Genomic DNA, 57,671 nt, shown 5'->3' on the forward strand with positions numbered 1-57,671 from the left:
CGTTTGGCTCTCCGTTTTCGATAATTGTAGATTGACTTTCTAAATCGAACATATCAAAGAAACCATCGTTATCATCATCACAGGCTACTAATGGGATTGGTGAAGCTATTGGTGATGGTAATGGGTTTACTCTTAAATCTAAAGTGATTGTACTTACACAACCTGTAACATTATTAGTGGCTCTTACGTAAACCGTTTGTGCATTACTTGTATTTGAATATGGACTAACAATTTCTACAGCGCCGTCGTTTGTATCTGCTCCTGCTTGTGTGCTAAAATAAGTTAAAGTGATACCTGTTTGTCCGTCTAGTATTTCTGCATTAGCATCTTCTAAGTTGAAGGCTTCTACTTCGTCGCCTGGATTATTAACATCACATAAATTTAGTGCTGTTGGCTGTACTAATACTGGTAATGGATTTACTATTAAATCTAAAGCCACTGTTTTATAACATCCTGTAGCATTATCTTCTACACGTACCCAAATGGTTTGTGCATCTACAGTTGTGTTTACATAAGCGTTTGGCGTTGCGATAGCATTGGTTGGTGCTTCGGCATTAGCCTCTGATGTGTAATATGTAATAGTATATAATGTAGGGTCTAAATCGTTAGTTGCATCTGCATCTAATAAGTTTAGGATCTCTGGTTCTTTTGTTGGTAGATTAAAACTTGCGAAACCGTCTGCATTGTCATCACAAACTTCTAGCGGTGTTAATACTGCCGCTGTTGTTATTTGTGGTGTTGGGTTGACAATTAAATCTAATATAATAATATTTATACAATCATTATTTAAATTTACGACACGGGTATAAATCGGCTGATTATTTACTACAATATTATTATAATTACTATCTAATTCATTAACCGTATTTTCAGCATCAGCAAGAGTTTCATAATATGAAATCAAAAATCCAGGATCACCTGCTGCAATTTGAATATCTGCTTCATTTAAATTAAATTCTCCAAAACCATCACTGTCAGGATCACAATAGGTTAAAAATGGTGAAGGATTTATTATTCCAGAGCTGTTTACCCTTATTTCAAAGGATGTTGTGTCATAGCATCCCGTAAGACTATCTTCTAAACGAATATAAATAATTTCTGGATTTGAAACATTTGCATAAGAAGTAGGATTAAGTATTGCAAAACTAGCCGTTTCTGCGTTCGAAAGCGTGGTATAGTAAGTTACAGCTGTATTGTCTTGCCCATTGCTTATAACCGCATCATTAGAAGTTAAATTAAATAATACAGTCCCATTATTATCAATTTCACATTGTAATTCGTTATCGATTGGAAAAGCTGTTGGTGAAATACCTATAGAAATATCAAAAGTATTTTCATCCACACAATTATTTGGTGCTGTACTTGTTTCTGCGTAGACAAAAAGAGTTGTTGAATTCACTAAAATAGTACCAGCAGGTACAATAGCACCACTACCTGTTGGTCCACCTGTTGCCGTATAATAAGAACTGCCAGGAGATAAAGCAGGTAATGTATAAGTATCACAAGCTTGTACATCTAATGGATCATCTGCAGTTGGTGAAACATCAATGGTAATTGTAAAGCTATTTTCATCGGTACAATTATTTGGTGTTGTACCAGTTTCAGTAAAAACAAACAATGTTGTTGTAGTTGTAATAGCTGTTCCTGCTGTTACTAAAGTACCTGTCCCTGCCGGTCCTCCTGTTGCAGTGTAATAGTTATTTCCAGGTGTTAAATCTAGTAATGTGAAGGTATCACATGCTTGCACATCTGAAGGTGCATCTGCTGTTGGAGAAGCATCTATAGTAATTGTAAAGCTATTTTCATCGGTACAATTGTTTGGTGTAGTACCTGTCTCTTTATAAACAAATAATGTAGTTGTGGTTGTAATAGCTGTTCCTGCTGTTACTAAAGCACCTGTACCTGTTGGTCCTCCTGTTGCAGTATAATATTCATTATCTGTGGTTAAAGTAGGTAATGTATAAGTATCACATGCCTGAACATCTAAGGGCGCATCAGCTGTTGGTGAAACATCAATGGTAATTGTAAAACTATTTTCATCGGTACAATTATTTGGTGTTGTACCAGTTTCAGTAAAAACAAACAATGTTGTTGTAGTTGTAATAGCTGTTCCTGCTGTTACTAAAGTACCTGTCCCTGCCGGTCCTCCTGTTGCAGTGTAATACTTATTTTCAGGTGTTAAATCTAGTAATGTGAAGGTATCACATGTTTGCACATCTGAAGGTGCATCTGCTGTTGGAGAAGCATCTATAGTAATTGTAAAGCTATTTTCATCGGTACAATTGTTTGGTGTTGTACCTGTCTCTTTATAAACAAATAATGTTGTTGTGGTTGTAACAGCTGTTCCTACTGTTAGTAAAGTACCTGCACCTGTTGGTCCTCCTGTTGCTGTATAATATTCATTATCGGCGGTTAAAGCAGGTAATGTATAAGTATCACAAGCCTGAACATCTAAAGGTGCATCTGCAGTTGGTGAAACATCAATGGTAATTGTAAAACTGTTTTCATCTGTACAATTATTTGGTGCTGTACCAGTTTCAGTAAAAACAAACAATGTTGTTGTGGTTGTAATAGCTGTACCTGCTGTTACTAAAGTACCTGTCCCTGCTGGCCCTCCTGTTGCTGTGTAATAGTCATTTCCGGGTGTTAAAGCTAGTAATGTAAAGGTATCACAAGCTTGTACATCTGAAGGTGCAGCTGCTGTTGGTGAAGTGTTTATAGTGATTGTAAAACTATTTTCATCGGTACAATTGTTTGGTGTTGTACCTGTCGCTTTATAAACAAATAATGTTGTTGTGGTTGTAATAGCGGTTCCTGCTGTTACTAAAGTACCTGTACCTGTTGGTCCTCCTGTTGTTGTATAATAATCATTATCCGTGGTTAAAGTAGGTAATGTATAAGTATCACAAGCTTGTACATCTAAAGGTGCATCTGCAGTTGGTGAAACATCAATGGTAATTGTAAAACTGTTTTCATCTGTACAATTATTTGGTGCTGTACCAGTTTCAGTAAAAACAAAAAGTGTTGTTGTGGTTGTAATAGCTGTTCCTGCGGTTACTAAAGTACCTGTACCTGCTGATCCTCCTGTTGCTGTGTAATAGTCATTTCCGGGTGTTAAAGCTAATAATGTGAAGGTATCACATGCTTGCACATCTGAAGGTGCAGCTGCTGTTGGTGAAGTGTTTATAGTGATTGTAAAACTATTTTCATCGGTACAATTGTTTGGTGTTGTACCTGTCTCTTTATAAACAAATAATGTTGTTGTGGTTGTAATAGCGGTTCCTGCTGTTACTAAAGTTCCTGAACCTGTTGGTCCTCCTGTTGCGGTATAATAATCGTTTCCTGGTGTTAAGTCTGGTAAATTAAAAGTGTCACAAGCCTGAACATCCAACGGATCATCCGCAGTCGGTAAAGCATCTATAGTTATTGTAAAACTAGTTTCACTAAAACAATCAGTATTAGAATTATTATCTACTCTAACATAAATAGTTTGAGTAGGACTTGCTGTATTGCTATATACTGTTGGATTGGTTATAGGATTTGAGGAAGTAGCAACATCCGTTTGCAACTCATAAAAACTTACTGAGAAATTTAAAGGATCTTGACCGTTTAGGATTTCTGATTCTAAAATTGTTAGATTAATTATTTCAACACCATCGTTAGAGCTATCATCACAGATACGAATATTGTTGGGTTGCGTAGCTACCGCTCTTTCATCCACTACTAAATTAAATGTAGGATTAGTTGATGAAATGTAACATGTTGGATCATCATTATCTTCGATTCTAACAAAAATAGGTTGAGGATTCGAAGTATTAATATATGAATTAGCCAAAGCATTTGTTCCTGCATCGGCATTACTAAAATCATCATGATAAGTAACACTATAATCTAAGGCAGATAATGTTCCAAGGATAGCTGAGTCTTGTGTATTTAGAATAAATGTCTCTGTTCCATCATTACTAGTATCATCACAAACCACCAAATCTGGTACTGTATTAATTGTAGTCCCTAAAAATTGTAATAAAAAAGAATCTGTTGAAAAACAGCTTCCTGTTTGTGTGTCTTCAATTCTTATAAAAATTGTTTGCCCATCTGTACCTGTATACATTATTGGATTAAGAATAGGATTTGCACCTGAGTTTGCATTAGCTTGAGAAATATGATATGTCACACTAACATCCATTGTGTCTTGAGTTCCAATGGCTGGAATATTATTATCAGTTAGATTAAAAACTGCTGTTGTGCTACCATTGTTGCATTTTGTCAAATTATTTACAGACTGAATTATAGGAGTCGTTTTATATTCAACAAAAATAGAATCTGTAGTTTGACAAGAAGAAGTAACATCTATTTCGACAAAATAATTTCCTTGTTGTGTAATATCTAATGTAGATCCTGTTTCTCCAAATATTTCATTTCCGTCAAGATACCAAGTATGATTTACACCAGAAAAAGAAGTGTCTAAGGTAATAGATGTACCTTGACATTGAGCAGTACCTGCAGCAATTGTTATGTCTTCTCCTAGGTCTCCTCCTCCTAAATCAAATGTACCTGCACCAATAAAAACTGCGGCATCTCTTACTGAATCATCACCATCTGCAATTACTAATTTTATAGTGTATGCATCACCAGCAATTACGTTGGCAAAAGCAGTCATTGGTACCGTATAACCTAGAAAATTAGTAGGATTATCTATTGGAGCCTGACCTCCAGGCCCATAGTAGGAATCAAAAAACATGGGATTAACTGATGTGCATGACGGTCTATATGCATTATCTCTTACAGTCGTTACACCAACTGGATCGGTAGTACCTGGTACGACAGCAAGATTCGATACTGCTAAATTAGATTGCTTTGTTAATATAAAAGCAAAAGCATCTGCATAGCTACATTGAAATGCGCCATATTCCTCAGAAGCAAAAATATAATCAAAACTTATAGTGTTGCTTGTAGGTACAAAACTAAATTCAATATAAGATGCATTATAAGTAACTACACCGCCTCCAATAATAGCCTCTAAATCGGCATCTCCACCCCAAGTACCATTATTTTGAGCACCTGTCTCAGGACCTTCTGCTGCTGTGGCATTACCCGTAGATAATATAATACCACTTTGAAAAGCAAAAGCACCTGGCATAGCTGTAAATGATCCTATTCCTTGTGATGCTCCAAAATTCATATCATCACTAGAAGTTATATCAGCAACTAAAGCACATGAGTTGTTTATTAATACATCGGTTACTAATTCTTGAGTACTATATGTTGTTATATCTACATCAATATATGGAGAGAATACTTTATCTTCAGTTATTGATGAAGCAACATTTTCAATTCCATTCTTAATTTTTAAATGCGAATCTTTAATAATGATATCAAAAGACTGTTCATTAAAACAGTTATCTTCAATATTAATTACACTAGAATAAGTATATAGTGTCGTGCTTTGGTAAATAACCGTACCAGGTTTAATAACTAAACCATAACCATCTGGACCACCTGACTCTGTATAGTAAGTATTGCCCGAAGGTAGATTTGGTAATATATATTTTTGATAGACTTCTATATTTGATGGAGTTTCTAAGTCATCAGCATATAAAACAGTGCTAAAAAGAGTTGCAAATAGAAACGAAAAAAGTAGAGTGTTTTTCATAGATTTAAATAGAATAGAATGGATTACATTATAATTCATTCTTGATAATTTTCTTTTTATTGTAAAATTACAATTTATTATATAAAACCGAACAATTTTCTTTTGGCTAAATTTAGCAATTCATCAATGGCTTAGAGACTTACTACTAATTTTATTAATTTTTAGAACAAAAAAAATCTCGTTAAAATACAATTAACGAGATTTTTATTATTTAAAATATAAATTTCAATTTCTTTTATTGGTGTGAAAGCTAACTAAACCTTCTATAGGTCGTCTTTCAAAATTACCAACTTTATACCCTAACTCTTCAGCAACTTCTCTAATTTCATCTTGACAGAAAAAAGCAATAGATCCTGCAAAATGTACTGGAACTGTTTTAATTTCTTCTTTAAACTGAAGAATCATATTCTTTGAAAACACACGAATACCTTCTTTAATAAGCTCCTTTACGTATTTAGAATCTTTATTCAAAATCATAAATTCTGCAAAATTAGCTAAGTAGGCATTTGGATTTGGTTGTTTATAAAGGTTATATTTTATATAATCTGAATCCAAATTATATTTATCTGCAAAAGCAATTTTAATATCTTCTGGCATGTGATTAAAGTAATAATCACGAATTAGCTGCTTACCATAATAATTTCCAGAAGCATCATCCATTAAAGTATATCCAAGTGAACTTACACGTTGCTCAAGTTTTTTCCCATCATAATAACTACAATTAGATCCTGTTCCTAAAATACAAACAACCGCTGCCTCATCTGGAGCGTTAATTGTAGCATAAACTGCTGCCAAAGTATCTTCGTTCACTTCTACATTAGCATTAGTAAAAATTTGTTGTAGAACAACTTTTAATGCCAATCTTGGGTTTTCGGTGCCACAACCGGCTCCATAAAAATAGATATTAGTTACTTTTTCGCGATTTGCTTTTAGCTCTTTACTTTTTTTAATGGTTTTCCTAAGTTTTTTCTCAGAAAGTATAGCTGGATTTAAACCTTTGGTTCTAATTTTTTCAAGTAATTGATTTCCATCTTTATCTACTGCAATCCAATCGCATTTTGTAGAACCACTATCAACTATTAATATCATGATAAAAGTAATTTAGTTATTAAAAAAGCGCAGTAAAAAGTTTAAAACTTCTAACTGCGCTTTTAAGTATTATTGAATAGAAAAAAGCTTATAGGTTATTGACCTTTTCTGCTAAATCTACTAATTTATTTGAATATCCAAACTCATTATCATACCAAGATACTAACTTGAAGAATGTAGAGTTTAATTCGATAGCTGAATCTGCATCGAAAACACTTGTTTTAGTTTCACTTACAAAGTCTTGAGATACTACTGCATCTTCCGTATAACCTAAAACACCGTTCATAGAACCTTCAGAAGCTTTTTTCATAGCTGCTTTAATTTCGGCTAAAGACGTTGCTTTTTTAGTTTTAACTGTTAAATCAACAACAGATACATCTACAGTTGGAACTCTAAAAGCCATTCCTGTAATTTTCCCATCTAATTCTGGAATTACTTTTCCAACAGCTTTTGCTGCTCCTGTAGAAGTAGGAATAATATTATTTAGTGCACTACGTCCTAAACGGTAGTTTTTAGCTGAAGGTGCATCTACTGTGTGTTGTGTAGAAGTTGCAGCATGAATAGTTGTCATTAACGCTTCTTCAATACCAAAATTATCTTCGATAACTTTTGCTAAAGGCGCTAAACAATTTGTAGTACAAGATGCATTTGAAACAATTGTGTGAGCCGCTGTTAATTTATTATCGTTAACTCCCATTACAAACATTGGAGCATCTTTACTTGGTGCAGAAATTACTACTTTTTTAGCACCACCTTGAATATGCAAGTCTGCTGTCTCTAAAGTTGTAAATATACCTGTACATTCTGCAACAACATCTGTTCCTACTTCATCCCACTTTAAATTTTTAGGATCTCTTTCTGCAGTAACTCTTATTGTTTTTCCATCGACAATAAGGTTACCATCCTTAACTTCAATAGTTCCATCAAATCTTCCATGCACAGAATCATATTTTAATAAATATGCTAAGTGCTCTACATCTAATAAATCGTTTATTGCAACAACATCTACATTGTCACGCTTAACAGTCGCTCTAAATACAATACGACCAATTCTACCAAATCCGTTAATTCCTAATTTTAATTTTGACATAATTCTACTTTCTATTATTATGTGGTCATAATATCTGACACACGAATTAATTCTTTATTTACTTCTGACTTTCCTTTTACTGCATTTTCCAAAGGTGTTAATGCTATTTTATCACTCAATAAACCAACCATATAATTAGATTGACCTTCCATTAAACTTTCTACAGCCTTTACTCCCATTCTACTTGCTAGAACACGATCGAAACATGATGGCGGTCCGCCACGTTGCATATGTCCTAAAACAGAAACACGTACTTCGTATTCCGTCATATTTTCTTCAACATAATCTTTTAATTCAAAAACATTTTTTCCTATTTTATCACCTTCTGCAACAACTACAATACTTGAAGATTTACCTGACTTTTTACTACGCCTTAAAGACTCTAATAATCTATCTAAACCTAAATCTTCTTCAGGAATTAAAATTTCTTCTGCTCCTGCACCAATACCTACATTTAAAGCAATGTGCCCAGCATCTCTTCCCATAACTTCTACAAAAAACAGTCTATTGTGAGAACTTGCTGTGTCACGTATTTTATCTATACAATCTACTACAGTATTTAATGCAGTGTCGTAACCCAATGTATGTGATGTTCCAAAAATATCGTTATCTATTGTACCAGGTATACCCATTACTGGAAAACCATATTCTCGATTAAAAATTAGTGCGCCATTAAACGTACCATCTCCACCAATAGTTACTAATGCGTCTACTCCTTTAGCTGTTAACGCATCATATGCTTTTTTTCTACCTTCTGGTGTTCTAAATTCTTTAGAGCGTGCAGATTTTAAAACGGTTCCACCTTTATTAATAAGACCTTTTACATTTCTTGCGGTTAATTCTTTAAAATCACCTTCAATCATACCTTCGTAACCACGATAAATACCTACACATTCTATATTATGAAATGCACACGTTCGAGCTACAGATCTTATTGCTGCATTCATTCCTGGAGCATCTCCTCCGGAGGTCATCACTCCAATTTTTTTAATCGTTTTAGACATTTATTTAACTTGTTTGAAGCTAAACTAATAAAGTAAATCAATATAATACTACGTATTTGTTAAAATTTAACAAGTGTATTTTTACTATAACGTTTTAGTTAATAAAATTGTTGAAAAAAGGTTAAAAAATTGATTATTATTAACTGAAAAAAGAGTCTAAAAGTTGATTTTTAAGAAAATTATATATTTCGATAAGAATGAAATAAATAGTTTTAATTGGATGTGGTTTCTTCAATAAAAAGAAATTCAAATGAAAAGCAATATTATTCTTTAATCCCAAATCCAGAAGGAAGTGGATTTTCTTTTTCTTCAGAAACTGGTTTTTCTTTCAGTTGTTCTTCGTTAGTTTCTTCTTCTTTTTTATTGAATATTTTTCGAAGTAGTTCTCCAAACGTATCAAAATCTACAGAATATGCTATACCAAGTCCCTGTGTATAACCTATTTCTTCTCCAAAATTTCTAATACTATTTTCTCTATTAAACACCGTTGCAGTAAGTGTCCCTTCTTCATTTAATAAGAAATCTACTTGTACATCTCCAGCTATTACAGAATCTGTAGCTCCTCCTACAGGAACTCCTACTTTACCATTAATTAGCACACGGTCTGTAATTTTGGTTTGCAAAGTAAAACCAACACGATCATCTGTATTGTAATCTGGTCTATTTTGGCCTGCTTCGTAATTTAAACCTATTTTAATCTTATTATCAGAGTCTGAAAAAATACCATTAATCAAACCATTAATACGTTCTGCAATAGTACCCGTAAAATTAATATCTTGTAATTGCCTGTTAAATCCACCGGTAGCTAATAGATATAATGCTTGATTTTCTGTATCGTCTTTGGAATCTAATCTGTAATTTAACTCAGATTTTATAGTTGAACTCGCATTAGGGAATTCGAATTTAAATTCCGGTTCTGGTCTCTCTAACTGTCCCGTTAGGTTAATTTGAAGCTCAACCGGAATAGTTCTGTTAATAGGATTATCTAACAAAGGAGAAGGATTTGTTCTCGTTTTATATATGGCTTGAATATTTATTTCTGCATCTAAAGGATCTCCATTCCAAGCTATTGTACTTTCGTAAGGTTTTACACTAAACTCTTTTTGCACAACACCTCCATAAAGAAAATTATAAACGCCTTCATAAACTACAAAATCTCCAAACATTTCAAACTTATCGTTTGTATTAATGTTAAACAGCAAACTTCCATTTCCACGACCTCGAATGGTACTTCCAGACTCTTTATCCATTACAATTTCTATAAGAGCATCTTGAGTTACGTTTAAATCGAAAAAGAGTTCTAGTCCAGATATGTTTTTAGTTTCTATAACTTTACCTTCAGATTTTGCTTGTTTTTCTTCTGGAGTTAAAAAATGAATAAAAGAATTATCTCCAAAGGATTCAACATCACTTAAAGGTATAAAGAACTCTGTACCAGATTTAGTTTCAGCTTCTGCAGTAATCCTCAGCGCTTCTGTTGGACCAAAAACGTTTGCAACACCACTAATGAAACCTGTTCCATAATATGGAGATTCCTCGGTTTCTTTGGTGTCTAAAACCAAAAGTCTATCGGTTTCTATACCTAAATTTAAGCGCCATTTAGCAAAGTTAACATGGCTTACAATACCATCTAGTAAACCTTTTGTTCCATATTTAACATCTGTAAGTTTAATGTCGTTAAAATTAAAATTCTGATTATCTAAAGTTACTGAAGAATTATCCTCGAAATCTAAATCTACATTAAGATAAGGTATTTTTAAACCACCTTTATTTATTTTTAAGTCACCATTAAAATTAGGTTGTTTTAAATCTCCATTAACACCAATGCTACCTGTAACGACTCCTCTAACCTTACTTAAAACTGGTTCTAATAAAGGTGACAGTATGCCAATGTCAAAATCCTTAAAGCGTAAGTCTACATCTATGGCAGCGTTTTTAGACGAAACGTCAATGTCTCCAATGGCTTCAAAAGAATTCTTAACATCGTCCTTTATCTTTGCTTTTACACTGTAGTTAGTAAGTGACTGATTACCTTTTATATTTGCATCAAAAGAACCAAAATAAGTGTTGTTAATCTCTAAATCGTCTATTGTAATTGAAGAGTTAGGAAGATAGCTTCCATTTTTTTGAAGCAAATCTAACTTCCCATTTACATTACCAACTAAAGACAAACTATCTATTCTAGGTGTAATTTTTGCTAAATCAACATCTTTAAAATTAAGCTTTAAGTCTTTGTAAGTAGAATCTCTAATAACTCCCGCAAGTCTTATTTCTTCGTTATTATGACTTAGTATAAGTTTTTCGATGTTAAAGTCTTTAAAGCCATTAGCAATTTCTACTTTATTGTACTTATCCGATGCTTCATTAAGCTTCCAAAGGTTATCTTTAAAAGTAACTTCGCTAGTTTTAAAACCTACAACAGAGTTGTTTTGCTCATTAATAGTATGATAAAAACTAAGGTTATACTCATCTGTATTCGTGCTACCTCCCTTAAATTCACTACGCATATACAGTGTATCATTTAAAGTCACGTTAATTAAATTAAACTTAGAAATATTATAAAAATTAGTATTTAAACTATCAATCTCTATATAGGTGTTAAAAAGTGGATTTTTATTGTCTACCTGCAGCTCAATTTCACTGGCAAAATAGTCTAACCATTCTATTTTAGGCGATTTAAAAGTAAGCTTAAACTCTTTTTCATCGGTTTCTACTCGACCTCTTACATAAGTGTTTTTACCTAATTTTAAATCTGGATAAAAAACTTCAACTATTTTATTATAAATTTTAAAGTTGAAATTAATAAATTGATCCGTCTCTATTGCATTTGGTGGTTGACTTGTATATATGTCTTTAACAGAATTTTCGAATAAGTTTGGAACATCTTTAAATAAAAACTCACCTCTCATGGTTCCTTCTATTATATCTGGAGAATCAACATTTATAATATGCTCTTTATCTTCAAAACTTGAGGTTATCGCAAAATCCTCAAAATAATAATCATCTATTTCATTTTTATAGTTTGTTTTCTTAAAAGTAATATTTCCAACAGCATCGTCTAACGTTGTGCCTTTCATTTTCATTTGCACATTCCCTTTAAAAAATGAGAGAGAATCTCTTGTGTAAAGGTTTAACTTCTTTAAATCTGCATATGCAACGTTTGCTGAAAAATCAAATGCATTAATATCTGTCGACAAATCTGCTAGCCCATTAAAATCGAGTTTTAAGTTAGCATCTTTTACAACAAGTTTTCCATTAAAAACACTTTGCTTATACTCTCCGTTTACAACTATATTTTGGTAGCTATATTTGTTATAATTTATAGAGAAAACATCTCCTTTAATTCCAGTTCTTAAATTTTCTTTTTTAAAACCTAAACCATCAACGTCAAGGTTAGAAGATATCTCACCAAGGTTTGGGTCTTCTAAAAAAGCTCCAATATTAAACGTATCGAAAACAATATTTCCTTTATATGCTGCATGATCGATATCATCAACATTTGTTATACTTAAGTTAGATTTAATAAACCCTAACTCTGTATTAATGTCTATATCTGCATTAATTTTTGTTGGTGTAATATTAGTTGTTCCATTAATATTAAAATCTCCCAATTTATCAAAAATGGAAGGAATAGAAGCCCCTAAAACATTAGGAAGTAAACGCTTTAAATCTTTATAATTTGATGTAAGATTTGAAAAATTGCCATACATAGCAAAATTATTCTCTTCACTATTTAACAGGTTTTTAAAATTGATGTTTCCATAAATTTTTGTGCTCGTACTCGTATTTAATCTTAAATTACTAAGTTTTAAATCGTTTAAAGTACCAGATATATCAGTATTAAAACGTGCTCGTTGATTAACACCAAATTCGTTATAAAAAACATTTAATTCGTCTAAAGCAATATTAGCATCGCTAAAATTAGCATCTACTTTTACTTTATTCTCAAAATCCTTAAAGTCCTCTCTATCATAATTAAAAGTTAGATTCCCTTTAAGTGTTGAGTTCTTGGTTTTAATGCTAAGATCATTAAAAGCCATGTTTTCAATGGTATATTTAAAATTAGTAGACATGTTTTGTATTATCAATCCACGACTATCTAAAAACGATAGTGTATTAATTCGCGTGCTTACATCGCTACCATTAATTAAGAAATTTGTAGCATTGATATCTAATTTACTAAATTCTATAACTTTAGGTGTTTCTTTATTCTCATCAATCAATCTAAATAGACCATTATAAATAGAAACATCACTTGAGGATAATAAAAATGTGCTTTTTTTAGATCGTGGATTTTCACTATCAAATTTGGCTACAAAAACATCGAGATTTGTATTTGTTTCACCTTTATAAGTAACCACATTAAAGATAAGATCTTCCATATCTATATCTCCAAAGTTTAAAGTGCCATCAATTAAATTACTAAAATTTATAATGGAAGTGTTTAGCTCTGTAGCACTAATAAGTGTATCCTTTTTGAAATCACGAATTAATATCTCTTTCAACTCGACATCTCCATTAAACTGAAGACCTATTTTTCCAATATTAATGTTAGTTTTAAAATCATCGTTAATTCGTTTTGTTGCATATTTACCTAACTTAGTTTGAACAGCAGGAATAGACAGTACCAACACCAAAATGATGAAGAGTAGCAATAATATTGCTAACAGTTTGCCTACTATTTTTAGAAATTTCTTAATGAGAGATTTAAGTTTAAAAAGCTACCTTTGTTTTCGATTAAATACAATTCAAAATTAACAATTATAATGCCGAATATTAACTAATGTCTTCACAAAATATTTATATCCTTGGTATTGAGTCTTCTTGCGATGACACTTCTGCTGCTATACTGTGTAATGACACGGTTTTAAGCAATATTGTAGCCACCCAAAAAATTCATGAAGAATTTGGTGGTGTTGTACCCGAGTTAGCATCTAGAGCGCACCAACAAAATATTGTTCCTGTTGTACACCAAGCCTTGAAAGAAGCCAATATTACAAAAGAACAGCTTCATGCAGTGGCTTTTACTCGTGGTCCTGGTTTAATGGGTTCCCTTTTAGTGGGTACTAGTTTTGCCAAATCTTTAGCTTATGGTTTAGATATACCTTTAGTAGATGTCAACCATATGCAAGCGCATATTTTAGCACATTTTATTGCAGAAGATGGTTCTAAAAAACCAACGTTTCCTTTTCTAGGCATGACTATTTCTGGAGGTCACACACAAATTGTAAAAGTAACTAGTCATTTTAATATGGAAGTTATTGGAGAAACTATAGATGATGCCGTTGGTGAAGCTTACGATAAAAGTGGTAAAATTTTAGGTTTAGGTTATCCTGCAGGTCCAGAAATAGACAAACGTGCACAATTAGGAAACCCTAAAGCATACCAGTTTACAAAACCAAGAGTTGGAGGATTAAATTTTAGTTTTTCAGGATTTAAAACCGCTGTACTCTATTTTATACAGCGTGAAGTAAAAAAGAATCCAAACTTTATTACCGAAAACCTAAACGACATATGTGCCTCTATTCAATATACTATTATTGGCATTTTAATGGATAAATTGAAGTTAGCGACTAAAGAAACTGGAATTTCTCATATTGCAATTGGTGGAGGTGTTTCGGCTAATTCAGGTATTAGGAAAGCACTAAAAGATGGTGAACAAAAATTTGGTTGGACTACTTACCTTCCTAAATTTGAATACACTACAGACAATGCTGCCATGATTGGTATTGTTGGCTATTTAAAGTACTTAGAAAATGATTTTGCAGAGCAAGATATTATGGCCTCTTCAAGATTAAAAATATAAAACGTGGCATTTAACCAACAAACAGCATTACGAATTAGAGAGCAATTACACTATTATGCTGAAGATTTTACAGAAAAGAAAATGTTTGGAGGTGTTACCTTTTTACACCAAGGAAAAATGGTTATTGGGGTTATGAAAGAAGATTTAATGGTAAGAATTATTGCTAGTAAAATGGACATTGAATTAGCAAAAGAATACGTTAGACCAATGGATTTTACTAAGAAAGCAATAAAAGAGTTCATTTATGTGTCTCAAAATGGGTTTAAAACAGAAACCGAACTACTCTATTATATAGAAATGGGCTTAGAACATGCTAAAAGTAAGTTGTGATGGATAATACAGTAACAACCTTTTTATTTAATTGTTTATTTTATGGGTTTTGCTTTACAACTTTTATAAGTTATTGTCTTTCATTTTCTAAATCTGAAAAATTAAGCCATTTTAACACCAGTTTTTTTCAATATGCCATAAAAACAATTCGCATAATTGCGATTGCCTATTTTATATACAGTTTATTCGAACTTATAATCTATTTTTATTTTAAGGACCATACATTATTTTCTAATAGAGCAACTGGACCTTATTGGTTTGCCTATTGGATAATGCTGTTAAGGCCATTTGTGTTTTGTTTATTAATACAACTATTGTGGTTTAAAAAATTTCAAAAAAAGAGTCTACTTAACTTTATTCTAGTGCTTATAATACTATTTATAGTATTAGCTTCAGGAACAAACTTAGAACGTTTTATAATTATAGTAACTTCCTTTCACCGCGATTATTTACCAAGTGGCTTTAATCATTCTAACGATGGAATTAATTGGTTTTTATTATTTTTAATAGCCATTATAGAACGTATTTTACTATTTGTTATATTAGTTTTAGGTGTTCAGTTTTTTCATAAAAAGCGTATTAAAAATAAAAACTAACTTATTTTGTATTTTATACTATCAATTTTCATCTCTATAGTTTTTGCTGTAATAGCTATATATTTGGATAATAAATCTATGGACGAAGAAGATTAACTAATTACGTTTTTAAAATCCTAATTAATAACCTTGGTAAGTATAGTAATAGATAGCTTAATTTTTCGTTTTTTTGTTTTATTAAAATGAAAAACACACTTATTGTAATGAATAAACTTGTAATCCTACTTTTACTAAGCCTATCACTTTCTACTTTTGCACAGACTAAAGCTAAAAAAGATCTTAAAAAGATTGAAACTTTAGAACAAGCTGAAGAATATATTGGTGAGAAAAAGTCGAAAAAGAGAAAACTTATGGTTTTTAATGAAGAAAAACACCAAAGTAAACTTGCTAAAGAGCTTTTAGAAATGCCTATAGGATTAACAAAAACAGAAAGAACACAATTTAAAAAAACCTTCTATAAAGTTATTCAAAAGGAAAAAGAACCACATTACAGAATTAGCTACATCTTTTTCGACGGCAATAAAATGCCAGTAGCAGAGATTTACAGACTTCGTAAAACAATTATGTTAAAATACGGTAAAGGTGTTGATTTTGGTGACTTAGCAAAAAAGTATTCTATGGCCGAAAATGCAATAAAAGGAGGCGATTCTGGATGGGTAAAAGATGGACAATTACCTATTGAAATTGAAGAAGAAGCTAACGATTTAAAACACGATTTAGATGCTATTTTCGATGTTGGTATTACAGATGATAATGGCTTTTATATTATTAAGAAAACACACAGATTACAAATAATAAAAGAAGTTTATGTACTTAAAGTGCAAGAAACTATAGACTAAGTTTAAATAATGCAACTATTTTATAATCCTGAAATAACCGAAGAAACTACACAATTCTCTTTTCCAAAAGAGGAAAGCAAGCATATTGTAAAGGTTTTACGTAAGAAGGTTGGCGACATCATGCATATTACTAATGGTAATGGTTGGTTGTTTAAAGCTGAAATAATTCAAGACAATATAAAAAAGTGTGTTGCAGAAGTTAAAACTAAACAACTTCAAGAAAAACCGAAATACCATTTACATTTAGCAGTTGCTCCTACTAAAATGAATGATCGTTACGAATGGTTTCTAGAAAAAGCTACAGAAATAGGAGTTCAAGAAATTACACCTATTATTTGCGATCATAGCGAACGTAAGTTTATAAAACACGACCGTTTCGAAAAGATTTTACAATCGGCCATGAAACAATCTTTAAGTTGTTACCTCCCTAAATTAAACCAAGCTATTGCTTTTAAAGACTTTTTAAAACAAGATTTTAAAGACGATTTGTTTATTGCACATTGTGAAGAAACAAACAGGAAATCGCTTAAAAAAGAGTTGAAACAAAATCAAGACACCACTATTTTAGTTGGTCCTGAAGGCGATTTTAGCTCCAAAGAAATTGAAGCAGCTATCTGTACTAAATTCTCTCCTGTAACTTTAGGTGAGACACGCTTACGCACAGAAACTGCTGCTATTGTGGCATGCCATTCTGTAGCTTTTGCTAATGAGTGATCTTTAAAGCTCTAATTTTACTCCTGTTAAAATATCTAATTCATTATTCTGAATAATCCCTATAATAGACAGTTCGTCTTTATTCAAAACAACATTGGGAATTTCAATTTTAAGACTACCATTATTTTTTTCTAGTGTTATTAATTGTTCTTGAACTACAACATTAGTATTCGTTAGTGTTTTATTACTATTTTCACCTCTTTTAACCTCAGTAATTCGCTCTTTAATAGCAACAACTAATCGTAAAGATTTATTTGTAATATCTCCACGCACTTTATAATTTAAACTAATACTATTAGCTTCTTTTTTAAGGTCTAGTAATTCAATTTTATTTTTAGAGTCAATCTTTTTGTATTGTTTTAGTTTTTCATTCATAACAGAAACCTTAGAACCAACAAAATGCTCCTTACCATTAATTACTGTTTGTGGTGTGTAAATAGTATTACTATAAAATTTAGCACTATAAGCACGTTGTTTTTTAGTGAATTCTGCTTTAGCAAAAGGATCTTTCCATCCAATGTAATTCCAATAGTCCACATGATAAGACAAGGCTATTATGTTTTTATCGTTTTCACTAACTTTTTTAAGTAAAGCATCAGCACTTGGACAACTAGAGCAACCTTGAGATGTAAACAACTCTAAAACAACAACAGGATTGAAGTTTTCGATTTCATTTTCAATATTTGATGGCTGTAAAAAAAACAACATCATAAAAAGTGATAATAATGTATTTTGCATCCTTTTCTTTTTTATTTTTGAAATATGATATTTAGTTCGAAAAAGTATACAAAACTTACAGTACTGTTAATCCTTTTTATAGTATTTGGTTTTCAATTTAGCGTTGCACAAGACTTAGCAATATTAAAATATAAAGGTGGTGGCGATTGGTATTCTAACCCTACAGCTTTACCGAATCTCATTAAGTTTTGTAACGAGAATATCGATACTAAAATGAATGAAAAACCAGAAACAGTAGAAGTTGGTAGCACCGATATTTTTCAATATCCTTTGCTACACATGACGGGTCATGGTAATGTATTATTTAGTGAAGACGAATCTAAAAATCTTCGGGATTATTTAATCTCAGGAGGCTTTCTGCATATCGACGATAATTATGGAATGAAACAATACATAACAAAAGAACTTAAAAAAGTGTTTCCAAATCAGGAGTTAAAAGAATTACCTTCAAGTCACGACATATTTAAAACCGCGTTTGCATTCCCAAAGGGATTACCAAAAATACATGAGCACGATGGTAAAAGGCCACAAGCATTTGGATTATTTTACGAGAATAGATTAGTACTTATTTTTACACTTGAAAGCGATTTAGGTGATGGCTGGGAAGACCAAGAAGTACATAATGACCCACAAGATATTAGATTAAAAGCTTTACAAATGGGAGCCAATATTGTTAAATATGCTTTTGAAAACTAATTTAATTATGAAAAAAGTCTCTTTAAAATTTAAGTGTATTGGTTTAATTCTAGTTTTAGCATTAACTTTTCAATCGCTTCATTCTATTAATAGTCATAGCTATACTGCTGGTTTTGATAATTTTAATCATGTAAACACTGGAGCATTCACATGTTTCTTTGCTGGAACTCAACCTACTCATTCTAGCTATTTGTGTGGACAAGCGTTTCATTTAAATTAAAAAAAAATGCAACTCACACACTACACCACTAAATTCAATAAAAAAACATTTCCAATCACTTTAGTTTGCGAAAACGTTACCAATGCACCAAATATTGGTAGCTTATTTCGTATTGCAGATGCTTTTGGAGTAGAAAAAATAATCTTTTGCGCTAATGATATTCCGTTGGGCAGAAAAATGACTAAAACGTCTCGAGCAACAGAGAAAGTTGTAAAATATGAAGTTATAGAAACTGTTTCGGAAGCTCTTAAGGATTTAAAAGCATTAAATTATCAATGTATTGCCTTAGAAATAACAGAAGACAGCTCTCCTATTCATAGTTTTAAGTTTTCCGCAGATAAACCAATAGCGCTAATTATTGGTGATGAGAATTTTGGAGTTTCTGAAGATACTTTAGAAGCATGCGACCATATAACTCACATTAATATGTTTGGGCAAAATAGCAGTATGAATGTTGTGCAAGCTACAAATATTGCACTCTATGAAATAACAAAACAGTTGCAATAACTTCAAAACAACATTTTATTTAAAAAATAACTTTTCTATCAGTATATTTACTAAATGAATTCGAATACAATATCAAACGGAATCTTAAGAGCTATTGCCATACTTGTTGGTATAGCAATTCTATTATGGTTTTTATATCAAATACAATCTGTAATTGCTTATGTTGCTATTGCTGGTGTCGTTTCATTATTAGGAAGGCCAATAAAGCAGTTTTTTATGTCCAAATTAAAGTTTGGAGATACATTAGCAGTTGTGGTAACCATGCTCTTATTTGTACTTGTAGTAGTTGGAGTTATTAGTATGTTTATTCCTTTAGCAATAGAACAAGGACAAAACTTATCTTTACTTGATATTGATCAATTACAAGGGAATATTGAGAATTTATATAAAGAGTTTATTAATCATTTTAATTTAGAAACGTCTGATGTTGAAAACACCATTCAAGACTCTAAATTAATGTCTAAACTTAATCTTAGCTTTATACCAGATATGTTAAATGCTATCGTTACGGGTTTTGGAAGCTTTAGTGTTGGCTTATTCTCGGTATTATTTATTTCGTTTTTCTTCTTAAAAGACAGCACATTATTCGGGAATAGTGTTATGGCATTCTTTCCGAAGAGACAAGATATACGTATAAAAAAATCTCTATTTACAATTAGAGATTTACTGTCTAGATATTTTGGAGGCTTAGTTCTGCAATTATTAATATTATTTGTAATCTACTCTATTGTATTATTTATTTTTGGTATTCAAAACGCGATAATTATTGCTTCCCTTTGTGCTCTTTTAAACGTCATTCCTTATGTTGGACCAATGATTAGTGCTGTTTTAATAATACTATTAACAATGTCTAGTAATTTAGGAGAGAGCTTTAGTGATGTCATTTTACCAAAAACGATTTATGTAATGATTGGTTTTGTAGTTGCTCAATTGGTAGATAACTTTTTTAGCCAGCCCTATATATTTTCAAAAAGCGTAAAATCTCATCCTTTAGAAATCTTCATTATCATTATTATAGCCGGTCTACTTTTTGGAATAGTAGGTTTAATATTAGCCATTCCACTGTATACGGCAATCAAAGTTATCGCTAAAGAATTCTTATCTGAGTATAGAATTGTAAAGAAATTAACAAAAGGTTTAGATGCTAAAAAATAGTTTAGATAACACTATTTTAAACAGTGATAATCAAAAGTTTATAGAAAATAATTTAACTGTAGACACAGCTCAGTTATTATTAAAAAAAACTATAAGTACTTCAGTAGATTTAAAATTACTTATAGAACAAATAGAAGCCAAGAAACGTTGTCAAAAAAAACTACCAAATTGGTTTTCTACCAAAAACATTTACTATCCAAATAAACTTAATATAGAACAAACTTCTTCCGAGGTTACCGCAAATTATAAAGCAAACTTAGTCAACGGAGAGTCATTAATAGACTTAACTGGAGGTTTTGGAGTCGATTGTTATTACTTCTCAAAACAAGTAAAACAAGTTTACCATTGTGAAATAGACACTAATTTATCAGAAATTGTAGAGCACAACTATAAGCAGTTAAATGTGGAAAACATTACTTGCATAGCTAAAAGCGGAATTACAACCTTAGAGCAAGAGAAAAAGCGTTACAATTGGATATATCTCGATCCCTCTAGGCGAAATAATTTAAAAGGTAAAGTGTTTTTACTTAAAGATTGTCTGCCTAGCGTCCCAGAAAATTTAGAACTACTATTTAAGTATTCTAAAAACATAATGATAAAAACATCTCCATTGCTTGATATTAGTTCTGGAATTTCAGAATTAGACAATGTAAAAGCCATTCATTCTATAGCAGTTAATAATGAAGTTAAAGAATTACTTTGGATTCTAGAACGCGATTATAATGGAGCTGTAGAAATTAAAACCATTAATATCACCAAAGAGAATAATCAAATCTTTGATTTTTATTTAAATGAAGAATCCTCGGCTTATGCAGAACTTAGCGAGCCACTTAATTATCTGTTCGAACCCAATGCGGCTATTTTAAAAACTGGTGCTTTTGATGTAATAGCCCAGAAACTCGATATCAAGAAATTGCACAAGCATTCGCATTTATACACTTCAAAGCAGTTAATTAATTTTCCAGGTAGATGTTTTATAGTAAATAATGTTGTAGAATATAATAAAAAGAAGTTTAAACGTGAGTTTAAAAGTCCTAAAGCAAATGTCGCTACTAGAAATTTTCCTGAAACTGTACAACAAATACGTAAGAAGCTTAATCTAAAAGATGGTGGAGATGATTATTTATTTTTTACTAAAAACATTGAAAATAAGCCTATTATAGTAATTACAGAAAAAGCATAAAAAAAATAATTGGGCTTTCTTTATAACTTTGTATATCTTTAAGTTAAATGCTGTTTTGTTTACATTTAGCATTTTAATGATTCAGAAACATGAAGCACCGATCAATTTAAAAAAATGTTTAACACAATCGTTATAGACCGATAATCATATTTTTTTTTATTCTAACGACAATTATTCAGATTAGAGTTAATTATAAATATTTTTTTGTTTTAAAGTATTGCTTTAAGAAAAAAACCTTTATTTTACTGTAATGCGTTTTAACATTATTTTCGTATTGATTTTATATTAAAAAAATGATTAAAACTTAATATAATTTGATTCCACCTTCAAGTAATAATATATCAGTATCTAAATTAAGCTCAGTTTTTAAAAACACTAGTGCTACTTATAAATTTTATTGGTTTTGGGCAATTTTAGAATCTGTAGAAGAAGGTAATAGTGTTATTACAAAAAAAGAAATTTTTTCTAGAATGATTAAAATCTCTTGGTATACCGTTAATTACTATCGTATATCATTTGGAAAACAGGATTTAATACAAAAGGCCGTTGAAGGGATAAAAGAAATAGAAAATTTACAAGTTGATTCTAAACATGACTTAATATTTAAAACCCTTTTAAATTCAACAAATAAAGATACACTCGGTTTATTAAATCATTTTAATTTAAATGTTCCTCATAAGTTTTTAAGCCCATGGTTAGGTTCTAAAAGCAAATCTGAAATGTATAAGCTATCAACTGATGACTATAACGCAACCCCTTATTCTCTTTATGATGACAGAATTGAAATATCTGAATCTTGGTTAAATTATTTTAATATAAACTCCGGAATTTTAAAAACATTCTGCTATTGGAATCTTACGTTGTTTTTGCAATCTAGAAATCCTAATGTACATATACCTAATAAAATTAGTAGACCAATTATTAGAGGTAGTTTGAACAAGCATAAGACTAAATTTTGGGATATAATAATAAAGCAACTAGGTAGTGTTAAATGCATTTACACAAATGAAAATTTAAAAATTGGTGAATATGTTGTTGAACATTTTATACCATATCAATTTGTTGCTCATGACTTAATGTGGAATTTGATTCCTGCTGAGAGTAGTTTTAATTCTAAAAAGAGTGATAAACTCCCAAAATTTGAGGATTATTTTGATTCTTTCTATGAAATTCAAAAAGTTGGTTTTGATATTATTAAAGAAAACTCACCTAAAAATAAATTTTTAGAAGATTATCTTCCTTTATTTCCTTCACAAAATATAGAAAAGAAAAAGTTTGAAAATTTAATTAAACCTCTACTTACTATTGCTAACAATAATGGTTTTCAATATTTAATAACGTAAAATAAGCAACTATCAAACTACCCTTTCCTACTATTTAATTCTTATTATTAATTCCAGATTAAATTACCTGCAATTTTACGCTCATCGTTAATGGTTTATCTTAATAATGAAAACTCTATTTCTTCACTAAACTTAAACATATATCTAACTTCTATTTTTAACTAATTCTTTATTTGTGTTATCTATTGAAGAGGTGAATTAATTAAAAAACAATCAATATGGACTTGTCTAAAACAAAAAAACCTCAATAGATTTGAAGTTTTAAGTGAATTTTAGATTGTATTAATTGAAATGATTTTTCACAAAACAATTAAGTATTTTAATGTGCTTTATAGATTACTCAGCAGCACCCTTAGCCTTTGCTATTATAGCTCTAAGCTTTTCTTTACGCGTGTCTTTCTCTAGCTTAAGTTTATTCTTCTTCTTATCCATTAGCTTAGTATGCTTCGCTTTATTTTTAGTGTTTTTAGCACTTCCAGATTTTGCCATAGATAGTAATTTAGTATAAGAAAAGTTATAAAACAAGAAATCCCTTCCAAATAAATGAAAGGGATTCTGTGAGCCCGACAGGATTCGAACCTGTGACCGCCTCCTTAGAAGGGAGGTGCTCTATCCAGCTGAGCTACGAGCCCGTAGCATTAAAAATAGTCGGGGTGGCAGGATTCGAACCTGCGGCCTCCACGTCCCAAACGTGGCGCGATAACCGGGCTACGCTACACCCCGAAAATGATTATCAGTTAATTTAATTGCGGAGAGACAGGGATTCGAACCCTGGGTACCATTGCTGGTACGACGATTTAGCAAACCGTTCCTTTCGGCCACTCAGGCACCTCTCCAATTATTGTAATTATTTGTATGAACGTTGCAATTAATTGCGGCTGCAAATGTAAGAGCAATAAAAGTATAACGCAACTATTTTTATCACTTTTTTTTAAAAATTATTCGGGATATTCAATTCTTAAATGGTAAATATTTGCAAGCTTGCGTTTTAGCACTTTTTTAATAGATTGAATTTCTTTAAAAGTTATGTTTGCATTTAAAAATTGCCCATCATCCATTTGCTTATTTAGTATATTTTCAACAAAATTATCAATTTTTATAGAGGTTGGTTCTTTTAAACTTTTTGACGCAGCTTCTACACTATCACACATCATTAAAATAGCCGTTTCTTTACTAAATGGTTTCGGACCAGGATAAGAGAATTCTAAAACATCCACATCTTCGTTTATTGCTTTTTCTTTCATGTAGAAATAATAAACACTACTATCTCCATGATGTGTTCTTATAAAATCGATAACACGATCTGGTAAATTGTTTTTCTTCGCTATTTCTATACCATTAATAACATGATCTACAATTACAGTTGCACTTTCCTTTGGTGATAATTCGTCATGCGGATTAAGACCTGAAGATTGATTCTCTGTAAAATAAGTAGGGTTTTGCATTTTACCAATATCATGATATAATGCTCCTACTCTAATTAACATGGCGTTTGCTCCTATTTCATTGGCAGCAGCCTCTGCTAAATTAGCGACGTTAAGCGAGTGATGGAAAGTTCCGGGTGCTTCATTAGATAATCGTTTTAAAAGCTTAGAATTGGTGTCGGACAGCTCTAAAAGTGATACGTCTGAAACTAAACCAAAGAGTTTTTCATATATATAAATAAGTGGTTGCACGAATAGAGTTGCCAGACCACATAATACAAATAAACCAAAAGTATCCCATTTTAGAGTATCTATACTTCCTTCGTGAATTAGAAAGAAAGCAAAGTAGGCTATAATGTAAATGATTGTAATTTGTCCAACAGATATAAATAAATTAGCACGCTTATATAATTCTGAAACCGTTAGAATAGTAACAATTCCGGCAATGATTTGCAAGAACATGTATTCGTAACTATTGGGTACAATAAAACCTAGAAGCAAAACCGTAATTACATGAGTAAACAAACCTAATCGAGCATCGAAAAAGGCTTTAAGAACTAACGGAAGTATTGCTATTGGTACAATGTAAATGTATTTAGAATCGTAATTTACAACCAAGGTTGTTAACAAAATCATTAAAAATACATTGAAGAAAATAAAGGTAACTTTAGTATTATTATTAAAGACATCGAGTCTATATTTTCTTAAAAAAAGTAATAACATTAATAAAGCAAGTGCAACCAATAACGTGTATGCAAAAATAATTAGATTATAATTTGATTGGTTCCAAACTTGAGACTTATATTCCGATTCTAAAGATTTAAGAATTAAAAACTTATTACCTTCTATTACCTCTCCTTTAGAAATAATTAGTTGTTCTTTTTCTATACTTCCTCTATTATAGGATATTGAGCTCAAGCGCTCCTCTAAGGCTTTATCAGATAGATTTTTGTTATACTCTAAATTAGGCTCAATAATATTAAAAAACAAAATAGATAAAGGTTTAGCGAACGCTTCTAAATTATTCTTTTTTAATTCTTCGTCAATTTTTGGTCTAACCTGAGTTTGCTTATAAATATTGGAAAAATCGGTTTTGGTTACTTCTACTCTATCTTTTAAAATTGTAACCGCAGACTTATTGGCTATAAGTTCATCTTCATTTGTAACTCCGTATTCATAAAGTGTTTCTATAAGGTCTTTTCCAAATTGTTTAATTTTAGCCTTAGAGTTATAAATTGAATCTGGAAAAGAAGCATTAAAATTTAAGTTATACTCACTTAAAACATTTGCTTTAACCGTTTCATCTAAATTAAAATATTTTATAGCACTTTTCTCAATTTCTACTTTTTCTTGTTCTAATTCTTCATTTGTTTTCTGAATAGCAAAATCAAAAGGCGCATAAAGTGTTTCAGATTGCCAAGGTTTTCCTTTCTCGAAATCATATTTAAATTTTCCACTTTTCGGAAATAAATAAACAATTAAAAATGTAGTAACAATAAACAGAAGTACCTTGTAAATTAAAGCATGATTTTTATAAAATTTATTGACTAAGTCCTTCATTATCAAAATTAGATTTATTCTTTAAATTCAAATGTAATAAATTATGATTTCAATAATTGGTGATAATCATTATATCACTCTAATTTTTAGCAAAAATTCATTATTTTCGCAGGACAAAAATTAAAGACTCATAAAAATGAATAAAGAAGTAGTTATTGTATCGGCTGCAAGAACGCCAATTGGTAGTTTTTTAGGCGCATTATCAACAATTCCAGCTCCAAAGCTAGGAGCTATCGCTATAAAAGGTGCATTAGATAAAATCAATTTAAATCCAGAATTAGTTCAAGAGGTTTTAATGGGTAATGTTGTTCAAGCTGGTACAGGTCAAGCTCCTGCTAGACAAGCTGCAATATTTGCTGGTATTCCAAACACTGTACCTTGTACTACAATAAACAAGGTTTGCGCATCTGGAATGAAAACAGTTATGCAAGCTGCACAATCTATTGCTTTAGGAGATGCAGAGATTATTGTTGCTGGAGGTATGGAAAACATGAGTTTAATTCCGCATTACTTTCACGCAAGAAGCGCGACTAAATTTGGTCCTGCTGCAATGGTAGACGGTATGCAAAAAGACGGTTTAGTAGATGTCTACGACCAACAAGCAATGGGAGTTAGTGCCGATGCTTGTGCTACAAAATATGAGTTTTCTCGTGAAGATCAAGATGCTTATGCTATGCAATCTTACAAAAGATCTGCTGCTGCATGGGAAGCTGGAAAATTTAACAATGAAATAGTTCCTGTAGCTGTACCACAAAGACGTGGTGATGACGTTATTGTTACAGAAGATGAAGAATACAAGAATGTAAGAATGGATAAAATTCCTACTTTACGTGCTGCTTTTACAAAAGAAGGTACTGTTACCGCTGCAAATGCCTCTACCATTAACGATGGCGCTGGTGCAATGGTATTAATGAGTAGAGAGAAAGCGGACGAATTAGGTTTAAAAGTTTTAGCTACAATTAAAGGTTATGCAGATGCTGCACATGAACCAGAATGGTTTACTACTGCTCCATCTATAGCTTTGCCAAAAGCATTAAATAAAGCAGGATTAGATATTAAAGATGTAGATTTCTTTGAGTTTAACGAAGCTTTTTCTGTTGTTGGTTTAGCTAACATGAAAATATTAGGATTAAACGATAGTAATGTAAACGTTAATGGTGGTGCCGTTTCTTTAGGTCACCCATTAGGTTGTTCTGGAGTTAGAATATTAATTACATTATTAAACGTTTTAGAGCAAAACGATGCTAAAATTGGTGCAGCTGCTATTTGTAATGGTGGTGGTGGTGCTTCGGCATTAATATTAGAACGCGCTTAAAATTTTTAAGCAGTATTCAACTTGCTTACTTATTTAAATAATAACATAAATTCAATTTAATAAATGCAATACGGCATTTGTAATTTAAGCATTGTCCCTTTAAGACTTGAAGCTAGCGATACCAGTGAATTGGTATCGCAAGTTTTATATGGAGATATATTTAAAATTATCGAAATGCGTAAATCTTGGTGTAAAATAAGATTGGCTTTCGATAAATATGAAGGGTGGATTGATACCAAACAATATTTTGAAATAGACAAAGAATATTACGATATATTACGTGAAGAATCACCTAAACTATCTTCAGATTTAATAGAATTTATTGAAGACAAAAATCAACAACTCTATTCTATTCCTTTAGGTTCTCAACTTAATGGTTTAATACTTTTAGAGCACTCTTTTGATGGTGAATACTCCCAAGGAAAGAAAGAAAAAAATCAACTTATTACTACTGCTTTTAACTATTTAAACGCTCCATATCTTTGGGGAGGAAAAACACCTTTTGGTATAGATTGTTCTGGTTTTACACAAATGGTTTATAAAATGAATGGTTATAAATTACTTCGTGATGCCTCTCAACAAGCTACTCAAGGTGAAGCCTTAAGTTTTATTGAAGAAAGTGAACCTGGAGATTTAGCCTTTTTTGATAATGCTGAAGGTAATATCGTTCACGTAGGTGTTATAATGAAAGACAACTACATTATTCACGCTCATGGAAAAGTACGCATAGATAGATTAGATCATTCTGGTATTTATAATGTGGATACAAAAACGCATACACACAAATTACGTGTTATAAAAAAGATAATCTAGGCCTTTTCATTTAGTTAAAGAAAACCAAAAATTTAAGATTAAAAACAGTGATTGTTTATATTTGAGTACTCTTCATTATTCGAGTTCAATTCAAAGAAAAAACAATGTTAAAAACTATTGCTTCACTCCTATTTATTTGCCTTTTCTCAATAAATAGTTTCGCACAACAACCCAAAAAACCTAATGCATCTGAAATATACCAATCTATAGAAAAACTAAATTTCTTAGGTTCGGTTTTATATGTTGCTGCACATCCAGACGACGAAAACACAAGACTTATTTCTTACATGGCAAACCATGTAAAAGCAAGAACTGCTTATTTATCGTTAACACGTGGTGATGGTGGTCAAAACCTTATTGGACCAGAAATTAGAGAACTTTTAGGCGTTATTAGAACTCAGGAATTACTTGCAGCTAGAAGAACAGATGGAGGAACACAGCGTTTTACTAGAGCTAACGATTTTGGTTACTCTAAACATCCAGACGAAACTTTGGCTATTTGGAATAAAGAAGAAGTATTAAGTGATGTCGTTTTAGCCATTCGTCAATTTAAGCCAGATGTAATTATTAACCGTTTCGATCATAGAAGCCCAGGTACAACACATGGTCACCATACTAGTTCTGCAATGTTAAGCGTAGAAGCTTTCGATTTAGCTGGTGATGCAACGGCATATTCAAGCCAAGTAAAACAATATGGTACTTGGCAGCCGAAACGTGAGTTTTTTAATACCTCTTATTGGTTTTATGGAAGTCAGGAAAAATTTGACGCAGCAGATAAATCGAATTTATTAAATTTTGATGTTGGTGAATACTATCCAAGTTCAGGATTAAGTAATACTGAAATAGCGTCTTTAAGTCGTAGTCAGCATAAATCTCAAGGCTTTGGTAATACAGGAACTCGCGGAGAACAAACAGAATATATAGAATTAATTAAAGGTGAAATACCAAACGACAAAACAAATGTTTTTGATGGGATTGATACCTCTTGGAATCGTGTTAAAGGCGGAAAAGCTATTGGTGAGATTTTAGAAAAAGTACAGAGCGATTATAACTTTAATAATCCTTCAGCATCTTTAAAAGAATTAATGAGCGCTTATACTTTAATTCAAAATTTAGAAGACAGCCATTGGAAAACAATTAAAACAGAAGAAATAAAAGCTATTATTTCGGCTTGTAGCGGATTGTATTTAGAGGCTGTAGCTAAGGAAAGCACAAGTACTTTAAATAATAAAATTCAATTAAATATTGAAGCAATAAATAGAAGTACTTCTAATATCGAGTTATTATCACTTTTTAAATCTGATGATGGAAAAACAATTACTAAAAATATCAATTTAGATAATAATATTTCTAACAAAGAAGCTTTAGAATTTCACATTTCTAACGAAGACAATTATTCGGTTCCATACTGGTTAGAAGAAAAAGGTACTTTAGGAATGTATAAGGTAAAAAATAAAGATTGGATTGGTTTACCTGAAACATTAAGAACTGCAACTGTAAAATTCAACTTAAAAATTGAAGGTACTCCTATTTCATTTACAAAAGCAATTATTTATAAAACCAACGATCCGGTAAAAGGTGAAGTTTACAAACCTTTCGAGATTATTCCTGAAGCTTCAGCAAAAATTTTAGAAAAAGTAATCATTTTCGAAAACGATTCGCAGAAAGATATTCCTGTTGTAGTTAAAGCAGGACGCGATAATTTAGAAGGATCTATTGAGTTAAATTACCCAAAAGGATGGAGTGTTTTTCCGAAGCAACAAAAAATAAATATAGAACACAAAGGTCAAGAACAAACAGTTATTTTTACTGTTATTCCGCCTAAAAACCAAAGTGAAGGTACTATATCGCCTCAAGTTACAATTGGTAATAAAGTATACACTAAAGAATTAATAGAAATTGATTACGACCATATTCCGTTTCAAACGGTGTTATTACCAAGCGAAAGTAAAATTGTACGTTTAAACATTAAAAAACGAGGTGAAAATATTGCATACATTGAAGGTGCTGGCGATGTTGTACCAGAAAGTTTAAAGCAAATTGGATATAATGTAGTAACTATTTCTCCAGAAGACATTACTCCAGAAAACTTAAATAAGTTTGATGCTGTTGTAGTTGGTATTAGAGCTTACAACACTGTTGAAGCATTAAATTATAAACAAGAAGTATTATTCGATTTCGTTAAAAATGGTGGTAATATGATTGTGCAATACAACACAAGCCATAGAATTAAAGTAGATAATATTGCGCCTTATAGTTTAACACTTTCTAGAGACAGAGTAACAGACGAGTTTGCAGATGTTACTTTTGTAAACCCTAATCACGAAGTATTAAACAGCCCAAATAAAATTACTCAAGAAGATTTTAAAGGTTGGACACAGGAACGTGGATTATATTTCCCTAACGAATGGTCTAAAGAGTTCACTCCTATCTTATCTATGCATGATAAAGGAGAAACTGCAAAAACAGGAAGTTTACTTATAGCAAAACATGGAAAAGGACATTATATCTACACAGGTTTAAGTTTCTTTAGAGAGTTTCCTGCAGGCGTTTCTGGTGCTTATAGATTATTTGCTAATATGTTGAGTATTGGAAAAGAAGATATCTCTAATGAATCTAAAATTAAGAACTAATTATGGAAAATAACCAACCAAAATACAAGTGGAATAACCTCTACACATTAATTCTTGTAGCAAACGCTGTTTACATTATAGGCTTCTACCTAATCACTAAAGCGTTTTAAGTTATGCAAACATTAGATTGGGTTGTTTTAATAGGAACATTACTAACCATAGTAATTTATGGTACTATTCAAACCAGAGGAAGTAAAAACGTAGAAGATTATTTAAAAGGTGGAAATCAGTCTAAATGGTGGACTATTGGTTTATCGGTAATGGCAACTCAAGCAAGTGCAATTACATTTCTATCGACTCCTGGTCAAGCTTTTAACGATGGTATGGGCTTTGTGCAATTCTATTTTGGATTGCCAATTGCCATGATTGTTATTTGTATGGTATTTATACCATTATACCACAGACTAAAAGTATATACGGCTTACGAGTTTTTAGAAAATAGATTCGATAGAAAAACAAGAACACTTACCGCTGTTCTATTTCTTATACAACGTGGTTTAGCTGCTGGTATTACCATCTTCGCTCCTGCTATTATTTTATCTGCTGTTTTAGGGTGGAACCTATTATTGCTTAATGTTATTATTGGTGTTTTAGTAATTATTTACACGGTTTCTGGAGGAACCAAAGCAGTAAACGTCACGCAAAAGCATCAAATGGTGGTGATTTTTACAGGAATGATTATCGCTTTTGTACTAATAATAAATCAATTACCACAAGATATTTCGTTTTCTAAAGCCATAGAAATTGCTGGTGCAAGTGGTAAAATGGAAGTCTTAGATTTCTCTTTCGATTTAAATAACCGTTATACATTTTGGACCGGTATTATTGGTGGAACCTTTTTAATGCTTTCATATTTTGGAACAGACCAAAGTCAAGTACAGCGTTATTTATCAGGAAAGTCTATTAGAGAAATGCAATTAGGCTTAATGTTTAATGGTCTTTTAAAAATACCAATGCAGTTTTTTATTCTGTTTGTTGGTGTTATGGTATTCGTATTTTATCAATTTAATCAAGCGCCTGTAAACTTTAATCCTACAGCTACCGAAGTGGTTTTAAATTCTGAATATGCCGATGAATACAAGGCTATTCAACAAGAACAAAAGACATTGTTTGAAAATAAAAAAGCAGCCATTAATAATTTTGTTTTAAATGAAAACAGTACAAATACGGCAAGCATAGCTTCATTTAATACTGCAAACGATGCCTTAAGAGATAAAGCAAAAGCTTTAATTGAAAAAGCAGGTGATGCTAACAATGTTAAGGTTGAAAGCAATGATAAAGATTACGTTTTTATTCATTTTATACTAAACAATTTACCAAGAGGTTTAATAGGTTTATTATTGGCCGTAATTCTGTCTGCAGCAATGTCTAGTACTGCCAGCGAATTAAATGCTTTGGCAAGTACTACTACTATCGATTTATACAAACACAGAGTTGGAGAAAAAACCGATGAAGAAATGGTAAAAGCATCTAGATATTTTACTTTGCTTTGGGGAATACTAGCCATTGGCGTCGCCTGCGTTGCTAATTTAGCAGAGAATTTAATACAGCTCGTAAATATTATTGGTTCTATATTTTATGGCAATGTATTAGGTATCTTTTTATTGGCATTCTTTTTTAAGCATGTAAAAGCAAATGCTGTTTTTGTTGCTGCTTTTATTACTCAGTTTTTAGTAATTACACTTTTCCTTTTAGATAATTACGAAATAATAAACCTTCCATTTTTATGGCTTAACTTTATAGGATGTGTTATAGTTATTGGAATTGCATGCTTATTACAATCTAGAAATTCTTATATTGGAAAAACTAATTAATAAATATTTTAAATTTTTATGGTTGAAACTTTAACTTCTATTTTTTTTATTTTTGCAGTTATCGATCCTATTGGATCCATACCAGTTTATTTAGAAGCTACAAAAGAATTCGATAATGTACACAAAAAGAAAATTGCAGTCCGTGCCTCTGTAATTGCTTTTCTAATTCTATTATTTTTCATTGTTATTGGGCAACTAATATTAGAAGGTATGAAGGTTTCTTTAGACGCTTTTCAAGTTTCTGGAGGTGTCATACTTTTTCTATTTGCATTAACCATGATTTTTGGAGATGGCAAACCACAACAAGAAAAAAATATAATTACCGATTACAAACACGTCACCATATTTCCTATTGCTATACCATCTATTGCATCTCCGGGTGCAATTATGGCAGTTGTTTTATTAACAGATAACCATATATACAATTTGCAACAACAAACCATCACTACAGTGCTAGTTTTAGTTGTAATTGCTCTTACATGTTTAATTCTTTTAGCAGCAAATAAATTACAAAAGAGTATTGGAGATTATGGGATTACTGTAATTAGTAAAATTATGGGTTTAATACTTGCTTCTTATGCAGTACAAAGTATTCTAAGTGGTATTTCCGATTACTTTAATATGGTGCATTAATAAAATTGTTATACTTTATAATATCTATTTCAAGATTATAAAAATCGTTTAAAATTAAATTTTTAGACGATTTTTTTTAGTATCTAAAATAATTACCAACAATTATTATCAGTCAATTTTATTTGTCTTTATGTAAAGTTTGTTTTACATTTGAAAAATCAATTATTTATCAATCAAAAAACAATCAATTATGAAATCAAATTATTTATTACCACACAAATTCAAAAAAACTGGATGGCTATTATTAACTCTAGGTTTAATAGCAGGTGTTACTCTATTCACTAATTTATTAGACAATAACAGTTTAAAGATACCAGTATTATCAATTTACAATAGTAATTTTTTAACAGATGAAGTAACATTTTTCAAGATTATTAAAAATAGTATTTTAGATGAAATCATAGCATTAATTATAATTATAGGTGGACTAATAGTTGGCTTTTCTAAAGAAAAAATTGAAGATGAGTTTAGTTATTCGTTACGCAAAGAATCACTTGTTTGGGCAATTATCGTAAATTATATTGTACTTATATTTACAATTATTTTTGTTTATGATATGACCTTTTTTAACATACTAATTTTTAATATGTTTACACCATTGTTGTTTTTTATTTTCCGTTCTAACTTTATAAAACTTAAATCGAATAGCGATGAAGAATAATATAAAAGTACAACGTGCTATTCATGATTTAACACAAGCTGCTTTAGCCGATGAGATTGGTGTAAGTAGACAGACTATTAATGCAATGGAAAAAAACAAATACGTACCATCTACGGTACTAGCATTAAAACTCTCAAAACTTTTTAAAATTCCTGTAGAAGAATTATTTATACTTGAAGGAAACGAATAAAATACAAAAAGCGCAATCCATAAGATTGCGCTTTTTTAATTATTAAATTCTAATAATAAAGAGATTTAAGTCGTTTAGACTACATTTTCTCCCATGCTTTAATAGAATCTTTATTCATTTTTATATAATCAGCATTTCCAGCTTTTTCAGCAGCTGCTAAAGATGCTTTTGCTGCTTTTATAGCTGTCTTAGTGTTTCCCGCTTTTGCATGGATTAAAGACTGCTGACGTAACATCCAAAATTTAGGATCGTCCTTAGACATATCAATTGCTTTATCAATCCAAGTAACAGCTTGCTTAATGTCTCCACCAGACTCTAAGTTATAACGTGCAGCACCATAATAATCTGATACTCCAGGTCCATTCATTACTTTAGAGATGCTAGCATCCATTTTCTTAGCCGTTGGAACTTCAATTTTAACACCAACATAAGAACTTTCCCAAAGGATACCTAACATTGCCGAGTCGTTTGTTAAGTCATCAAAAAGCATTGTAAATGTTTCCATTTTCATAGGCATTTTCATTACATCTACAGTTACTTTTGCAGCAACTAAGCTCTCATCCCATTTTGCTGGTGTTCCCCAATTTTCTGTATTTGTATAAAAAACAACATCCCAAGATTTTTCATTTGGAGTTGTAAAAATAGCGTAAGATCCTGCTTTTACTTCTTTTCCTCCAATAGTAACAGCATCACTAAAAGTAATTATAGAATTTTTATTAGCACCTGTTCTCCATAATTTACCGTAAGGTACTAAGTCTCCAAATATAGTACGACCTCTCATTCCTGGTCTAGAATATTCTAAAGTTAAATCTGTTAAACCTACCTTCTGCTCTACTTTTGCAGCTGGACTTGGCTGTGGTGTTTCAATTTGAGCATTTACAGTAAAAGATGCTGTAAAAACCAATGCAATCATTAGTAATTTTTTCATAATATTTTTTTGATTAGAGTTATTTTAAAAAGTAAAATTACGAATTAAGAGTTGCTTAATTTGTTAAGAAAACCTTAAAGTAAATATAATTAAATTGGAGTGAAACCTAATTTTCTAACACCTTTATTATGGCATTTCACAATCTCTCGTTAATTTTTGTTTAACAATTGTCGTAAAGTGTTAAACATTTTGTATCTTTATATTATCAAATAATAAATATGATGGCAAAAAAGAAAAATATTACTCAAGATCATATCATTTCATTTTACATGGATTATGTTTTAGAACATGACCAACAACCAAAGTCAGTTTACAGTTTTGCAAAGCACAATAACTTTGAAGAATCAAAATTTTACGAATTCTTTGGTTCTTTTGAAGCTGTAGAACAACATGTTTTTAAAGCTTTTCATGATAATACAATATCAGCTTTACATAAAAGTGAAGATTATGAAGGTTTCGAACCTAGAAACAAGCTATTAAGCTACTACTTTACATTTTTCGAAAACTTAACGGCTAACAGAAGCTATGTTGTATATGCACTACACAAGCACAAAAACAGCTTAAAATCTTTTAAAGCTTTAGCTGAATTAAAATCTAGTTTTACACATTACATTTTAGACTTAGGAATAGAATTAATAGATGTTAAAGAAGAGCGTTTAGATAAAATTCAAAATCGCGGACTTACAGAATCTGCCTGGTTACAATTATTATTGACCATGAAATTTTGGATGGACGATACCTCTCCAAGTTTTGAAAAAACAGATGTTTTTATAGAGAAATCTGTTAACACCAGTTTCGATGTACTGAATATTGCTCCTTTAAAAAGCTTAATAGACTTTGGGAAATTTATTTTCAAAGAGAAAATAAACATGAACTAATTTAATAAACACAAACTATTGAAAACAATAGACAAAATGCCGACATCTAAAATTCAGCGTGCTTCAAAACTTGTACAAACAGGTGCTAAAGTTGGTGTTAATTATCTTAAATATTATGGAGATAAATTAACAAAAACTGAAGAAGAAGCCAAGTCTCGTTTAAACGAGAATAATGCTGAAGATATTTACGACGGATTAAAAAAACTTAAAGGCAGCGCCTTAAAAGTAGCACAAATGTTAAGTATGGAAAAGAGTATTTTACCACAAGCTTATGTGGAGAAATTTTCTCTTGCGCAATTTTCTGTACCGCCACTTTCTGCACCTTTAGTAATTAAAACATTTAAGAAATACTTTGGCAAATTGCCTAACGAAATCTACGACACCTTTAATTCAACGTCTGTTAATGCTGCCAGTATTGGTCAAGTGCATTTAGCAGAAAAAGATGGGAAGAAACTTGCTGTGAAAATTCAATATCCAGGTGTCGCAGATAGTATTTCTAGTGATTTGGCAATGGTGAAACCTATCGCCATACAAATGTTTAATATTAAAGGAAAAGATAGCGACAAATATTTTAAGGAAGTCGAAAATAAGTTGGTTGAAGAAACCAATTACATCCTTGAAATAGCACAAAGTAAGGAAATTGTTGCTGCTTGTAAACACATTCCTAATCTAAAGTTTCCGGAGTATTATGAAGACTTGTCTTCAGAACGGATAATTACTATGGATTGGATGGATGGTGAGCACCTGAGCGAATTTACGGCCTATAATACAAACCAAGAGAAGGCAAATAAAATAGGCCAAGCACTTTGGGATTTTTATATGTTTCAAATGCATGAATTAAAAAAAGTGCATGCTGATCCGCATCCGGGTAATTTCTTAATTTCGAAAGAAGCAGAACTAATAGCTTTAGACTTTGGGTGTATGAAAACCATTCCTGAAGATTTCTATGTACCTTATTTTGAATTAGCAAAGAAAGAAAGCATTGATAATGCCGAGATTTTCGATACCAAAATGTATCAATTAGAGATTTTACGTGAAGACGATTCTCCTGAGGAATTAGAATTTTTCAGAAGCCTTTTTCATGAAATGTTAAGTCTCTTCACACAACCATTACAGAGTGAAACCTTCGATTTTTCTGATCCTGAATTCTTTGGAAAAATAACAGAATTAGGTCAGAAATACAGTAAAAGCGCAGAATTAAGAAAAATGAATGGTAATAGAGGTTCAAAGCACTTCATTTATATAAACCGTACATTTTTTGGCTTATATAATTTAATGTTCGATTTAAAAGCACAGGATATAAAAATCAATAATTATAAAACGTTGTAGATGCCATATTTCAGTTTAAACGATATTAATAATTTAGAACATCTCTATAAAATAAACCTTATTAATGGTTGTTCAGGATTTAAGTCTGCTAACTTAATAGGCACAAAATCTAAAGACGGTATTGAAAACGTTGCCATTTTTAGTTCCGTAACTCATGTTGGATCTAATCCTCCTATTTTAAGTTTTTTTTGTAGGCCAACAACTGTCTCTAGAGATACCTACGAAAACATAAAGGAAACTGGCGTTTATACTATAAATCATATACATGAATCGAATTTTGAAGATGCACACCATACTTCAGCTAAATACGATTCAAGTATTTCAGAGTTTGATAAAACAACATTAATTTCAGAATATAAAGAAAACGGCTTTGCTCCTTTTGTAAAGGACTCTCCTATTCAATTAGAAATGAAATTTATTGGAGAATATAACATTAAAGAAAACGGCACTATTTTAGTTTTAGGCGAAATTCAAGGTCTTTATATTAATGACGACATAGTAACCGAAGATGGTTTTGTAAACCTCTCTCAAGCAAAAGTTGCTGCTATTAATGGTTTAGATGGTTATACGTTTCCTAAATTAAAACAAAGATTAGCTTACCAAAGACCGAAATAGAGAAACTTAACTGTATTCAATAAATAAAATATTTAATAAATTAAAAACATGAAAATACTTGTTACAGGTGCCACAGGTTATATAGGTAAACGTATTATTCCGTTACTTATAGAGCAAGGTCATACTGTAATTTGTGCAGTAAGAGGTAAACTGAGAACAGAAAAACGTTACAGCGAAGAGCAGAAAATTCAAGTTATTGAAGTTGATTTTTTAAATCCAGAGACTTTAACAAACATCCCTAAAGATATAGATGCTGCTTATTATTTAATTCACTCTATGTCTAATTCTGTTTCTCATTTCCAACAAATGGAGAAGGATTGTGCGGTAAATTTCAAGAGCGCAATAGAAAAAACAAACTGCAAGCAAGTTATCTATCTAAGTGGTATTACTAACGATACGAAACTATCTAAACATTTACTTTCACGCAAAAATGTAGAAAACACATTAGCTTCATCAAAATATGCTTTAACTGTTTTTAAAGCTGGAATTATTGTAGGATCTGGAAGTAGTTCTTTCGAAATTATTAGAGATTTAGTAGAAAAACTACCGGTAATGGTGGCTCCGAAATGGTTAAACACAAAAACGCAGCCTATCGCTATTAGAGATGTTCTTGCTTTTTTAACGCTTAGTTTGGGTGACCAAAGGTTATATAATAACTCTTATGATATTTTTGGTCCAGAGGTTTTAACCTATAAAGAGCTGTTATTAAGATTTGCTAAATCAAGAAACCTAAAAAGAACTATCATTACATTTCCTATAATGACACCACAACTGTCTAGTTATTGGCTATACTTTGTTACTTCAACATCTTACAAATTAGCAAGAACTTTGGTAAATAGTATGGGCGTTGAAATTATTGGTAAAGCTAGTGATATCAATACTTTATTAGATGTTCATCCGATGACTTATGAAGAAGCATTAAAATTTGCTTTTGTGAAAATTAAGCAAAATAGCATTGTTTCTAGTTGGAAAGATTCTTTTGCAAGTAGTCGAAGTAGAAAACGAGTATCTGCTAAGTACATTAATGTGCCAAAATATGGCTGTTTTAAAGATGTAAAAGAACGTAAGGTTTTAGATGAAGAACGCACCTTTGCAAAAATATGTGCAATAGGCGGTGATAATGGTTGGTACTACGGAACCGCTTTATGGAAAATTCGCGGTTTTGTCGATAAACTAGTTGGTGGGATTGGTCTGCGTAGAGGGCGTACCAATAAAGACACGCTTAAAACTGGTGACGCTTTAGACTTTTGGCGCGTACTTTTAATAGATGAAGAAAATAAACGTTTACTACTTTTTGCCGAAATGAAACTTCCTGGAGAAGCATGGCTAGAGTTTAGAGTCGCCAAAGGAAAAGTATACCAACGCGCAGTGTTTAGACCTAAAGGTCTTGCTGGAAGATTATATTGGTATAGTGTATTGCCATTTCATGGTTTCATATTTAATGGTATGATAAATAAGCTCGCAAATGCCTAAAGGTATTAAAAAACAAAATCTACCCTCCAAAATATGTATTACTTGTCACTTGCCGTTTTTATGGCGCAAAAAGTGGACTAATGAATGGGACAACGTAAAATATTGTAGCGAAAAATGCAAAAGAAACAAGTGAAATGCAAAATAAAATAATCTTACATTTTAATAAACACTACGATTCTACAATAGATTTAATTTCAAAAAATCTATTCACAAAAACTACAATTTGAAAACATTAAGACTCATATTAGGCGATCAACTTAACAGTAAACACACTTGGTTTAAAGGAGACCAAAGCGAGTATATATACTGTATATTCGAAATGCGCCAAGAAACAGATTACGTAAAACACCATATTCAAAAAGTGATAGGCTTTTTTGCTGCCATGCGCGCGTTTTCAAAAACTTTAGAAGCAGAAAATTGTAACGTTATTTATTATAAGTTAGATAACGAAAATAACAGTCAAAACCTTATTGATAATCTTCAACAAATTATTGAAGAACACAAAATTACAAACTTCGAATATCAAGAGCCAGACGAATACCGATTAGACGAGCAACTCTCTACTTTTTGCAAAGCACTTGCTATAAAACATAAAGTATATTCTACAGAACATTTTTACACTAGCAGACAAGATTTAACCACTTTTTTTAAAGATAAAAAACAATGGTTAATGGAAAGTTTTTATAGAAACATGCGTAAAAAGCATGATGTTTTAATGATTGCTGGACAACCAGAAGGTGGAAAATGGAACTACGATAAAAGCAATAGGAATAAATGGAAAGAGAAAGAACCTATTCCAGAATTTAAGGCTTTTAAAAATGAAGTTTCAGATATTTTATCGGTTATAAAATCTAAAAAAATTGAAACTATTGGTTCTTTCAATTCAAAATATTTCGAGTATCCAATTAATAGAAAACAAACGTTAGAGCAACTAAAATATTTTTGTGAGCATTTATTAATTCATTTTGGAGATTACCAGGATGCTATGCATACTGAACAGGTTTATTTATTTCATTCGCGTCTATCTTTTGCAATGAATTGCAAAATAATTTCACCAAAAGCGATTGTAACTACTGTTTTAAATTATTGGAGAGCTCATGGAGAGGCTATAAACATCTCTCAAGTAGAAGGTTTTATAAGGCAAATAATAGGATGGCGAGAATATATGCGAGGCATGTATTGGGCTTTAATGCCAGAATATAAGTCGCTTAATTATTTAGAAAACAAAAACTCACTGCCAAACTTTTTCTGGACAGGAAACACAAAAATGAATTGCCTTAAAAGTGCCATAACAAATTCTCTAGATAATGGTTATGCACATCATATTCAACGCTTAATGATTACTGGTAATTATGCATTATTAACACAAATTAATCCTGATGAAGTCGATGCATGGTATTTAGGTATTTATGTCGATGCTGTAGAATGGGTTCAGTTGCCTAATACCAGAGGAATGAGCCAGTTTGCAGATGGTGGAAAAATAGCAACAAAACCTTATGTATCCAGCGGAAGTTATATTAATAAAATGAGCAATTATTGCGATGATTGTTATTATAATAAAAAAGAGAAAATTGGAGATAAAGCCTGCCCTTTTAATAGTTTATATTGGAATTTTTTAGATGATAAACGCGAAAAACTAAGCAGTATTTTTAGAATGAAAATGATGTATAGCTTATTAAATAAAATGAAACCCGAAGATTTACATAGCATTAAATTAAAAGCTAAAGATATTATTGAAAACCCTGATAATTATTAATGTCTAAAAAACAAGAACTACAAATTGTATGGTTTAAAAGAGACCTTCGTTTAAAAGATAACGAAGCTATTGAACGCGCTATAAATTCTGGTAAACGCGTGCTATTACTTTATGTTTTTGAAGATTTTTTAATTGAAGACAAACATTATAGTAAACGTCATTGGGATTTTGTAAAACAGTCTTTAGAAGATTTAAATCTATCTTTAAACAAATTCAATTCTCAGGTTTTAGTTGTTAATGATTCTATTGAATCTGCAATCCATAAAATAAAAAAACTTTATAATATTACACATGTCTATTCTCATCAAGAAACTGGACTGTTATCTACTTTTAAACGTGACATACAATTTATTTCCTTTTGTAAAAAAGAACACATCACTTGGATAGAAAATGCAAACAATGCCATTATTAGAGGTATAACCAATAGAAATACTTGGTTTGAAGATTGGAACGATTTCATGAATGTGCCCTATCATGTCTTTCAACCAAAGGAAGAACAATTACTTAAAATATCAGAAATAAATATACTTTCAAAAGATTTTAATGTTACAAATTTAAAAACTTCAGAAAACAGAAATTTTCAAAAAGGAGGTACAGGAACAGGAATAAAATACATGAAATCCTTTTTCTTAGAACGCTATCCTAATTATATGTTTCATATTAGTAAACCGCTTCATGCTAGAACTGGTTGTAGTCGCTTATCCCCTTACATTGCTTGGGGAAACCTATCTATTAAACAAGTCATAAATATAGCTGCAGAAGTTAGAGAGAACGGGAAGCATAAACGCCATATTAATGCTTTTATGTCTAGACTACGCTGGCAAGGACACTTTATTCAAAAATTTGAAATGGAACACTTAATGGAGTTTAAAAGTGTAAATAAAGGTTATCATAACCTAATTAAACCAGAAAATTTAGAATTCCAAAAAGCATGGAAAACAGGACAAACAGGTTATCCGTTAGTAGATGCATGTATGCGTTGTTTAAACGAAACTGGTTATTTAAACTTTAGAATGCGTGCTATGGTAGTTTCTTTTTTTACTCATAACTTATGGCAACCATGGCAAGCTATGAGCGAGCATTTAGCAGCAATGTTCTTAGATTTTGAACCAGGAATACACTATCCACAAATACAAATGCAAGCAGGAGAAACGGGTATAAATATGTTGCGTATTTACAACCCTATAAAAAATAGTATAGAGCATGATCCTAAAGGAGAATTTATAAAAAAATGGGTTCCAGAATTAGCAATGCTAGAGGCACCTTATATTCATGAGCCACACACTTTGTCTTATTTTGATCAACAGCTAACAGGTTTTGAACTTGGTAAAGACTACCCTTTTCCTATAGTAGACGAAAAAACATCTAGAAAAAATGCGAGTAACATACTTTGGAATTTAAAGGATAATCCGCTAGTTAAAAAGGAAGCTAAACGTATTTTAAAACGCCATACAGTCGCTAATCGTCAGCAAATGATAAACAGTAATTAAATTAACAATTTAATCTTTTGTTAATTTTGTTTAACTTTTTAGTTTAAATCTTAAACATTTTGTAAATTTGATTGTTATAAAACATAACAACATCTTGTTTATGGTATTAAATACAACACATTCAAATAAAGACAACAAGAAAATCATTAATAAAATGGTTGGAACTGCATTTAGTTTTATACAAAGTTTAAAATTAAAAGGCATTGGTTCTAAACGTATGGTAGTAGATAATGTTAGTCCTAATTTAAGACTGTTTTTAAATAAAGTATCAGATATAAACTATAGCAATATAGAGCTGAGACCTAAAGGTGTTTTAGTCCATATTACAAAAGGACATCAAAATTTTACTTGGGTAATACCTTACTATCAATTGGTCCTTTACAAATCAGATGGCTCTAGCATTCACGCTCAAGGCAGGTTTATTCACTTTAAAAATAATAAGATGTTAAAAGAGAATAAACTGTTTTTTGATAAAATTTTAAACGAAAAAATAAAATTTGATGAACACTATAATTTCCAAACCTAATAGTCCCGAAAACTTTACTATCGAAGACATTGATCGCATAATCGAGATGGCTTGGGAAGACAGAACGCCTTTTGATGCTATAACCTTTCAATTTGGTATTAAAGAGCAAGAAGTAATTGCGCTCATGCGAAAAGAAATGAAATCTAGTAGTTTTAGAATGTGGCGTGCTAGAGTTCAGGGTAGAAAAACAAAACATTCTAAACATAGAAATTTTGAAGAGGGACGTTTTAAATGTTCAAGACAAAAACAAATAACACACAATAAAATAAGTAAAAGGTAAATACTGCTATGGACAAGACTGATTTAAATTTACTTAAAGAAGAAAAAACTAAGGCTTTAAACGGAGAATCTTATATAGATATTGGTGATGACCATTGGTTTTTAGGTTTAAATACACCAATGAGAGCTGATGCTTTTGCTATTTCTGATACTGAAAAAAAAGAGAAAATAGCTGGATTATTTAGTCAGATAATGGTTGTGTTAGGCATGGATTTAACAGATGATTCTTTAAAAGGAAGTCCTAAACGTGTAGCTAAAATGTATGTAGACGAAATTTTTTCTGGTCTTAATCCAGCAAATAAGCCTGCAATTACTTTATTTGATAATAAATATCAATACAACCAGATGCTTGTAGAAAAAAACATCACGTTTTACTCTAATTGCGAACATCACTTTGTACCCATAATTGGAAAAGCACATGTTTCTTATATTTCTTCAGGTAAAGTTATTGGCCTTTCTAAGTTGAATAGAATTGTGCAGTATTTTGCAAATAGACCACAAGTACAAGAACGTTTAACAAATCAAATTGCAATCGAATTAAAAACGATTTTAAATACAGAGGATGTAGCTGTAATTATAGATGCCAAACATTTATGTGTATCCTCCAGAGGAATTAAAGATGAGACATCATCAACAATAACCTCTTATTATGGTGGTGCATTTAAAACGCAAGCTAAAATAACAGAGTTACAAAATTACCTTAAAGATTAAAAATAACTTAAGCGGCTTATTTGTCGCACACAATGTTAGAATAGATTGTATTTACTAAAATGGTATCTATTCAATTAAAAAAGTATTCAAAATGAAAAACATAGTAATAATAGGTGGAAGTAAAGGTATTGGAAATGCAATAGTTAATACTCTCGTTGGAAACAATAAGGTAATTAATATTAGTAGAACTGAACCAGAAATAAAACATGAAAACTTAACACATTACAGCTGTAATGTATTAAGTGATGACCTGCCAGAACTAGAAGCAATAGATACTTTAATATACTGTCCAGGAAGTATTAATTTAAAACCAATTTCGAGATTAAAATTAGAAAACTTTAGAGAAGATTTCGAAATAAACGTCATTGGTGCCGTTAAAGTAATTCAAAAATATTTACCTTTATTAAAGCACGGCAATGCACCTTCCATCCTACTCTTTAGTACAGTTGCTGCTAAATTAGGAATGCCATATCATGCAAGTGTTGCAGCTGCAAAATCTGCTGTCGAGGGTTTAACCAAATCATTAGGAGCCGAATTAGCACCAACCATTAGAGTTAATGCTATTGCGCCTACTGTAACTAATACAGATTTGGCTGCAAAATTATTAAGAAATGAAAAAATGATTGAGAATATTACAGAACGTCATCCTTTGAAAAAGTTTTTAAATCCTGAAGAAGTTGCAAATATGGCGGCGTTTTTAACCTCTGAAAAAGCAGCATCAATATCTGGTCAAGTTTTTCAAATGGATTGTGGTATTGTAAGCTTTAAAATATAACTATGAATCCCTTTAAAATATTTGCACGTACATTATTCTCAAAAGAAACTCATAATATCAATAGTCTCCAATCCATTTATAATATAGAAATTAATGGTCTAAATGGTAAACCTATTACACTTTCAAGTTTTAAAGGCAAACATATTCTTTTTGTTAATGTAGCCTCTAAATGTGGTTTCACTCCTCAATATAAAGAGTTGCAAGAATTACATGAAACCTATAAAAGCAAATTGGTAATTATTGGTGTGCCTTGTAATCAATTTGGTAAACAAGAGCCGGGTGATACAAAAGAAATAGAAACCTTTTGCGAAGTAAACTATGGTGTGACTTTTTTAATTTCTGAAAAAATAGAAGTTAAAGGTAGTAATGCACATCCTTTATACAAATGGTTAACTCAAAAAAGTAAAAATGGAGTCTCCAACTCTTCTGTAAAATGGAATTTTCAAAAATATTTAGTAAATTCAGAAGGTAAATTAATCGATTATTACTTCTCAGCGACAAAGCCAAATAGTATTAAAATAACGAAACACTTAAAATAATTATGTTCGGACTATTCAAAAAAACAACTGAAGCAGAAAAACTTCAAAAACAATATGAAAAATTATTAAAAGAGTCTTACGACCTATCTAAGTCTAACCGTAGCGCAAGTGATGCTAAATTATCTGAAGCTGAAGCTATACAAGATAAAATAATGGCTTTGAAAAAATAATTATGAAGCTCCTTAAACACATTATTTTCTTTTTAATTATAAACTTTGGCAGTCTTGCCTTAGGCAGTTGGTTAATGGAAAATGGACCAAGAACTGTTTGGTACCAATCATTAAACCAAGCACCTTGGACTCCACCAGGTTGGGCTTTTGGAATCGCTTGGACTTTTATAATGGTCTGCTTTTCTATCTATTTAGGTTACTTATTTATTAAAGCAGATAGTGTTAAATTAAAACTAGCTTTCTCCTTACAAGTATTTTTAAATGTAATATGGAATTTTGTGTTTTTCAATCAGCATCTCATCGCTTTAGGATTAGTAGTAATATCTGCTTTAACAGTCGTTATTTTCACCTTTTTCTTTAACAACTTTAAAACTGTACAAAACAAAAGTTACCTCCTACTACCTTACATGGCGTGGCTATTAATTGCAACCTCATTAAACGCTTACATAGTATTATATAATTAGGATTATTTTTTCGCTTTCGCGGAACTAAAAACAAATTTAAAATGAAAATATACACCTTTCATAGAAAGCAAAACTTGCCAATCACCAAAGCGCAAGCTTGGGAGTTTTTATCCAGCCCGAAAAATTTAAAAACGATTACTCCAGATTATATGGGATTCGATATCCTTTCTGGAGCAGATAGACCAATGTATGCTGGACAAATAATTCAATACATAGTAACACCTGTTTTAGGTATTAAAACAAAGTGGGTTACAGAAATAACTCATGTTGTAGATGGCGAATATTTTGTAGACGAACAACGTTTTGGTCCATATGCATTATGGCATCACAAACATTTTATTAAAGAAATTGATGGCGGTGTTGAAATGGAAGATATTATAGATTATAAAGTACCTATGGGTATTTTAGGTCAAATGGTTAATCCTATTTTAGTAAGACCAAAATTAGAAGAGATATTTAAATATCGTACGCAAAAGTTAGAAGAATTATTTGGTAAATATTAAAGATGAAACAACCCATAAACATATTTTGGTTTAGAAGAGATTTACGTTTAGAAGATAATCATGGTTTTTATGAAGCACTAAAAGCAGACAAACCAGTATTACCAATCTTTATTTTCGACGAAACCATATTAAGTAAACTACCAAAAGACGATGCTCGCGTTACCTTTATTCATGAGAATTTACAAGCGATGCAGGATATTCTAAAGAAAAAATATAACTCAGCTATTGCAATTTATCATGGCACTCCAGAAGTCGTCTATAAACAGTTAATAGAAAATTATGCTATAGCATCTGTTTACACCAATCGAGATTATGAGCCCTACGCACTTGAAAGAGATAAGAATATTGAATCTTTATTAACTCATAACAGTATTAATTTCAAGACTTATAAAGATCAAGTTATCTTTGAGCGTGACGAAATTGTAAAAAAAGACGGTACACCGTATAGAGTTTATACACCATTTTCTCGTGTATGGATAGATGAATATAATAGAAACCAAACATCCTTTTTTCCTTCGGAAGAATTCCTCAATAATACATTAAAAGATACTAAATTACCAAATCTAAGTTTAACAGACATTGGTTTTCAAGAAGCTAAAGTTAAAGTAGAACATTACACAGTAACACCTACTTTAATTGCAGATTATGAAGCGACACGAAACTTTCCGGCGCAAGACAATACCTCTAAATTAGGACCACATTTACGTTTTGGAACTGTAAGTGTTCGTAAAATGGTAAAAGAAGCTTCAAAACAACAAAATATTACTTTCTTAAAAGAGTTAATTTGGCGTGAGTTTTTTACGCAAATACTTTGGCACTTTCCACACACAGCAAAAGACTGTTTTAAACCAAAATACGAACGTATAGAATGGCGCAACAATGAAATCGAATATAAAGCCTGGTGCGATGGCCAAACAGGTTATCCGTTGGTAGATGCAGGAATGCGACAATTAAACGCTACTGGCTTTATGCATAATCGCGTACGCATGCTTGTAGGTAGTTTTTTATGCAAACATTTATTAATAGATTGGCGCTTAGGTGAAGCTTACTTTGCATTAAAACTGCACGATTACGATATGTCTAGTAATATTGGAAACTGGCAATGGGTTGCTGGTTGTGGTGTGGATGCTTCACCATATTTTAGAATATTTAATCCAACTACACAAATAGAAAAATTTGATAAGCAACACGAGTATATTAAAAAGTGGGTTCCAGAATATCAAGAGCTAACTTATACTAGCCAAATTGTGGATCATAAAGAAGCTCGAGAGCGTTGTTTAAGGGTTTACAAAGAGGCAGTATCTTAATTTAATAATTAATTTTTGCACCACCATAGTATACAACTTATTACAGAGCAAACAATGAATACTAAATTGGCAGTAGCGAGATAGAAAGCCTTATACGAAAAAGTCAATAACTATAGAGTATAAACATTCTCTCTAATTCGAAAATGTAGTAAGTAGAGAAATACCTAGAAGAGTTATTGCTAGAAAGTAAAGCGCTTGAAACAAAGGCAAGAAATGGCTTGATATTACACGATATTGAAAACAAGAGAACTAAGTATAGCTCGAATTTTTTCTACAACAAAATGAGAGACGTTTGTATTTATTAACTAAGAGATGGAAAGAGTGTAAGTGAACACATTTTTTTATACTTTGAAGCAACAAATAAATCTAATAATAACTTTACTTAATATAATGTGTATGGAAACTGAGCAACAATTAATAACTATTTTATCTATTGCCCTTATAACCTTTATGAGTCTGCTTTTTATAACTTTATTTAAATTAAAAAATTAGAATAACAGTATAAAAGATCAATTAAATTCTAAATAATTCTGTAAACAAAAAAAAGCCTGAAGTATCAACTTCAGGCATTTTTCTATTTAAAATTTCCAGTTTTATAATCCAAATTTAACTTTCAAAGCTTTCGCCTTTTCAGTTTCATTAATTGCACTGTAAATATTTGCTAAAGTTTTAGCAAAATCGATATCACTAGAATCGACTTTAAGTACGTTTTCTAAATAAGGAACAGCTTCTTTATAAACGTTTATACGCTTAGCTTTAAGTTCGTCATACTTAATGTTATCTGATGCAGAATTAGACAATCCATTCATTTGTTTAACAATAGCAGATTCTTCTTCTAAAATTAAAGCAGAGATATTTTTCAAAGCATTAATATATGATGGGTCAATTTCTAGTACGGTTTGATAATATTTTTTAGCATCTACTGCATTTCCAGATTTAGCAGAAATTACACCTAAATTGTAAAGTAAATCTTTATTCTTAGGATCATTTTCTATTACTTGTTTTATAAGCTTTCCATAATCTTCAGTATTACCTAGCTTTAAATGCACATTAGCCTCGGTAAGTATTAAATCTGTATTAGAAGGATCATTTACTCTAGCTTCTTTTATTGCCTCTAAAGCTAACTCATTCTTATCTTGATTTATATAAATTAAAGCTATTTTATTAGTTATTTCAGCAGCTTTAGATTCTGTCATTCTTTCTCCTGGACTAATATGTGTTTTGGCTTTAATGTAAAGATCTCGTGTTCTTTGGTCTATTATTTCTTCCTCACCACTTTCTTTATTGATAGCAAAATATTCTTTAGTAACACCAGTATATCCATTATCTTTTAGCATTATATAATGCGCTAAAGCCGTGTCATAATCTTGAGCTTGTATAGAACTTACAGCTGCATAATATAAATACTCTTGATCTTCAGGAACTAATTTATATAACATAGAAAACAAACTAGATGCCTCCTTATATTTTCCTTCTGTATAAAAACCATTAGCTTTTACTAATAATTCATTTTGAACAAACTTTTTTGTTTCGGTTAAATCCCTAACATATTTTTTATCAACTTTCGATAAATCATCGAATGCTCTATCGAAATCTGCTATATTTCCTGAACCGTTAGCATATAATGCTTTTGCTCTATTAAAATAAAATTTAGATTTCATTTTATCGTCCATGCTATCAAGCATAGGCTCTAATGCAGTCGCTGTTGCTTTAGCTTCAGCAAAATTGTTGTTTTTAACAGCTTTTTCTAAAGTTTTCAATTCTTTCTTTTGTCCAAAAGAAAAAAGAGTTACAAATAAAGCTAGTGTAAAGATTAATTGTTTTTTCATTCGTTTAAATTTTTATATTCCTAACCGGAATTAAGTTTTAATTATTTATTCTTCTTCGTTAGAATCAACAGTCGTGCCGTTTTCAGAATCTTCAGTTTTTTCAGCGGCTTCAGGAATTATTACATTTCCATCTTCGTCTAACTCAATCTCATCTTCTTCGTGCATTACTTTTGCTACAGCTGCAATAGAATCTTTTCCTTTAAGATTAATAAGTTTTACACCTTGTGTAGCTCTACCCATAACACGTAAATCTGCAACTGCCATTCTTATTGCAATACCAGATTTATTGATAATCATTAAATCATCTTCATCTGTTACATTCTTAATAGATACTAAATTACCTGTTTTCTCAGTAATAGAAATAGTTTTTACACCTTTTCCTCCACGATTGGTAATTCTATAGTCTTCTAAACTAGAACGTTTACCATAACCATTTTCTGAAACTACAAGGATGTTACTTTCCATATCATCTACAGCAATCATACCAATTACTTCATCGGTTTTCTCGTCTTGCAATCTAATACCTCTAACACCAGAAGCGCCACGACCCATTGGTCTTGTTTTAGCTTCTTCGAATCTAATAGCCTTACCAGACTTTAATGCTAGCATAACTTGGCTTTCACCTGTTGTTAACTTCGCTTCTAATAAAGTATCACCTTCCTTAATAGTAATAGCATTAATACCATTAGTTCTTGGCCTAGAATATTGTTCTAAAGAAGTCTTTTTAACCTGACCTTTTTTGGTAGCCATAATCACATAATGACTATTTACGTACTCTTCATCTTTTAAATCTTGAGTACAAATAAATGCCATTACTTTGTCGTCTTGCTCAATATTTATAAGGTTTTGGATTGCTCTACCTTTAGATGTTTTAGAACCTTCCGGTATTTCGTAAACACGCATCCAGAAACATTTTCCTTTTTGTGTGAAGAATAACATGTATTGGTGGTTTGTACCTACAAATAAATGTTCTAAGAAATCTTCATTTCGGGTAGTCGAAGCTTTTTGTCCAACGCCTCCTCTATGCTGTGTTTTATACTCTGATAGAGATGTACGTTTAATATAACCCGCGTGAGAAATAGTAATTACTACTTTCTCATCTGGAATCATATCTTCAATACTTAAATCTCCACCTGCATACTCTATAACAGAACGACGATCATCTCCATATTTGTCACGAATAACAATTAATTCTTCCTTGATAATAGACATTCTACGCGCTTCATCAGCTAAAATATCTTTTAGATCAATAATCGTTTTCATTATTTCATCAAACTCATTACGAAGTTTGTCTTGTTCTAGGCCTGTTAATTGACGTAGACGCATTTCGACAATAGCTTTCGCTTGAATTTCTGAAAGTTTAAAGCGTTCAATTAAATTATTACGTGCTTCATCTCCATTAGAAGAAGCTCTAATAATTTTTATTACTTCATCTATATTATCTGAAGCAATAATTAAACCTTCTAATATATGCGCACGTTCTTCCGCTTTGCGTAATTCGTATTTTGTGCGTCTAACAACAACTTCATGTCTATGTTCAACAAAATATTGAATTAATTGTTTTAAATTCAATAATTGCGGACGTCCTTTTACTAATGCAATATTATTAACACTAAAAGACGATTGTAAAGCTGTGTATTTGTATAATTTATTTAAAACGATGTTTGGTATTGCATCACGTTTTAAAACGTAAACAATACGCATTCCGTTTCTATCAGACTCATCTCTAATAGTAGAAATACCTTCTAGTTTTTTATCGTTTACTAAATCGGCAGTTTTTTTAATCATGTCTGCCTTGTTCACTTGGTATGGAATTTCTGTTACAATAACACATTCTCTACCTTGAACTTCTTCAATATTTGCATTGGCACGCATGACAATTCGTCCACGACCTGTATGAAAAGCTTCTTTTACACCATCGTAACCATAAATTGTTCCACCTGTTGGAAAATCTGGTGCTTTAATATGTGTTATTAGCTCATCAATCTCTATGTCATTATTATCAATGTAAGCAATAGTTCCATCTACAACCTCTGTTAAATTGTGAGGCGGCATATTAGTTGCCATACCCACTGCAATACCAGAAGCTCCATTTACTAATAAACCTGGAATACGTGTTGGAAGAACCGTTGGTTCCTCTAAAGTATCATCAAAGTTTAATTTATGATCTACAGTTTCTTTATCAATATCTGCAAGCATATCCTCAGATATCTTACGCATTCTCGCTTCAGTATAACGCATTGCTGCTGGACTATCTCCATCTACAGATCCAAAGTTACCTTGCCCATCGACCAACATATAACGCAAACTCCATTCTTGAGCCATACGTACCATTGCATCGTAAACAGAAGTATCTCCATGTGGGTGGTACTTACCTAAAACTTCACCAACAATTCTTGCAGACTTTTTATGTGCACTGTTTGCTCTAACACCCAGTTCATGCATACCATAAAGTACACGTCTATGTACTGGTTTTAAACCATCTCTTACGTCTGGTAAAGCACGTGACACAATGACTGACATTGAATAATCAATGTAAGCCGATTTCATTTCATCTTCAATATTAATTGGAATCACTTTTTCGCCTTCTGCCATATATAATCTTAAATTAAATTTTTATAGTTGTTTCGTAACGCGCTAATATAATTATTTCATTAGTAACGGTAGGTCTTTATACTTACTTTTTGAGAATTTTTATTAACAATTACAACACCGTCTTTCGTTAATAACTATCTTGTTAATTGTTTTGATTTTATAAACATTTTTTTGTCCTTTAGCATATAAAACCATCAATTATTTTAAATGACGGAATAAAATGCCCTTTTTCGCCCTCTATTTATGTAAAAAATTAAACCTTAACCATAGCTATCGTTTACTTTTTTACTCGATATTACTAAGAAAAAGATTCTTTTATTTTAGTACCGTTTTAAATAATAAATGGCATATTATATTATTTAAGGTATAGTTTTTGCCATTGATAATATGATTCACTAATTTTAATGACGAAAGGAATAACTATATGGATGATAATTTTTCACCAAGAGTAAAGGATGTAATCGCTTACAGTAAAGAGGAAGCGCTTCGCTTAGGTCACGATTTTATTGGAACCGAACACCTTATGCTTGGCTTATTAAGAGATGGAAACGGAAAAGCAATAAATATATTAAATGCCTTAGATATCGATTTAAATCATTTAAGACGAAAAGTCGAAATTTTAAGCCCAGCAAATCCCAATATTACCATTACCTCTAACGATAAAAAGAACTTGCATTTAACTAGGCAAGCTGAGCGTGCTTTAAAAACTACTTTTTTAGAAGCTAAATTATTTCAAAGCACCTCGATTAATACAGCACATTTGTTGCTGTGCATTTTAAGAAATGAAAACGATCCTACCACCAAGCTCCTAAACAAGCTTAAAGTAGATTACGATAATGTTAAAGAAAAATTCAAGTCTATGCTTACAAACGACGATAATAATTATATAGAACCAAAAGCTGAATCTTTTCAAGATGATGATTCTAAAGAAAACGATGGCAGCGAGTCTAAAGATATTTTTAACACACCTACAGGAAAAAGCAACAAGAAGTCTAAAACACCAGTTTTAGATAACTTTGGTCGAGATCTTACTGCTATGGCAGAAGAAGGTAAATTAGATCCTGTAGTTGGACGTGAAAAAGAAATTGAGCGTGTGTCTCAAATTTTATCACGTAGAAAGAAAAACAACCCTTTATTAATTGGTGAACCTGGTGTTGGTAAAAGTGCCATTGCTGAAGGTTTAGCAAATAGAATTGTTAGCAAAAAAGTGTCTCGTATCCTTTTCGGAAAACGTGTAGTAACTCTTGATTTAGCTAGCTTAGTTGCCGGAACAAAATACAGAGGTCAATTTGAAGAACGCATGAAAGCCGTTATGAACGAGCTTGAAAAAAATACAGATGTTATTCTTTTTATAGACGAAATACATACCATTGTTGGTGCTGGTGGCGCAACAGGAAGTTTAGATGCTTCAAACATGTTTAAACCTGCTTTAGCAAGAGGAGAAATACAATGTATTGGTGCAACAACTCTAGACGAATACAGACAATACATCGAAAAAGATGGCGCCTTAGAGCGTCGTTTTCAAAAGGTAATTGTTGAGCCAACTACTGTTGAAGAAACTATTGAAATTCTTAATAATATTAAAGATAAATACGAAGAACATCACAATGTGGAGTATACACAAGAGGCAATTGAAGCTTGTGTAAAACTTACCGATCGCTACATGACAGAGCGTTTTCTTCCAGACAAAGCCATTGATGCTTTAGACGAAGCTGGCTCTCGTGTGCACATTACAAATATTGATGTGCCTAAGCAAATTATTGAGCTTGAGAAAAAACTTGAAGAAGTTAAAGAAACAAAAAACTCTGTTGTTAAAAAACAGAAATATGAAGAAGCTGCACGCTTGCGTGACGATGAAAAACGTATAGAAAAAGAGCTAGCTATTGCCCAAGAAAAATGGGAAGAAGATACGAAGTTGAATAAAGAAATAGTTTCTGAAGACAATGTTGCAGACGTTGTGTCGATGATGACAGGAATTCCTGTTAATAGAATTGCGCAAAAGGAAAGTAATAAACTTGCAGAGTTACCAGATCTTATTAACGGAAAAGTTATAGGTCAAGACGAAGCCGTTGCAAAGGTTGTAAAAGCAATACAGCGTAATCGTGCTGGACTTAAAGACCCAAACAAGCCAATTGGTTCGTTTATATTTTTAGGCCAAACAGGAGTTGGTAAAACACAATTAGCAAAAGTATTGTCTCGTGAATTATTTGATAGTGAAGAGTCACTAATTAGAATAGACATGAGTGAATACATGGAGAAATTTGCTATTTCTCGTTTAGTTGGTGCACCTCCAGGATACGTAGGCTACGAAGAAGGTGGACAATTGACAGAAAAAGTAAGACGTAAGCCTTATGCTGTTGTTCTTTTAGATGAAATTGAAAAAGCCCATCCAGATGTGTTTAACATGCTGTTACAGGTATTAGATGACGGTTATTTAACAGATTCTCTTGGTAGAAAAATTGATTTTAGAAACACCATTATTATTATGACTTCTAATATTGGAGCTCGTAAACTAAAAGATTTTGGTACAGGAATTGGATTTGGTACAGCATCACAAAAATCTCAAGAAGATGCTAATGCTCGTGCTGTAATACAAAATGCTTTAAAGAAATCTTTTGCACCAGAATTTCTAAATAGAATTGATGATGTAGTTGTGTTTAACTCTCTTGAAAAAGAAGACATTCACCAAATTATTGATTTAGAACTTGATAAATTACTACTAAGAATTAAAGATCTTGGTTATGAGTTAGAATTAACTGAAACTGCTAAAGATTTTATAGCAGAAAAAGGCTTCGATAAACAATACGGAGCAAGACCTTTAAAAAGAGCAATACAAAAGTATGTTGAAGATGCTTTAGCCGAAGAAATAATTACTTCTAAAGTGTCTGAAGGTGATAAAATTGTAATGGACTTAGATGTTAAATCTGAAGAAATAACAATTACAATCGAAAAAGCAGAGCAATCTACTGAATCATAATTATTAAATTATTTATTTAAATAGCCAATATAATCTCAACGATTTTATTGGCTATTTTTTTGTGCAAAATTTACACTCACATTTATTGGTATAAAAACTTCTAGCATAGATTAAAATAAGAACTTTAATTAACCATTTTTGTAACATAAAATTAGATGTGATTAAGTTACACTTGTTGAAAAACAACTTTTTACCACAAATACAGTGCAGTTAGTCGGTTATTTGTGAAATAAAAAAATAATACTCAACACTAAACTCTATTTAAAGAAATGTATTATATCTTTTTAATGCATTTATAACACTAAAATTTATGAACAAGACACTAACGCTTTCATTTGGCAAAATTCAAATAGAAAATAGAATTGTTACAGCAGAGATTAATGAAGGTGTACATTTAACTTTAGAGCTTAGCGAGGAAATAGTTTTAAGTGTTTTTAAAAGCATAGGAGATAAACCCACCATCTATATCAGCAATAGAATTAATTCTTATTCAATAGATCCAACGTTATACAGTACTATTTCTAATATTAAAAATATTATAGGTATTGCCATTGTTAATGATATGGAAATATTTGAAAGCAGTGTGCAAATAGAGAAGTTCTTTTTTAAAAATAAATTTAAACATTTTAATACTCTTAGTAGCGCTATTTCATGGGCTGAAAAGGAATTAGCTTTATATAATATTTAAATCTAAATCTAAAAGATTAAGCTAAATATATAAATAGATAAGATTAAGACTATAGCTTTACCCTACCTATTCATACTACTTCTACTGTTTAATGTTTCTTTTGCGTTCTTTCATATAACATTACTGCCATCTAATAAAATACCAGAAAATGTTTCAGGAAATTATTATTAATATAACACTAAACACACCAAAAATTATATAGTAAAACAGTACCTATGCCTAAAATCGAGTTTAGAGAATAACAATCAAGTTCTCAAAACATTTATATTTAGCTTTTAATCGATTAATAATACTTTTAATCGAATGTATAAATCGTAAAAACTTAATAACTAAACATTTAATCACAAGAAAGTATATTTGTACAATATGTTAATAAATCTAGATTTTTGTTCCCTCGAACTTTTTAATAATTATGTAATTTGTATAGTCAATGAAGGTGTAACCATTTGTAAAAAAAATAGCGATAAGCAAACAGAGTTTATTTTAAATCATTTCCAAAATAAACCTTTTGTATACATAACTAACAGAATAAACTCCTATTCCGTAAACCCATTAATATACAAGAACATTAGTAAAATTAAAAACTTATTAGGCTTTGCAGTGGTTTCTCAAAACGAAACCACTTTAAACAACGTAGAAATTGAAAAACTTTTTTTTAATGGAAAACCGTTTAAACCATTTACAGATTTAGAACAAGCTATAAATTGGGCTAATTGTTTAACTCTATAATTAGCTAGTAACGCCATAATTATTCAAAAACAACTCTTCTATTTCAACATCAACATCATTTAAAAATTGAATTGACGCTTCAATATCATCATGCAAGACTCTATCTTTTTTCACAAAAGACACATCTTTTCTATACGCCTCTAAAAAGGATTCTAGAAATGGAGATGTTTTTAATGGGTTTCTAAAAGCAATAGCTTGACTAGCATTCATTAATTCTATAGCAATTACACGCTCTACATTAGTAATTAATCTAAAAGCTTGTGTTGCTGCGTTTGCTCCCATACTAACATGGTCTTCTTGTCCATTACTAGAAACAATACTATCTACACTTGCAGGTGTTGCCAATTGCTTGTTCGCGCTTACAATACTTGCTGCCGTATATTGCGGAATCATAAATCCAGAATTTAAACCTGGATTATCTACTAAAAATGCTGGTAAACCTCTTAACCCAGAAACTAATTGAAAAACGCGACGCTCTGATATATTACCAATTTCTGCCATAGCAATTTTTAAGTAATCTAATGCTAAAGCCAGTGGCTGCCCATGAAAATTTCCGCCAGAAATAATTAAATCTTCTTCAGGAAAAATGTTAGGATTATCCGTTACCGAATTAATTTCAGTTAAAATAACCTTTTCAACAAAGTCTAAAGTATCTTTTGTTGCACCATGAACTTGTGGAATACATCTAAAAGAATAAGGATCTTGAACATGCTCTTTCTCTCTAGTAATAAGCTCGCTTCCTTTTAAGAATTCATTAAAACGTCTTGCTACTTTTAGTTGCCCTGGATGTGGACGTACTTGGTGAACCAAATCATGAAATGGTTCTATTCTACCATCAAAAGCATCCAACGATATACACGCAATAACATCTGCTAAATAAGACGTTTTATGAGACATTAAAAGAAGATATACGCCATAAGCACTCATAAACTGTGTTCCGTTTAAAAGCGCCAAACCTTCTTTTGCTTCTAATTTTACAGGTTCCCAACCAAATTTTTTGAGTATTGTACTTGCTTTTACTTCTTTTTTATCGTGTACTACTTTTCCTTTACCTAATAATGGTAGCGCCAAATGCGCTAAAGGTGCTAAATCTCCAGAAGCTCC

Annotated in this window: 49 protein-coding genes and 3 tRNA genes (1 of these 52 running past the window's edge); 37 read left to right on the forward strand and 15 right to left on the reverse strand. The window is 31.2% G+C overall.

What is annotated here, in order from left to right:
* The 5 genes from ASC44_RS02655 to ASC44_RS02675 all read right to left on the reverse strand — a co-directional run.
* On the reverse strand, window positions 1-5,653 hold a 5,653-nt coding region (locus ASC44_RS02655; protein WP_152973253.1), incomplete at its 3' end, for a choice-of-anchor L domain-containing protein.
* Between the two features lie 225 nt (window positions 5,654-5,878).
* Window positions 5,879-6,742 carry a BadF/BadG/BcrA/BcrD ATPase family protein gene (locus ASC44_RS02660; RefSeq protein ID WP_055446086.1) on the reverse strand — a complete coding sequence of 288 codons (864 nt, stop codon included), beginning with the start codon at window positions 6,740-6,742 and terminating at the stop codon, window positions 5,879-5,881.
* A gap of 88 nt (window positions 6,743-6,830) precedes the next feature.
* A complete protein-coding gene (gene gap, locus ASC44_RS02665) occupies window positions 6,831-7,832 on the reverse strand; it encodes a type I glyceraldehyde-3-phosphate dehydrogenase (protein ID WP_055446087.1) in 1,002 nt (333 codons plus the stop codon).
* Window positions 7,833-7,849: 17 nt separating this feature from the next.
* On the reverse strand, window positions 7,850-8,836 hold the full coding sequence (gene pfkA / locus ASC44_RS02670) for a 6-phosphofructokinase (protein ID WP_055446088.1): 987 nt from the start codon (window positions 8,834-8,836) through the stop codon (window positions 7,850-7,852).
* A gap of 263 nt (window positions 8,837-9,099) precedes the next feature.
* The gene (locus tag ASC44_RS02675) at window positions 9,100-13,491 is read right to left on the reverse strand and encodes a translocation/assembly module TamB domain-containing protein (protein WP_241491395.1); all 4,392 of its coding nucleotides are present in this window, start codon (window positions 13,489-13,491) and stop codon (window positions 9,100-9,102) included.
* 128 nt (window positions 13,492-13,619) lie between these two features.
* Here ASC44_RS02675 and tsaD point away from each other — a divergent pair, with 128 nt between their 5' ends.
* The 5 genes from tsaD to ASC44_RS02700 all read left to right on the forward strand — a co-directional run bounded on the left by tsaD (window position 13,620) and on the right by ASC44_RS02700 (window position 17,121).
* Entirely contained in the window at window positions 13,620-14,642 is a 1,023-nt protein-coding gene (gene tsaD / locus ASC44_RS02680; RefSeq protein WP_055446090.1) for a tRNA (adenosine(37)-N6)-threonylcarbamoyltransferase complex transferase subunit TsaD, read from the forward strand.
* A gap of 3 nt (window positions 14,643-14,645) precedes the next feature.
* Complete coding sequence (locus ASC44_RS02685) at window positions 14,646-14,972, forward strand: TfoX/Sxy family protein (RefSeq protein ID WP_055446091.1); 327 nt, start codon at window positions 14,646-14,648, stop codon at window positions 14,970-14,972.
* A 362-nt stretch (window positions 14,973-15,334) separates the two neighbouring features.
* A complete protein-coding gene (locus tag ASC44_RS17835) occupies window positions 15,335-15,568 on the forward strand; it encodes a hypothetical protein (RefSeq protein ID WP_152973254.1) in 234 nt (77 codons plus the stop codon).
* A 203-nt stretch (window positions 15,569-15,771) separates the two neighbouring features.
* On the forward strand, window positions 15,772-16,407 hold the full coding sequence (locus ASC44_RS02695) for a peptidylprolyl isomerase (protein ID WP_161804996.1): 636 nt from the start codon (window positions 15,772-15,774) through the stop codon (window positions 16,405-16,407).
* Between the two features lie 9 nt (window positions 16,408-16,416).
* Window positions 16,417-17,121 (forward strand): 16S rRNA (uracil(1498)-N(3))-methyltransferase, encoded by a 705-nt coding sequence (locus ASC44_RS02700; protein ID WP_055446094.1) that lies wholly within the window; start codon window positions 16,417-16,419, stop codon window positions 17,119-17,121.
* A 3-nt stretch (window positions 17,122-17,124) separates the two neighbouring features.
* Here ASC44_RS02700 and ASC44_RS02705 read toward each other — a convergent pair whose 3' ends face one another.
* Entirely contained in the window at window positions 17,125-17,859 is a 735-nt protein-coding gene (locus ASC44_RS02705; RefSeq protein ID WP_083476229.1) for a DUF1223 domain-containing protein, read from the reverse strand.
* A 24-nt stretch (window positions 17,860-17,883) separates the two neighbouring features.
* On the opposite strand from ASC44_RS02705, the gene ASC44_RS02710 reads away from it, so the two are divergent.
* From ASC44_RS02710 to ASC44_RS02735, 6 genes are all read left to right on the forward strand, one after another.
* A complete protein-coding gene (locus ASC44_RS02710) occupies window positions 17,884-18,555 on the forward strand; it encodes a DUF4159 domain-containing protein (protein WP_055446096.1) in 672 nt (223 codons plus the stop codon).
* 7 nt (window positions 18,556-18,562) lie between these two features.
* A complete protein-coding gene (locus ASC44_RS02715; protein WP_152973255.1) occupies window positions 18,563-18,775 on the forward strand; it encodes a hypothetical protein in 213 nt (70 codons plus the stop codon).
* 6 nt (window positions 18,776-18,781) lie between these two features.
* Window positions 18,782-19,282 carry a TrmH family RNA methyltransferase gene (locus tag ASC44_RS02720; RefSeq protein WP_055446098.1) on the forward strand — a complete coding sequence of 167 codons (501 nt, stop codon included), beginning with the start codon at window positions 18,782-18,784 and terminating at the stop codon, window positions 19,280-19,282.
* Between the two features lie 54 nt (window positions 19,283-19,336).
* Complete coding sequence (locus ASC44_RS02725; protein WP_055446099.1) at window positions 19,337-20,437, forward strand: AI-2E family transporter; 1,101 nt, start codon at window positions 19,337-19,339, stop codon at window positions 20,435-20,437.
* Entirely contained in the window at window positions 20,424-21,620 is a 1,197-nt protein-coding gene (locus ASC44_RS02730; RefSeq protein WP_055446100.1) for a THUMP-like domain-containing protein, read from the forward strand. The genes ASC44_RS02725 and ASC44_RS02730 overlap by 14 nt, the downstream gene beginning before the upstream one ends.
* A 314-nt stretch (window positions 21,621-21,934) precedes the next feature.
* Window positions 21,935-22,963 carry an HNH endonuclease domain-containing protein gene (locus ASC44_RS02735; RefSeq protein WP_055446101.1) on the forward strand — a complete coding sequence of 343 codons (1,029 nt, stop codon included), beginning with the start codon at window positions 21,935-21,937 and terminating at the stop codon, window positions 22,961-22,963.
* A 336-nt stretch (window positions 22,964-23,299) separates the two neighbouring features.
* Here ASC44_RS02735 and ASC44_RS18165 read toward each other — a convergent pair whose 3' ends face one another.
* The 5 genes from ASC44_RS18165 to ASC44_RS02755 all read right to left on the reverse strand — a co-directional run bounded on the left by ASC44_RS18165 (window position 23,300) and on the right by ASC44_RS02755 (window position 25,947).
* Window positions 23,300-23,452 (reverse strand): hypothetical protein, encoded by a 153-nt coding sequence (locus ASC44_RS18165; RefSeq protein ID WP_169787488.1) that lies wholly within the window; start codon window positions 23,450-23,452, stop codon window positions 23,300-23,302.
* A 69-nt stretch (window positions 23,453-23,521) separates the two neighbouring features.
* A tRNA-Arg gene (locus ASC44_RS02740) sits at window positions 23,522-23,595 on the reverse strand.
* 16 nt (window positions 23,596-23,611) lie between these two features.
* Window positions 23,612-23,686: transfer RNA gene (locus ASC44_RS02745), tRNA-Pro, on the reverse strand.
* A 26-nt stretch (window positions 23,687-23,712) separates the two neighbouring features.
* Window positions 23,713-23,799: transfer RNA gene (locus ASC44_RS02750), tRNA-Ser, on the reverse strand.
* A 102-nt stretch (window positions 23,800-23,901) separates the two neighbouring features.
* A complete protein-coding gene (locus ASC44_RS02755) occupies window positions 23,902-25,947 on the reverse strand; it encodes an HD family phosphohydrolase (RefSeq protein ID WP_055446102.1) in 2,046 nt (681 codons plus the stop codon).
* 136 nt (window positions 25,948-26,083) lie between these two features.
* On the opposite strand from ASC44_RS02755, the gene ASC44_RS02760 reads away from it, so the two are divergent.
* The 7 genes from ASC44_RS02760 to ASC44_RS02790 all read left to right on the forward strand — a co-directional run bounded on the left by ASC44_RS02760 (window position 26,084) and on the right by ASC44_RS02790 (window position 34,006).
* Window positions 26,084-27,262 (forward strand): acetyl-CoA C-acyltransferase, encoded by a 1,179-nt coding sequence (locus ASC44_RS02760; protein WP_055446103.1) that lies wholly within the window; start codon window positions 26,084-26,086, stop codon window positions 27,260-27,262.
* 63 nt (window positions 27,263-27,325) lie between these two features.
* On the forward strand, window positions 27,326-28,075 hold the full coding sequence (locus ASC44_RS02765) for a C40 family peptidase (RefSeq protein ID WP_055446104.1): 750 nt from the start codon (window positions 27,326-27,328) through the stop codon (window positions 28,073-28,075).
* Between the two features lie 104 nt (window positions 28,076-28,179).
* The gene (locus ASC44_RS02770; protein ID WP_055446105.1) at window positions 28,180-30,708 is read left to right on the forward strand and encodes a PIG-L family deacetylase; all 2,529 of its coding nucleotides are present in this window, start codon (window positions 28,180-28,182) and stop codon (window positions 30,706-30,708) included.
* Window positions 30,709-30,821: 113 nt separating this feature from the next.
* Window positions 30,822-32,522 carry a sodium:solute symporter family protein gene (locus ASC44_RS02775; protein WP_055446106.1) on the forward strand — a complete coding sequence of 567 codons (1,701 nt, stop codon included), beginning with the start codon at window positions 30,822-30,824 and terminating at the stop codon, window positions 32,520-32,522.
* Between the two features lie 18 nt (window positions 32,523-32,540).
* A complete protein-coding gene (locus ASC44_RS02780; RefSeq protein WP_055446107.1) occupies window positions 32,541-33,155 on the forward strand; it encodes a MarC family protein in 615 nt (204 codons plus the stop codon).
* A gap of 190 nt (window positions 33,156-33,345) precedes the next feature.
* Window positions 33,346-33,816, forward strand: coding sequence for a hypothetical protein (locus ASC44_RS02785; protein WP_055446108.1), 471 nt, complete (start codon window positions 33,346-33,348; stop codon window positions 33,814-33,816).
* The gene (locus ASC44_RS02790) at window positions 33,806-34,006 is read left to right on the forward strand and encodes a helix-turn-helix transcriptional regulator (RefSeq protein ID WP_055437052.1); all 201 of its coding nucleotides are present in this window, start codon (window positions 33,806-33,808) and stop codon (window positions 34,004-34,006) included. Before ASC44_RS02785 ends, ASC44_RS02790 begins: the two co-directional genes overlap by 11 nt.
* 79 nt (window positions 34,007-34,085) lie before the next feature.
* On the opposite strand, the gene ASC44_RS02795 is transcribed toward ASC44_RS02790, so the two are convergent.
* A complete protein-coding gene (locus ASC44_RS02795) occupies window positions 34,086-34,934 on the reverse strand; it encodes a DUF2911 domain-containing protein (protein WP_055446109.1) in 849 nt (282 codons plus the stop codon).
* 221 nt (window positions 34,935-35,155) lie between these two features.
* On the opposite strand from ASC44_RS02795, the gene ASC44_RS02800 reads away from it, so the two are divergent.
* From ASC44_RS02800 to ASC44_RS02870, 16 genes are all read left to right on the forward strand, one after another.
* Window positions 35,156-35,812 (forward strand): TetR family transcriptional regulator C-terminal domain-containing protein, encoded by a 657-nt coding sequence (locus tag ASC44_RS02800; protein WP_055446175.1) that lies wholly within the window; start codon window positions 35,156-35,158, stop codon window positions 35,810-35,812.
* 18 nt (window positions 35,813-35,830) lie between these two features.
* On the forward strand, window positions 35,831-37,141 hold the full coding sequence (locus tag ASC44_RS02805) for an ABC1 kinase family protein (RefSeq protein ID WP_055446110.1): 1,311 nt from the start codon (window positions 35,831-35,833) through the stop codon (window positions 37,139-37,141).
* Entirely contained in the window at window positions 37,142-37,756 is a 615-nt protein-coding gene (locus tag ASC44_RS02810) for a flavin reductase family protein (RefSeq protein WP_055446111.1), read from the forward strand. It abuts the gene before it with no gap.
* A gap of 48 nt (window positions 37,757-37,804) precedes the next feature.
* Complete coding sequence (locus ASC44_RS02815) at window positions 37,805-39,229, forward strand: SDR family oxidoreductase (protein WP_055446112.1); 1,425 nt, start codon at window positions 37,805-37,807, stop codon at window positions 39,227-39,229.
* A gap of 4 nt (window positions 39,230-39,233) precedes the next feature.
* Window positions 39,234-39,362: a DUF2256 domain-containing protein gene (locus ASC44_RS17680; RefSeq protein ID WP_206542777.1), complete on the forward strand. Its 129-nt coding sequence runs from the start codon at window positions 39,234-39,236 to the stop codon at window positions 39,360-39,362.
* Between the two features lie 90 nt (window positions 39,363-39,452).
* Entirely contained in the window at window positions 39,453-40,985 is a 1,533-nt protein-coding gene (locus ASC44_RS02820; protein ID WP_055446113.1) for a cryptochrome/photolyase family protein, read from the forward strand.
* Window positions 40,985-42,475 carry a cryptochrome/deoxyribodipyrimidine photo-lyase family protein gene (locus ASC44_RS02825; protein ID WP_055446114.1) on the forward strand — a complete coding sequence of 497 codons (1,491 nt, stop codon included), beginning with the start codon at window positions 40,985-40,987 and terminating at the stop codon, window positions 42,473-42,475. The genes ASC44_RS02820 and ASC44_RS02825 overlap by 1 nt, the downstream gene beginning before the upstream one ends.
* A gap of 100 nt (window positions 42,476-42,575) precedes the next feature.
* Window positions 42,576-43,001 carry a hypothetical protein gene (locus ASC44_RS02830; RefSeq protein WP_055446115.1) on the forward strand — a complete coding sequence of 142 codons (426 nt, stop codon included), beginning with the start codon at window positions 42,576-42,578 and terminating at the stop codon, window positions 42,999-43,001.
* Window positions 42,976-43,281 carry a TIGR03643 family protein gene (locus tag ASC44_RS02835; protein WP_055446116.1) on the forward strand — a complete coding sequence of 102 codons (306 nt, stop codon included), beginning with the start codon at window positions 42,976-42,978 and terminating at the stop codon, window positions 43,279-43,281. Before ASC44_RS02830 ends, ASC44_RS02835 begins: the two co-directional genes overlap by 26 nt.
* A gap of 8 nt (window positions 43,282-43,289) precedes the next feature.
* A complete protein-coding gene (folE, locus tag ASC44_RS02840) occupies window positions 43,290-43,991 on the forward strand; it encodes a GTP cyclohydrolase I FolE (protein WP_055446117.1) in 702 nt (233 codons plus the stop codon).
* Between the two features lie 91 nt (window positions 43,992-44,082).
* A complete protein-coding gene (locus tag ASC44_RS02845) occupies window positions 44,083-44,766 on the forward strand; it encodes an SDR family NAD(P)-dependent oxidoreductase (RefSeq protein ID WP_055446118.1) in 684 nt (227 codons plus the stop codon).
* Window positions 44,767-44,768: 2 nt separating this feature from the next.
* Window positions 44,769-45,305 carry a glutathione peroxidase gene (locus ASC44_RS02850; protein ID WP_055446119.1) on the forward strand — a complete coding sequence of 179 codons (537 nt, stop codon included), beginning with the start codon at window positions 44,769-44,771 and terminating at the stop codon, window positions 45,303-45,305.
* A gap of 2 nt (window positions 45,306-45,307) precedes the next feature.
* On the forward strand, window positions 45,308-45,475 hold the full coding sequence (locus ASC44_RS17840; protein ID WP_055446120.1) for a Lacal_2735 family protein: 168 nt from the start codon (window positions 45,308-45,310) through the stop codon (window positions 45,473-45,475).
* A gap of 2 nt (window positions 45,476-45,477) precedes the next feature.
* Window positions 45,478-45,939 carry a TspO/MBR family protein gene (locus ASC44_RS02860; RefSeq protein ID WP_055446121.1) on the forward strand — a complete coding sequence of 154 codons (462 nt, stop codon included), beginning with the start codon at window positions 45,478-45,480 and terminating at the stop codon, window positions 45,937-45,939.
* Window positions 45,940-45,980: 41 nt separating this feature from the next.
* Window positions 45,981-46,442 (forward strand): SRPBCC family protein, encoded by a 462-nt coding sequence (locus tag ASC44_RS02865; protein WP_055446122.1) that lies wholly within the window; start codon window positions 45,981-45,983, stop codon window positions 46,440-46,442.
* A 2-nt stretch (window positions 46,443-46,444) separates the two neighbouring features.
* On the forward strand, window positions 46,445-47,749 hold the full coding sequence (locus tag ASC44_RS02870; RefSeq protein ID WP_055446123.1) for a cryptochrome/photolyase family protein: 1,305 nt from the start codon (window positions 46,445-46,447) through the stop codon (window positions 47,747-47,749).
* A gap of 593 nt (window positions 47,750-48,342) precedes the next feature.
* Here the strand turns inward: ASC44_RS02870 and ASC44_RS02875 are convergent.
* Together ASC44_RS02875 and gyrA are read right to left on the reverse strand one after the other, a co-directional pair.
* Window positions 48,343-49,578, reverse strand: coding sequence for a tetratricopeptide repeat protein (locus ASC44_RS02875; protein WP_055446124.1), 1,236 nt, complete (start codon window positions 49,576-49,578; stop codon window positions 48,343-48,345).
* Between the two features lie 45 nt (window positions 49,579-49,623).
* Window positions 49,624-52,173 carry a DNA gyrase subunit A gene (gyrA, locus tag ASC44_RS02880; RefSeq protein ID WP_055446125.1) on the reverse strand — a complete coding sequence of 850 codons (2,550 nt, stop codon included), beginning with the start codon at window positions 52,171-52,173 and terminating at the stop codon, window positions 49,624-49,626.
* 424 nt (window positions 52,174-52,597) lie between these two features.
* On the opposite strand from gyrA, the gene ASC44_RS02885 reads away from it, so the two are divergent.
* From ASC44_RS02885 to ASC44_RS02895, 3 genes are all read left to right on the forward strand, one after another.
* The gene (locus ASC44_RS02885) at window positions 52,598-55,150 is read left to right on the forward strand and encodes an ATP-dependent Clp protease ATP-binding subunit (protein ID WP_055446126.1); all 2,553 of its coding nucleotides are present in this window, start codon (window positions 52,598-52,600) and stop codon (window positions 55,148-55,150) included.
* Window positions 55,151-55,460: 310 nt separating this feature from the next.
* Entirely contained in the window at window positions 55,461-55,838 is a 378-nt protein-coding gene (locus ASC44_RS02890; RefSeq protein WP_055446127.1) for a hypothetical protein, read from the forward strand.
* Between the two features lie 366 nt (window positions 55,839-56,204).
* Window positions 56,205-56,567 carry a hypothetical protein gene (locus ASC44_RS02895; protein ID WP_055446128.1) on the forward strand — a complete coding sequence of 121 codons (363 nt, stop codon included), beginning with the start codon at window positions 56,205-56,207 and terminating at the stop codon, window positions 56,565-56,567.
* On the opposite strand, the gene hutH is transcribed toward ASC44_RS02895, so the two are convergent.
* Window positions 56,568-57,671, reverse strand: the 3' portion of a protein-coding gene (hutH, locus tag ASC44_RS02900) for a histidine ammonia-lyase (RefSeq protein ID WP_055446129.1). It continues 429 nt past the right edge of the window; 1,104 of the gene's 1,533 nt are visible here — the last part of the coding sequence; its start codon lies beyond the right edge, outside the window; the stop codon is at window positions 56,568-56,570. It abuts the gene before it with no gap.

The organism is Lacinutrix mariniflava, from assembly GCF_001418015.1.
GTDB lineage: Bacteria > Bacteroidota > Bacteroidia > Flavobacteriales > Flavobacteriaceae > Lacinutrix > Lacinutrix mariniflava.

What these genes read in the sequence shown, in the direction of transcription:
- ASC44_RS02860 (WP_055446121.1), top strand. Translation starts at nt 45,478, where the DNA reads ATGAAGCTCCTTAAACACATTATTTTCTTTTTAATTATAAACTTTGGC.
- gap (WP_055446087.1), bottom strand. Translation starts at nt 7,832, where the DNA reads ATGTCAAAATTAAAATTAGGAATTAACGGATTTGGTAGAATTGGTCGT.
- ASC44_RS02870 (WP_055446123.1), top strand. Translation starts at nt 46,445, where the DNA reads ATGAAACAACCCATAAACATATTTTGGTTTAGAAGAGATTTACGTTTA.
- ASC44_RS02885 (WP_055446126.1), top strand. Translation starts at nt 52,598, where the DNA reads ATGGATGATAATTTTTCACCAAGAGTAAAGGATGTAATCGCTTACAGT.
- ASC44_RS02850 (WP_055446119.1), top strand. Translation starts at nt 44,769, where the DNA reads ATGAATCCCTTTAAAATATTTGCACGTACATTATTCTCAAAAGAAACT.
- gyrA (WP_055446125.1), bottom strand. Translation starts at nt 52,173, where the DNA reads ATGGCAGAAGGCGAAAAAGTGATTCCAATTAATATTGAAGATGAAATG.
- tsaD (WP_055446090.1), top strand. Translation starts at nt 13,620, where the DNA reads ATGTCTTCACAAAATATTTATATCCTTGGTATTGAGTCTTCTTGCGAT.
- ASC44_RS02830 (WP_055446115.1), top strand. Translation starts at nt 42,576, where the DNA reads ATGGTATTAAATACAACACATTCAAATAAAGACAACAAGAAAATCATT.
- ASC44_RS02825 (WP_055446114.1), top strand. Translation starts at nt 40,985, where the DNA reads ATGTCTAAAAAACAAGAACTACAAATTGTATGGTTTAAAAGAGACCTT.
- ASC44_RS02700 (WP_055446094.1), top strand. Translation starts at nt 16,417, where the DNA reads ATGCAACTATTTTATAATCCTGAAATAACCGAAGAAACTACACAATTC.
- ASC44_RS02890 (WP_055446127.1), top strand. Translation starts at nt 55,461, where the DNA reads ATGAACAAGACACTAACGCTTTCATTTGGCAAAATTCAAATAGAAAAT.
- ASC44_RS02795 (WP_055446109.1), bottom strand. Translation starts at nt 34,934, where the DNA reads ATGAAAAAATTACTAATGATTGCATTGGTTTTTACAGCATCTTTTACT.
- ASC44_RS02695 (WP_161804996.1), top strand. Translation starts at nt 15,772, where the DNA reads ATGAATAAACTTGTAATCCTACTTTTACTAAGCCTATCACTTTCTACT.
- ASC44_RS02715 (WP_152973255.1), top strand. Translation starts at nt 18,563, where the DNA reads ATGAAAAAAGTCTCTTTAAAATTTAAGTGTATTGGTTTAATTCTAGTT.
- ASC44_RS02760 (WP_055446103.1), top strand. Translation starts at nt 26,084, where the DNA reads ATGAATAAAGAAGTAGTTATTGTATCGGCTGCAAGAACGCCAATTGGT.
- ASC44_RS02765 (WP_055446104.1), top strand. Translation starts at nt 27,326, where the DNA reads ATGCAATACGGCATTTGTAATTTAAGCATTGTCCCTTTAAGACTTGAA.
- ASC44_RS02865 (WP_055446122.1), top strand. Translation starts at nt 45,981, where the DNA reads ATGAAAATATACACCTTTCATAGAAAGCAAAACTTGCCAATCACCAAA.
- ASC44_RS02815 (WP_055446112.1), top strand. Translation starts at nt 37,805, where the DNA reads ATGAAAATACTTGTTACAGGTGCCACAGGTTATATAGGTAAACGTATT.
- ASC44_RS18165 (WP_169787488.1), bottom strand. Translation starts at nt 23,452, where the DNA reads ATGGCAAAATCTGGAAGTGCTAAAAACACTAAAAATAAAGCGAAGCAT.
- ASC44_RS02835 (WP_055446116.1), top strand. Translation starts at nt 42,976, where the DNA reads ATGAACACTATAATTTCCAAACCTAATAGTCCCGAAAACTTTACTATC.
- ASC44_RS02725 (WP_055446099.1), top strand. Translation starts at nt 19,337, where the DNA reads ATGAATTCGAATACAATATCAAACGGAATCTTAAGAGCTATTGCCATA.
- ASC44_RS02790 (WP_055437052.1), top strand. Translation starts at nt 33,806, where the DNA reads ATGAAGAATAATATAAAAGTACAACGTGCTATTCATGATTTAACACAA.
- ASC44_RS02845 (WP_055446118.1), top strand. Translation starts at nt 44,083, where the DNA reads ATGAAAAACATAGTAATAATAGGTGGAAGTAAAGGTATTGGAAATGCA.
- ASC44_RS02775 (WP_055446106.1), top strand. Translation starts at nt 30,822, where the DNA reads ATGCAAACATTAGATTGGGTTGTTTTAATAGGAACATTACTAACCATA.
- folE (WP_055446117.1), top strand. Translation starts at nt 43,290, where the DNA reads ATGGACAAGACTGATTTAAATTTACTTAAAGAAGAAAAAACTAAGGCT.
- ASC44_RS02810 (WP_055446111.1), top strand. Translation starts at nt 37,142, where the DNA reads ATGCCATATTTCAGTTTAAACGATATTAATAATTTAGAACATCTCTAT.
- ASC44_RS02875 (WP_055446124.1), bottom strand. Translation starts at nt 49,578, where the DNA reads ATGAAAAAACAATTAATCTTTACACTAGCTTTATTTGTAACTCTTTTT.
- ASC44_RS02895 (WP_055446128.1), top strand. Translation starts at nt 56,205, where the DNA reads ATGTTAATAAATCTAGATTTTTGTTCCCTCGAACTTTTTAATAATTAT.
- ASC44_RS02705 (WP_083476229.1), bottom strand. Translation starts at nt 17,859, where the DNA reads ATGCAAAATACATTATTATCACTTTTTATGATGTTGTTTTTTTTACAG.
- ASC44_RS02730 (WP_055446100.1), top strand. Translation starts at nt 20,424, where the DNA reads ATGCTAAAAAATAGTTTAGATAACACTATTTTAAACAGTGATAATCAA.
- ASC44_RS02710 (WP_055446096.1), top strand. Translation starts at nt 17,884, where the DNA reads ATGATATTTAGTTCGAAAAAGTATACAAAACTTACAGTACTGTTAATC.
- ASC44_RS02785 (WP_055446108.1), top strand. Translation starts at nt 33,346, where the DNA reads ATGAAATCAAATTATTTATTACCACACAAATTCAAAAAAACTGGATGG.
- pfkA (WP_055446088.1), bottom strand. Translation starts at nt 8,836, where the DNA reads ATGTCTAAAACGATTAAAAAAATTGGAGTGATGACCTCCGGAGGAGAT.
- ASC44_RS02660 (WP_055446086.1), bottom strand. Translation starts at nt 6,742, where the DNA reads ATGATATTAATAGTTGATAGTGGTTCTACAAAATGCGATTGGATTGCA.
- ASC44_RS02770 (WP_055446105.1), top strand. Translation starts at nt 28,180, where the DNA reads ATGTTAAAAACTATTGCTTCACTCCTATTTATTTGCCTTTTCTCAATA.
- ASC44_RS02720 (WP_055446098.1), top strand. Translation starts at nt 18,782, where the DNA reads ATGCAACTCACACACTACACCACTAAATTCAATAAAAAAACATTTCCA.
- ASC44_RS02800 (WP_055446175.1), top strand. Translation starts at nt 35,156, where the DNA reads ATGGCAAAAAAGAAAAATATTACTCAAGATCATATCATTTCATTTTAC.
- ASC44_RS17840 (WP_055446120.1), top strand. Translation starts at nt 45,308, where the DNA reads ATGTTCGGACTATTCAAAAAAACAACTGAAGCAGAAAAACTTCAAAAA.
- ASC44_RS02755 (WP_055446102.1), bottom strand. Translation starts at nt 25,947, where the DNA reads ATGAAGGACTTAGTCAATAAATTTTATAAAAATCATGCTTTAATTTAC.
- ASC44_RS02780 (WP_055446107.1), top strand. Translation starts at nt 32,541, where the DNA reads ATGGTTGAAACTTTAACTTCTATTTTTTTTATTTTTGCAGTTATCGAT.